Origin of the sequence: Desulfovibrio sp. (genome assembly GCF_041907885.1) — a bacterium.
Classification (GTDB): Bacteria; Desulfobacterota; Desulfovibrionia; order Desulfovibrionales; family Desulfovibrionaceae; genus Desulfovibrio.
In genome coordinates this window covers 1-56,359 of record NZ_JAYRGM010000003.1, presented here as the reverse complement: position 1 = coordinate 56,359, position 56,359 = coordinate 1, and the positions used below count along the sequence as shown (strand labels likewise).

The 56,359-nt window shown below is 59.3% G+C and carries 52 protein-coding genes and 1 tRNA gene (1 of these 53 cut by a window edge); 27 read left to right on the top strand and 26 right to left on the bottom strand.

What is annotated here, in order from left to right; all coding sequences use genetic code 11:
- Together ACE3NW_RS02940 and ACE3NW_RS02935 are read left to right on the top strand one after the other, a co-directional pair.
- A protein-coding gene (locus tag ACE3NW_RS02940) for an ABC transporter permease (RefSeq protein WP_374280190.1) crosses the window boundary here: on the top strand, positions 1-472 show its final stretch. 656 nt of this gene lie to the left of the window's left edge; the window shows 472 of its 1,128 coding nt (coding positions 657-1,128); the start codon falls outside the window, past its left edge; it ends in the stop codon at positions 470-472.
- Complete coding sequence (locus ACE3NW_RS02935) at positions 472-1,620, top strand: ABC transporter permease (protein WP_374280188.1); 1,149 nt, start codon at positions 472-474, stop codon at positions 1,618-1,620. The genes ACE3NW_RS02940 and ACE3NW_RS02935 overlap by 1 nt, the downstream gene beginning before the upstream one ends.
- Positions 1,621-1,673: 53 nt before the next feature.
- Here the strand turns inward: ACE3NW_RS02935 and ACE3NW_RS02930 are convergent, their stop codons facing one another.
- On the bottom strand, positions 1,674-2,462 hold the full coding sequence (locus ACE3NW_RS02930; RefSeq protein WP_374280186.1) for a potassium channel family protein: 789 nt from the start codon (positions 2,460-2,462) through the stop codon (positions 1,674-1,676).
- Positions 2,463-2,588: 126 nt separating this feature from the next.
- On the opposite strand from ACE3NW_RS02930, the gene ACE3NW_RS02925 reads away from it, so the two are divergent.
- Both ACE3NW_RS02925 and ACE3NW_RS02920 read left to right on the top strand, forming a co-directional pair.
- Positions 2,589-3,080, top strand: coding sequence for a hypothetical protein (locus ACE3NW_RS02925; RefSeq protein WP_374280184.1), 492 nt, complete (start codon positions 2,589-2,591; stop codon positions 3,078-3,080).
- A 181-nt stretch (positions 3,081-3,261) separates the two neighbouring features.
- Positions 3,262-3,645 carry a hypothetical protein gene (locus ACE3NW_RS02920; protein WP_374280182.1) on the top strand — a complete coding sequence of 128 codons (384 nt, stop codon included), beginning with the start codon at positions 3,262-3,264 and terminating at the stop codon, positions 3,643-3,645.
- 83 nt (positions 3,646-3,728) lie between these two features.
- Here the strand turns inward: ACE3NW_RS02920 and ACE3NW_RS02915 are convergent.
- The 4 genes from ACE3NW_RS02915 to ACE3NW_RS02900 form a co-directional block, all read right to left on the bottom strand.
- A tRNA-Thr gene (locus tag ACE3NW_RS02915) sits at positions 3,729-3,804 on the bottom strand.
- A gap of 114 nt (positions 3,805-3,918) precedes the next feature.
- Positions 3,919-4,566, bottom strand: coding sequence for a ribosome biogenesis factor YjgA (gene yjgA / locus ACE3NW_RS02910; RefSeq protein WP_374280180.1), 648 nt, complete (start codon positions 4,564-4,566; stop codon positions 3,919-3,921).
- A gap of 10 nt (positions 4,567-4,576) precedes the next feature.
- The gene (locus tag ACE3NW_RS02905; RefSeq protein ID WP_374280178.1) at positions 4,577-5,470 is read right to left on the bottom strand and encodes a 4-hydroxybenzoate octaprenyltransferase; all 894 of its coding nucleotides are present in this window, start codon (positions 5,468-5,470) and stop codon (positions 4,577-4,579) included.
- A 9-nt stretch (positions 5,471-5,479) separates the two neighbouring features.
- On the bottom strand, positions 5,480-6,322 hold the full coding sequence (locus tag ACE3NW_RS02900; RefSeq protein WP_374280176.1) for a MogA/MoaB family molybdenum cofactor biosynthesis protein: 843 nt from the start codon (positions 6,320-6,322) through the stop codon (positions 5,480-5,482).
- A 270-nt stretch (positions 6,323-6,592) separates the two neighbouring features.
- Here ACE3NW_RS02900 and queF point away from each other — a divergent pair, with 270 nt between their 5' ends.
- The 5 genes from queF (at position 6,593) to ACE3NW_RS02875 (ending at position 12,773) form a co-directional block, all read left to right on the top strand.
- Entirely contained in the window at positions 6,593-7,096 is a 504-nt protein-coding gene (gene queF / locus ACE3NW_RS02895; RefSeq protein WP_374280174.1) for a preQ(1) synthase, read from the top strand.
- Between the two features lie 149 nt (positions 7,097-7,245).
- Positions 7,246-9,060 (top strand): lipid II flippase MurJ, encoded by a 1,815-nt coding sequence (locus ACE3NW_RS02890; RefSeq protein ID WP_374280171.1) that lies wholly within the window; start codon positions 7,246-7,248, stop codon positions 9,058-9,060.
- A gap of 34 nt (positions 9,061-9,094) precedes the next feature.
- Entirely contained in the window at positions 9,095-10,207 is a 1,113-nt protein-coding gene (locus ACE3NW_RS02885; protein ID WP_374280169.1) for a hypothetical protein, read from the top strand.
- Positions 10,208-10,216: 9 nt separating this feature from the next.
- Positions 10,217-11,593 carry a signal recognition particle-docking protein FtsY gene (gene ftsY, locus ACE3NW_RS02880; RefSeq protein ID WP_374280167.1) on the top strand — a complete coding sequence of 459 codons (1,377 nt, stop codon included), beginning with the start codon at positions 10,217-10,219 and terminating at the stop codon, positions 11,591-11,593.
- Between the two features lie 55 nt (positions 11,594-11,648).
- Complete coding sequence (locus ACE3NW_RS02875) at positions 11,649-12,773, top strand: glycerol dehydrogenase (RefSeq protein ID WP_374280165.1); 1,125 nt, start codon at positions 11,649-11,651, stop codon at positions 12,771-12,773.
- 109 nt (positions 12,774-12,882) lie between these two features.
- Here ACE3NW_RS02875 and clpB read toward each other — a convergent pair whose 3' ends face one another.
- The 10 genes from clpB to ACE3NW_RS02825 form a co-directional block, all read right to left on the bottom strand.
- Complete coding sequence (gene clpB / locus ACE3NW_RS02870) at positions 12,883-15,486, bottom strand: ATP-dependent chaperone ClpB (RefSeq protein WP_374280163.1); 2,604 nt, start codon at positions 15,484-15,486, stop codon at positions 12,883-12,885.
- A gap of 80 nt (positions 15,487-15,566) precedes the next feature.
- Positions 15,567-15,884: a chaperone modulator CbpM gene (locus ACE3NW_RS02865; protein ID WP_374280161.1), complete on the bottom strand. Its 318-nt coding sequence runs from the start codon at positions 15,882-15,884 to the stop codon at positions 15,567-15,569.
- Between the two features lie 118 nt (positions 15,885-16,002).
- Positions 16,003-16,983, bottom strand: a complete 981-nt coding sequence (locus ACE3NW_RS02860) for a DnaJ C-terminal domain-containing protein (RefSeq protein WP_374280159.1) — start codon at positions 16,981-16,983, stop codon at positions 16,003-16,005.
- Positions 16,984-17,203: 220 nt separating this feature from the next.
- Positions 17,204-17,779 carry a hypothetical protein gene (locus ACE3NW_RS02855; RefSeq protein ID WP_374280157.1) on the bottom strand — a complete coding sequence of 192 codons (576 nt, stop codon included), beginning with the start codon at positions 17,777-17,779 and terminating at the stop codon, positions 17,204-17,206.
- On the bottom strand, positions 17,770-18,324 hold the full coding sequence (locus ACE3NW_RS02850; protein ID WP_374280155.1) for a GNAT family N-acetyltransferase: 555 nt from the start codon (positions 18,322-18,324) through the stop codon (positions 17,770-17,772). Before ACE3NW_RS02850 ends, ACE3NW_RS02855 begins: the two co-directional genes overlap by 10 nt.
- Before the next feature lie 20 nt (positions 18,325-18,344).
- A complete protein-coding gene (locus ACE3NW_RS02845) occupies positions 18,345-20,387 on the bottom strand; it encodes a hypothetical protein (RefSeq protein ID WP_374280153.1) in 2,043 nt (680 codons plus the stop codon).
- Positions 20,378-20,758, bottom strand: a complete 381-nt coding sequence (locus ACE3NW_RS02840) for a phage tail assembly chaperone (RefSeq protein WP_374280151.1) — start codon at positions 20,756-20,758, stop codon at positions 20,378-20,380. The genes ACE3NW_RS02845 and ACE3NW_RS02840 overlap by 10 nt, the downstream gene beginning before the upstream one ends.
- Complete coding sequence (locus tag ACE3NW_RS02835; protein ID WP_374280149.1) at positions 20,755-21,270, bottom strand: hypothetical protein; 516 nt, start codon at positions 21,268-21,270, stop codon at positions 20,755-20,757. Before ACE3NW_RS02835 ends, ACE3NW_RS02840 begins: the two co-directional genes overlap by 4 nt.
- A gap of 80 nt (positions 21,271-21,350) precedes the next feature.
- Positions 21,351-21,635 carry a glycosyl hydrolase 108 family protein gene (locus tag ACE3NW_RS02830; RefSeq protein WP_374280147.1) on the bottom strand — a complete coding sequence of 95 codons (285 nt, stop codon included), beginning with the start codon at positions 21,633-21,635 and terminating at the stop codon, positions 21,351-21,353.
- A 217-nt stretch (positions 21,636-21,852) separates the two neighbouring features.
- Positions 21,853-22,488, bottom strand: a complete 636-nt coding sequence (locus tag ACE3NW_RS02825) for a Mor transcription activator family protein (protein WP_374280145.1) — start codon at positions 22,486-22,488, stop codon at positions 21,853-21,855.
- A 572-nt stretch (positions 22,489-23,060) separates the two neighbouring features.
- Here ACE3NW_RS02825 and ACE3NW_RS02820 point away from each other — a divergent pair.
- Positions 23,061-23,735 (top strand): XRE family transcriptional regulator, encoded by a 675-nt coding sequence (locus ACE3NW_RS02820; RefSeq protein WP_374280143.1) that lies wholly within the window; start codon positions 23,061-23,063, stop codon positions 23,733-23,735.
- Positions 23,736-23,855: 120 nt separating this feature from the next.
- On the opposite strand, the gene ACE3NW_RS02815 is transcribed toward ACE3NW_RS02820, so the two are convergent.
- On the bottom strand, positions 23,856-24,101 hold the full coding sequence (locus ACE3NW_RS02815; RefSeq protein ID WP_374280141.1) for a hypothetical protein: 246 nt from the start codon (positions 24,099-24,101) through the stop codon (positions 23,856-23,858).
- Between the two features lie 199 nt (positions 24,102-24,300).
- Here ACE3NW_RS02815 and ACE3NW_RS02810 point away from each other — a divergent pair, with 199 nt between their 5' ends.
- The 9 genes from ACE3NW_RS02810 to ACE3NW_RS02770 all read left to right on the top strand — a co-directional run bounded on the left by ACE3NW_RS02810 (position 24,301) and on the right by ACE3NW_RS02770 (position 38,144).
- Positions 24,301-24,705: a NirD/YgiW/YdeI family stress tolerance protein gene (locus ACE3NW_RS02810; protein WP_374280139.1), complete on the top strand. Its 405-nt coding sequence runs from the start codon at positions 24,301-24,303 to the stop codon at positions 24,703-24,705.
- Between the two features lie 150 nt (positions 24,706-24,855).
- Positions 24,856-25,305 (top strand): NirD/YgiW/YdeI family stress tolerance protein, encoded by a 450-nt coding sequence (locus ACE3NW_RS02805; protein WP_374280137.1) that lies wholly within the window; start codon positions 24,856-24,858, stop codon positions 25,303-25,305.
- 7 nt (positions 25,306-25,312) lie between these two features.
- Positions 25,313-26,017, top strand: coding sequence for a response regulator transcription factor (locus tag ACE3NW_RS02800; RefSeq protein ID WP_374280471.1), 705 nt, complete (start codon positions 25,313-25,315; stop codon positions 26,015-26,017).
- Positions 26,017-27,483, top strand: coding sequence for a sensor histidine kinase (locus tag ACE3NW_RS02795; RefSeq protein WP_374280135.1), 1,467 nt, complete (start codon positions 26,017-26,019; stop codon positions 27,481-27,483). Before ACE3NW_RS02800 ends, ACE3NW_RS02795 begins: the two co-directional genes overlap by 1 nt.
- Positions 27,483-28,709, top strand: coding sequence for an MdtA/MuxA family multidrug efflux RND transporter periplasmic adaptor subunit (locus tag ACE3NW_RS02790; protein WP_374280133.1), 1,227 nt, complete (start codon positions 27,483-27,485; stop codon positions 28,707-28,709). The genes ACE3NW_RS02795 and ACE3NW_RS02790 overlap by 1 nt, the downstream gene beginning before the upstream one ends.
- A 61-nt stretch (positions 28,710-28,770) precedes the next feature.
- On the top strand, positions 28,771-31,902 hold the full coding sequence (locus tag ACE3NW_RS02785; RefSeq protein WP_374280131.1) for an MdtB/MuxB family multidrug efflux RND transporter permease subunit: 3,132 nt from the start codon (positions 28,771-28,773) through the stop codon (positions 31,900-31,902).
- 119 nt (positions 31,903-32,021) lie between these two features.
- The gene (locus ACE3NW_RS02780) at positions 32,022-35,231 is read left to right on the top strand and encodes an efflux RND transporter permease subunit (protein WP_374280469.1); all 3,210 of its coding nucleotides are present in this window, start codon (positions 32,022-32,024) and stop codon (positions 35,229-35,231) included.
- A gap of 93 nt (positions 35,232-35,324) precedes the next feature.
- Positions 35,325-36,929, top strand: a complete 1,605-nt coding sequence (locus ACE3NW_RS02775) for a diguanylate cyclase (RefSeq protein WP_374280129.1) — start codon at positions 35,325-35,327, stop codon at positions 36,927-36,929.
- 51 nt (positions 36,930-36,980) lie between these two features.
- Positions 36,981-38,144 carry an aminotransferase class I/II-fold pyridoxal phosphate-dependent enzyme gene (locus tag ACE3NW_RS02770; RefSeq protein WP_374280127.1) on the top strand — a complete coding sequence of 388 codons (1,164 nt, stop codon included), beginning with the start codon at positions 36,981-36,983 and terminating at the stop codon, positions 38,142-38,144.
- A 56-nt stretch (positions 38,145-38,200) separates the two neighbouring features.
- On the opposite strand, the gene ACE3NW_RS02765 is transcribed toward ACE3NW_RS02770, so the two are convergent.
- The 4 genes from ACE3NW_RS02765 to ACE3NW_RS02750 form a co-directional block, all read right to left on the bottom strand.
- Positions 38,201-38,488, bottom strand: coding sequence for an HMA2 domain-containing protein (locus ACE3NW_RS02765; RefSeq protein WP_374280125.1), 288 nt, complete (start codon positions 38,486-38,488; stop codon positions 38,201-38,203).
- A complete protein-coding gene (locus ACE3NW_RS02760; RefSeq protein WP_374280122.1) occupies positions 38,466-40,601 on the bottom strand; it encodes a heavy metal translocating P-type ATPase in 2,136 nt (711 codons plus the stop codon). Before ACE3NW_RS02760 ends, ACE3NW_RS02765 begins: the two co-directional genes overlap by 23 nt.
- A 146-nt stretch (positions 40,602-40,747) precedes the next feature.
- A complete protein-coding gene (locus ACE3NW_RS02755; protein ID WP_374280120.1) occupies positions 40,748-41,002 on the bottom strand; it encodes a hypothetical protein in 255 nt (84 codons plus the stop codon).
- Between the two features lie 154 nt (positions 41,003-41,156).
- The gene (locus ACE3NW_RS02750) at positions 41,157-41,405 is read right to left on the bottom strand and encodes a FeoA family protein (protein WP_022658134.1); all 249 of its coding nucleotides are present in this window, start codon (positions 41,403-41,405) and stop codon (positions 41,157-41,159) included.
- Positions 41,406-41,605: 200 nt separating this feature from the next.
- Between ACE3NW_RS02750 and ACE3NW_RS02745 the strand changes: the two genes are divergently transcribed.
- Positions 41,606-42,136: a hypothetical protein gene (locus ACE3NW_RS02745; RefSeq protein ID WP_374280118.1), complete on the top strand. Its 531-nt coding sequence runs from the start codon at positions 41,606-41,608 to the stop codon at positions 42,134-42,136.
- Positions 42,136-42,540: a hypothetical protein gene (locus ACE3NW_RS02740; RefSeq protein WP_374280116.1), complete on the top strand. Its 405-nt coding sequence runs from the start codon at positions 42,136-42,138 to the stop codon at positions 42,538-42,540. Before ACE3NW_RS02745 ends, ACE3NW_RS02740 begins: the two co-directional genes overlap by 1 nt.
- 239 nt (positions 42,541-42,779) lie before the next feature.
- On the opposite strand, the gene acs is transcribed toward ACE3NW_RS02740, so the two are convergent.
- From acs to ACE3NW_RS02720, 4 genes are all read right to left on the bottom strand, one after another.
- Complete coding sequence (gene acs, locus ACE3NW_RS02735) at positions 42,780-44,825, bottom strand: acetate--CoA ligase (RefSeq protein WP_374280114.1); 2,046 nt, start codon at positions 44,823-44,825, stop codon at positions 42,780-42,782.
- Between the two features lie 633 nt (positions 44,826-45,458).
- Positions 45,459-46,160, bottom strand: a complete 702-nt coding sequence (locus ACE3NW_RS02730) for a Maf family nucleotide pyrophosphatase (RefSeq protein WP_374280467.1) — start codon at positions 46,158-46,160, stop codon at positions 45,459-45,461.
- Positions 46,161-46,243: 83 nt separating this feature from the next.
- A complete protein-coding gene (yfcE, locus tag ACE3NW_RS02725) occupies positions 46,244-46,804 on the bottom strand; it encodes a phosphodiesterase (RefSeq protein WP_374280112.1) in 561 nt (186 codons plus the stop codon).
- On the bottom strand, positions 46,804-47,025 hold the full coding sequence (locus ACE3NW_RS02720; protein WP_374280110.1) for a Trm112 family protein: 222 nt from the start codon (positions 47,023-47,025) through the stop codon (positions 46,804-46,806). Before ACE3NW_RS02720 ends, yfcE begins: the two co-directional genes overlap by 1 nt.
- Positions 47,026-47,138: 113 nt before the next feature.
- Between ACE3NW_RS02720 and ACE3NW_RS02715 the strand changes: the two genes are divergently transcribed.
- Together ACE3NW_RS02715 and eis are read left to right on the top strand one after the other, a co-directional pair.
- Positions 47,139-47,999, top strand: coding sequence for a PHP domain-containing protein (locus tag ACE3NW_RS02715; protein ID WP_374280108.1), 861 nt, complete (start codon positions 47,139-47,141; stop codon positions 47,997-47,999).
- Between the two features lie 100 nt (positions 48,000-48,099).
- A complete protein-coding gene (gene eis, locus ACE3NW_RS02710; protein WP_374280106.1) occupies positions 48,100-49,512 on the top strand; it encodes an enhanced intracellular survival protein Eis in 1,413 nt (470 codons plus the stop codon).
- A gap of 59 nt (positions 49,513-49,571) precedes the next feature.
- Here eis and secA read toward each other — a convergent pair whose 3' ends face one another.
- Entirely contained in the window at positions 49,572-52,160 is a 2,589-nt protein-coding gene (gene secA / locus ACE3NW_RS02705) for a preprotein translocase subunit SecA (RefSeq protein ID WP_374280104.1), read from the bottom strand.
- A 226-nt stretch (positions 52,161-52,386) separates the two neighbouring features.
- Entirely contained in the window at positions 52,387-53,757 is a 1,371-nt protein-coding gene (locus ACE3NW_RS02700) for a tetratricopeptide repeat protein (RefSeq protein ID WP_374280102.1), read from the bottom strand.
- Between the two features lie 774 nt (positions 53,758-54,531).
- Between ACE3NW_RS02700 and rpsJ the strand changes: the two genes are divergently transcribed.
- From rpsJ to ACE3NW_RS02680, 4 genes are all read left to right on the top strand, one after another.
- Positions 54,532-54,849 (top strand): 30S ribosomal protein S10, encoded by a 318-nt coding sequence (gene rpsJ, locus ACE3NW_RS02695; protein WP_022658146.1) that lies wholly within the window; start codon positions 54,532-54,534, stop codon positions 54,847-54,849.
- 12 nt (positions 54,850-54,861) lie between these two features.
- Positions 54,862-55,491, top strand: coding sequence for a 50S ribosomal protein L3 (gene rplC / locus ACE3NW_RS02690; RefSeq protein WP_374280099.1), 630 nt, complete (start codon positions 54,862-54,864; stop codon positions 55,489-55,491).
- 11 nt (positions 55,492-55,502) lie between these two features.
- The gene (gene rplD, locus ACE3NW_RS02685) at positions 55,503-56,135 is read left to right on the top strand and encodes a 50S ribosomal protein L4 (protein WP_374280097.1); all 633 of its coding nucleotides are present in this window, start codon (positions 55,503-55,505) and stop codon (positions 56,133-56,135) included.
- Between the two features lies 1 nt (position 56,136).
- A partial coding sequence (locus ACE3NW_RS02680) for a 50S ribosomal protein L23 (protein ID WP_374280094.1) occupies positions 56,137-56,359 on the top strand: 223 nt, incomplete at its 3' end.

Below are 56,359 nucleotides of genomic sequence, written 5' to 3'. Positions count from 1 at the left end.
CCGCATGCAGTTGTTGCTGGGCAAACTGATTCCGTACTTCTGCATGGGCATGTTCAGCATGGCCCTGTGCGCCGTGGCGGCAGTGACGCTGTTTGCCGTGCCGTTTCGCGGATCGTTGTGGGTGCTTGTGCTGTTGTCGTCCGTATTTATGCTCAGCGCGCTGGGGCAGGGACTGCTGATTTCCGTAACCCTGCGCGGGCAGCTGGTGGCGGCGGAGGCTGGTTTGTTTTCCGGCTTTTTGCCTGCCTTGCTGCTCTCTGGCTTTGTTTTTGACATCAACAGCATGCCGCCGGTGCTTCAGGCTCTCACGCGGCTTTTGCCCGCAAGCTATTTCAATACCTGTCTGCGCACCATTTTTTTGACTGGCGATGTGTGGGCAGTGTTTGGCCCAAGCCTGCTTTTTATGGGGCTGCTGGCCTCGGTGCTGCTGGGGCTTGTGTACCGCAACCTTGTCAAAAGGCTGGATGCGTGATGGCAAGGTTCACTCTGCCCCGGCTCAATCTGCGCCGCATGGCCACCATCGTGCGCAAGGAACTGCTGGTTTTGCTGTGCAACAAGGTTTCGCGCATGCTCATCATTGTGCCGCCGCTCATGCAGATTGTGATTTTTGGCTGGGCGGCCACCATGGAAGTGCGCAATGTGGATGTGGCCGTGCTCAACCACGACAGCGGCAACTGGAGCCGCGAGGTGGTGCGCAGGCTACAGGGCTCGCATACGTTTCGCAGCGTGACGTTTCTGAACGCCGAGGCCGAAATCCGCCCTGTCATAGAGCGGCAACAGGCCCTGTTTGTGGTGGTTTTTGACCAGGAGTTTTCTAGGCGTATAGATGCGGGCACGCCCGCGCAGATGCAGGTGATTCTTGACGGCAGGCGCTCCAATGCGGCGCAGATTGCCTCGTATTATCTCGAAACCATCGTGCGCGGCATTGGCGAATCCACGGTCATGGGGCAGGCAGCGCTGGGAGCAGCGGCCAGCGCCCCCCGGCTGGATGTGCGCGTGCGTTGCTGGTTTAATCCCAATCTGGAATTTCAGTGGTTCTTTTTGCCAAATCTCATCGGCATGCTGAGCTTTATGCTGGGCCTGGTGGTGACGGGGCTTTCTGTGGCGCGAGAGCGCGAGGTGGGCACGTTTGACCAGCTGCTGGTATCGCCCGCCACACCCACAGAGATTGCCCTTGCCAAGCTCATACCCGGCTGTCTGGTGGGGTTGGTACACGGAACCATTTTTCTGCTCATTTCTGTTTTTGGATTTGGTGTGCCTTTTACCGGCGCGCTGGTGCTGCTGTATGTGGCCATGCTGGTTTTTGCCATGGCTTCGGGCGGCATCGGGCTTATGGTATCTTCGCTTTCTGCCACGCAGCAGCAGGCCTTTCTGGGGGCCTTTACCATTGGTGTGCCGTGCATTCTCATTTCGGGCGCGGTTACGCCGGTCATCAACATGCCGCCATTCTTGCAATACGCCAGCCAGCTCAACCCCATGCGTCACTTTACCACCATTGTGCAGGGTGTGTTTCTCAAGGATATAACAGTGGCGGCGGCAGCGGTAAATCTGGGCAAGATTGCCTGCATCAGCGTGGTGGCCGTGGGGGTTGCCGTGTGGATGTTCAAGCGCAAGGCCTGAGCGGCGTGCCTGTCTGTTGCGGCGCGCAATCCGTGGGTAATGCCGGGGCTGGCCTATGGCTGGCTTTGGCGCTGTGCGGGCTCAGAATCGGGCTGTGCAGCCCGCTCTGGTTGCGCCGCAGCCTGGCCCTGCTGGGCCGTATGCCCCGTCAGTGAAGCCGGTTTTTTTACAGCAGAAACAGCGGCCCGTGGCATGCGGTGGGCCCTGCCCACAATCAGGGCGATAACCACGATGGAATAGAGATAGCCGGTAAAGCCAACCAGCACGGTGGCATTTTTGGCTATCCAGGTTTTGGGCGTTATGTCGCCGTAGCCAATGGTGAGAATGGTTACATAACTGAAATAAAACAGATCGTTGATGGCCTGATCGCCGGGGCCGAGCCCGTTGAACGAACCAGGCTTGAGAAATTCGATGGTGAGAAACAGAAAATACCCGCAATAGCCGATAAGCAGCAGGCCGCACACCGCCGCATAGACCATCTTGGCGGTAAACATCTTGGCGTTCGCTATCTGGCGGAACACCTCAAACATGATGCTGCCAAAGAAAAACAGGTAGAGCAGCAGCATCTCCACATTCAGGCTTTTGACAAAGATGAGATCCAGGGCTCTGGCCACTATGAGCAGCGCGCCAATAAACAGGGCAAGCCGCAGGATGCGCGGCCTGTTGTCAAACAGAACCAGGGCCGCCAGCAGCTGGATGGGCAGATAGATGGCCTGGGCGTAACCACGGTAAATATCGTTGGGAAACAGAATATTCAGGATGAATATGCACCACAGCGACCCCATGAGCAGTTCAAAACGGATTACATAAAGATGCGCGCGCAGTGCGTGTATTTTTAGCATATGCCCCTCATCTTTCCATAATACAGGCAAGCCTGCCCGCAGGCAAGGGCGGCGCGTCTGCCGTGTGGACAGCCGGGCGGCAGCGCCGTACAGTGCGCATATACGAGATAACTGACGGAGAAAATCATGCTTACAAGCTTTTGGGGTGGTGGTTTGCGGGCGCTGGCCCTGCTTGTGCTGGCTGTTTTTATGGCGGCGCAGGCTCAGGCAGTACCACTGACCACAAAATACTACGGTCTTGATATGCCTGCTGACTGGGTGGTGGTGAGTGGCCCGGTCAAGGTGCAGGAAGCCATTCAGGTGGTGATGGGGCAAAAGGACCACAAAAGTTCGGCCCTGATTATTGTGGGGCCAGCCAATGCAGGCGAAGCAGAGCAGGCAGCCAGGGGCAATGCCAAGCGGCTGGGGGGCTCTGCGCCCGTGCTGCGTAACGGGCAGTGGGAATTTACCTTTGAGCAGAAGGGTGTGAAAGGCTACGGCATTGTGCGCGAGGATGCGCAGTCAAAGCTTTTGCTCATGCTTGTGGTCAGCGGCGACCTGCGCATGGCCAATTTTGTGTACAGCATGCGCGGGCCCTACCGGGCGCTGATGCCGCAGCAGCCGCAAATGCCGCAATAGCCCTGAATTTTTCTGAACCGTTGAATTGCTGGCCGCCCTTGAGCGGCCTTTTTTTGTTGCTCCAGAATATCTTTGTAGGTTAATAAGTATGGAATAATTTATTGGAGGGAGAGTGAAGCAATATCTAGTTTGGATACTTATGCTGTGCGTAATGACATCGGGGTGTTCTGTGGGAATGGCCATGAGCGGCAAAAAAGAGCCACAATTGGGGGCCGTGCGGGTAGGTGCTACACGAGGCGAGGTCGAATTACAGCTCGGTTCGCCTATCGAAATTAGAGAAGAAAATGGCCACAGGGCTGACATTTATGAATACGAAATAGGAAACGAACCTTCAGCTGGACGCGCTATTGGGCATGGTGTGATGGATGTTCTGACGCTCGGGTTGTGGGAGGTCGCAGGGACGCCCATTGAAGGCTTTCAGGGAGATAAGAAAAGGCTGCTTGTAACCTATGATGATAGTGATGTCGTCACTCGAATAGGGTCTATTGCTGTGCCTAAGAAGGCTCCGCCGAAGGAAGAGAAAAAGGATCAAGGCGCAACGACATCTCTTGGCAGCCAAGGGTAGAGGCTCTGTCAGAGAGACAGCCAGAGTTGTAGGCACAAAAAAAAAGGACTTGCGGATTTCTCCGTAAGTCCTTTGATTTTGTATGGAGCCCTTGAGCAGGATTGAACTGCTGACCTCATCCTTACCAAGGATGCACTCTACCGACTGAGCTACAAGGGCGTAGCAACGAAGAAGGTTTCTATACTAACACCGGGTGACCGTCAAGCATTCGCGCACAATTTTTTTATTTTTTTTATAATTGCGCGGTTTACGCGGGTTTTCTGACCAGCCCCATTATGCCAGCATGCCGTGGATGGCGCGAAAAAGCACCCGGCGTGCCTGCGGGCTGGTGTTTTCTGCCGCTTCCTTGCGGGCGGCCACGGCCAGGGCGCGCAGTTCGTCTGCGCCAAGGGCTTTTTTGCCCGGCCTGGCATCAGCCTGCCCGGCGCTGTCTGCCTCTGCTGCAACGTCTGTCGCAATATCTGTCGCAATGTCTGCTGCGGGTTGGGCGTCAGCAGGCCGTGCGGCCAGCAGGGTTTCCACAAGGCCCGCAAGCTCGGCCTCGTCGGCGGTCAAAAGCCGGTCGCGCCACTGCTCGGCCTTGTGCAGGGCGGCTGTGGCTGCGGCAGAAACTTCGCGCCGGGCATCCAGCATGGCCCGGATGGGCGCGGGATCAATCTCGCGCATGACGCGGCCAATAAACTGCATCTGGCGGCGGCGGCCTTCGTGGTCGCCTATGCGGGCGTAGAGTTGCAGCGCTTCCCTGAGATCTGCGGGCAGGTCAAGGTTTTTGACCTCCTGCGGGCCCAGGCGCGTCAGTTCTTCGCCCATGTTTTGCAGGGCAATGCTCTGCCGTTTTTTTTCAGAGCGGCTGGGCGGCAGGGAATCAAAACCCTCGGCCTCGTCGCTATTCTTCCATTGATACTGTTTTTTTCGCGGCATGCCGCCTCCGTCAGATGTAAATGCCCAGCAGCACGCCGATCAGCACGACCGGCGAAATGATGCCGTTGAGTGTAAAGAAAGCCGTGTTCACGTGGCGCAGATCCTGGGGTTTCATGAGCCTGTGCTCCACCAGCAGCATAACGCTGATGCCAAACCACACGATGTACCACGGCCACGAAAGGCCGGCGGCAAAACCCGCCAGCAGCAGAAAAATGGACGTCATGGCGTGCGAAAAGGCCGCCAGCGTCAGGGCCGTGTCTGGCCCAAGGGTGGCAGGCACGGAATGCAGCTCAAAGGCCACGTCAAAATCCATGTCCTGAAAGGCATAATAAATGTCAAAAGCGGCCACCCAAAAGGTGACAGCCCAAAACAGCAGCACCGGCGCAAGCCCAAGGCTTGCGGGGTTGACCGAAAGCCAGCCAGCCAGGGGGGCCAGCCCAAGCGTTGCCCCGAGCCAGAAGTGGCACAGGGCGGTAAAACGTTTGAGCAGGCTGTAAATGGCCGCAAACAGCAGGGCGGGCACGGCAAGCCACAGGCAGACCTTGTTGAGGGCGGCGCAGGAGGCAATAAAGATTATGGCCATCAGCGCGCAAAAGGCCCAGGTCTGTTTTTGGCTGATAACGCCCGTAACCAGGGGCCGCTGCTGGGTGCGCGGGTTGTCGCGGTCAAAGGGCAGATCGGCCAGCCGGTTAAAGGCCATGGCAAACGAGCGTGCCGCAATCATGCCGATGGTCAGAAAAATCAGGCTGCGTGCCGAGGGTACCCCCCGTGCGGCCAAAAAAGCCCCCGCCCAGGCGTAGGGCAGCGCAAAAACAGAATGCTCGATCTTGATCATCCGGCAGATGTCGCCAAACTGGCCAAAAGGCGTGGAAAGTCTGATGCCGGAGAGCGAAAAAAAGCGCATGTGTTCTCCTTAACCGCCGCAATCGGCGGGGTCGCCCTGCAATTTGGCCAGGGCGTGGGGCAGGGCGGGCAGCACTGCGGCAAGGTTTTCCACAACGGCCTTGCGGCTGCCCGGCAGGTTGATGATAATGCTTTGCCCCAGCGTGCCCGCCGCCGCGCGTGATATGACCGCGTGGGGTGTTTTGGCAAGGCTGGCGGCCAGCATGGCCTGTGTAAAGCCCGGCAGGGGCGTATCCAGCAGGGCGGCAGTGGTTTGCGGCGTTATGTCGCGCGGCGAAAGCCCCGTGCCGCCCGTGGTGCAGATAATGTCAAAACCCGCACTCAGGGCAAGTTCTGTAAGCAGGGCCCGCAACTGGGCCGGTTCGTCGGGCAGCAAAAATCCCTGACTATGACAAAGCGGCATGGCCGAACCGATCATCTCGGCAATGGCCGGGCCGCTCAGGTCAAGGCGCTGGCCGCGCGCGCCCTTGTCGGAAAGGGTCACCCAGGCGAGGCTGTGGCCTGTTTTTCTCGCGGTTACTTCCAGCGGGCCTTCGGGCAGATCAGTGAGCGCCGTGAGCAGCAGGCACTGCGCGGCGTGGGCCGCCTGCCAGGGCTCGAGGTCGTTGCCGTTGTTGCCGCCAGACCCCGCAGAAGAAGAGGGCAGGGGCATCCAGGCGCGCCCGGTAACCTTGAGCAGAGCCGTGCCGCAGGCTCCGCAAAAACAAGTGCCTACCCTCAGGTGCGGCACGGCCCACGGTTCGGGAGTCATGAGGCCGTGGCTGCGGCAAAAATCTGTATCCGTGGCGGCAACTGGCAGCAGGGGCAGGCATTGGCCCCGCTTGCAGGCATGGACGTGCAGCAGGATATTCATACTGTGCTCCGAGGAACTGGCCGATGAAGTGCAATCGGATTGGAGTGGGCAATAGATTATTGTAGCCGCAAGCGCAATGGGTTACAAGTCCGATACGCGCCCGGTGTCAGGTTGTGTTTTTGCTGGCACAACTGGCTGGCGCGTTTGCATCTGTGCGCCAATGAGGGCAAGCCCTTTTTGCGCATGCCGCCCTTGCCGCACCGCACTGGTCGGCCCCCCCCCGCGCTGCAAGCGCAGCGTCATTTTTTGTGTTATTGTAAGGAGTTTCTCATGAGTACCCGCAGCCAGGATCAGACCCAGGACCTGAAGGTTCTCGGCACAGGCCGGCTTCAGTCCCCAGAGGGCGGCCCCAGCGTAGCCTTGCTGGAGGCCTTTCCCAACTGCTTTCCCCAGCGCCCCTATGTGATCAGCATCAGCTTTCCCGAATTTACTTCGCTGTGCCCGGTGACCGGTCAGCCCGACTGCGGCACCATCACCGTGGAATACATTCCCGATGAGCTGTGTGTGGAATCCAAGAGCTTCAAGCTCTACATGTTTGCATTCCGCAACCACCAGTCCTTTATGGAAACCATCACCAACAACGTGCTTGAAGACCTGCGCTCACTGCTCAACCCCTGCTGGTGCAGGGTCAAGGGCCTGTTTGCACCGCGCGGCGGCACGCGTATCCACGTGTTTGCCGAAATGTTCAAGGATGGCATGCCCGAAGAGCAGAACCGCCTTGTGCGCGAAGCCGTGGCTGCGTGGAAGTCTGAACCTGATCCGCACCGTCCGTAGGTTTGGCTGCTTTTTGCTTCTGGTTTGCGTGCAGGCCCGAAGCAAAAAGCGGTTTGCAACATGGCCACGGCTTTTGTGACAGGTATGGCGATGCGCACGGCTGCCCGGCGGGCATATCCCGGATTTGTGCAAGGCAGAAACGAGGAAGAATGATCGCTTCTGAAAGCGGCGGCACGCAAGGCCAGGGCTGCCTGCAGCCCAACGCACAACCCGACGTGCAGCCCAATTCTCAGCCCAATTCTCAGCATGGCTCGCAGCCGGGCGGCATTGCACGCACTGCGGCCCTGCTGGGCAGTTTTGCCCTTGTTTCGCGCGTGCTCGGTCTTATGCGCGACATGAGCATGGCCTGGCTTGTGGGCGGCGGTGCAGCAGCCGATGCGCTGGTGGCGGCCATGCGCCTGCCCCACGTGTTGCGGCGTATGCTGGGCGAGGGTTCGCTTTCCATGACGCTCACGGCCAGCCTTGTACACCTTGAGGGTACTAGCGCTGGCCATGCTTCGGGCCATGCGGCGGGCTTGCAGCGCAGCCGCAGCATGCGCCTGCTGGCCCAGGCGCTGGCCGCACGGCTGGGCTTTGTGCTGGCCGTGCTTACCCTTGTTGGCGTGGTTGCCGCCCCCTTGCTTGCCGATGTGCTGGCCCCCGGCTTTTATGGGCCGGAGCGGCAAGAGGCCATTTATCTGCTGCGCATCTGTCTGCCCTACACTCTGGCGGCTGGTATGGCTGCCCTGGGCATGGCCCTGCTGCACAGTCTTGGGGTGTTCTGGCTGCCTGCGGCTTCTCCCGCCCTGTTCAACATTGTTATTCTGCTTTTTGCCGCTGCGGCGGCGGTGGGCCTGCTGCCCGCAGCACCCGCGCTGGCCGTGGGCATGCTGTGCGGCGGGCTGGCCCAGTGGTTTGCCCAGTGGCTGGCTGTGCGGCGTCTGCTGCCGCCTGTTGCTGCACGGCCTGCCTTGCCGGTAGCGGCGGAGAGGGCAGATACCGGGCCAATATCCGAAAATGACCCAGGGCAGGCTGCACTGCGCGCACGTGCGGCATCCCTTGCCTGGCAATGCCTGGGGCGTCTGCCAGCCGGTTTGCTTGGGGCATCTGCGCCGCAACTGGCCATGCTGGCCGCCATGTCGCTGGCATCAAGCCTTGGGCGCGGGCAGGTGGCGGCACTGTATTATGCCGAGCGGCTGCTGGAGCTGCCCTTGGGGCTGGTGGGCGTGTGTCTGGGCATGGCCAGTCTGCCAACGTTGAGCCGCCTTGCTGCGGCAAAAGATTTTTCATCGTTTTGTGGTCAGCTGCAAACGGCCCTGCGCCTTACCCTGCTGCTGAGCCTGCCCGCTGCCGCAGGCCTGTGGGCCGTGGGGCCGCGACTTGTCGAGGGGCTGCTGCGCCACGGAGCCTTTGGCGACAATGCCGCCTACGAAACAGGGCTGGCCCTGTGGGCCTATCTGCCGGGGCTGCCCGCCTTTGCGGTCAACCGGTCACTGCTGGCCGCCTGCAACGCACTGGGCGAGGTGCGCCGCACGGCGGTGAGCGCCGTTTGGGCCGTGGTAGCCACGCTTGCGGTTGGGGCGGCACTGGTCCATAGTCTTTCGGGCAGCCTTGGGGTCATGGCTCCGGCGCTGGCGGTGAGTCTTGGCTTGTGGCTGCAATGTGGCTTTTTGTTGCATATTCTTGCAGGCAGTCTGAAAAAAAATACGGCGGGCGCGGATTCTGGCCCATTTGCTGGGCGGGCCTGCCTGCCCGGCGTTGTGCCGGTAGTGCGGCAGTGCGCGGCAGCGGCGGTTACGGCGCTGGCTGCGTGGCAACTGCTGGAGCTTTTGCGCGGTTGCGGTATATGGTTTGAGCTGAGCGCGGCCATTGCTGGCGGTGCCAGCGCCTGGCTGGCGTGCCTGCTGGCCCTGCGCGATGGTGATGCCCTTACGGCTGTGCGCGCACTGTTGCACCGTCTGTACGGCAGCCCACACAAACATTAAGGAGCGCGGGAATGCTGTTCTCGCGGCAATACATATGCCCCATATAAATCATGTTCTGCGCCGCAGGCTGGCCCTGATTGTCTGGGCTGCCGCACTGCTGCTGTTTCTGCTCATGGGCGTGTGGAACGTCAATGAGGACAGGCAGGAGGCAGAAAACCGCCTTGGCAGCGATGCCGGACGCATGGCGGCGCAGCTGGCGGCCCTGCTTTCGCTGCCCGCCTGGGAGCTGGACGAACTGGCCGCACGCACCATTGTGATGGCTGCCATGGCCGACGAATCCATCTATGCCATCAAGGTGCAGACCACCAAGGGGATGCTGGAAGGGCAGCGGCGCAACTATCAGTGGGAGCCCGTGCCGTGGGATGATGAAATTCCCGAAAACAGCGTGCAGGGCATGAATCCGCTCAAGATGGAAGGCCGCCCCGTGGGCTCGGTGGAAGTGTACCTTTCGCCCCGCATTACCGCAGAAGATCTGGCGCAGAAGGCACGCCGGGAAGTGGCGCGTTTCTGCCTGTCTGCGGCCTTCTGTTCGCTGGTGCTCCTGCTTTTGCTGTGGCACTGGGGTGATCTGGCACGTGTGCGGCTTTTGCTGTTCGAGCGCGCGCCGCTGCGCGTTGGGGGGGCGGGCCAGTCTGGGGCTGCTGTTCCGGCGGATGCCGTTACGCCCGTGGCTGATGCTGCAAAGGTATCGGCCCCTGCGGAGGCGCTATCGGCAAGCCCCGTTGCGGAGGCCGTGCCCGCCGAAGCACAGCAGAGCGATGATGTTGCCGCTGGGGCCGTCATAAGTGCCGAGCTTGGCCGTGCCTTTTTGCGGCGCAGGCCCGAAGCGTGGCGCATTACGGCCGCATTGTTTGACCGAACTTTTGCGCATGCACCGGGGCTTTTGCTGCGGCTTTATACAGCTGATGATGCAGAGAATCTGTGCCGTCTGGGGCGGATTTTGGAGAAGGCCGCACCCTGCGTGGGCGCAGAGCGGCTGGCCTCTGCTGCGCACGCCATGCAGTGGGCTGTAAATGACACGGATGCCGCGTCTGCGGCGCAGGCCGTGGAAGAATGCGTGCTGGCGCTGCGTGAAGTGCTGGAAGCCCTTGAAGGACTCCAGCTCCGCAAAAAAAGCAGGCCCTCGGTTCAAGAGGGCGGAAGATAAGGAGATCATATGGGTTTTTTTTCAGCCATTAAAAAAATGTTTGGCGGCGCGGAGCAGGCCGATGCCACCGCCCCGCAGCAAGATGCAGCTGCCGCTCAGGTTCCCGCAGAAACTGGCGCAGAAGCCGTAGCAGCCGCATCGGTAATGGAACAGGCCGCCCAGCCCTTGGTGGCTGCACCGGCAGACGAGGCCCTTACCCTGCGCCTGCGTGAGGCAGAGCCCAGGCTTTCTGTCTGGCTTGGCATTGTGCTTGAAGGCGTGGACGAGGCGGGCGACCTGCTGTGGCAGCGCCTGTTCTTTTTGCTGCGCGCCCTGGATGCCCCGGAAGCCGAAGCGCAGAATTTTGTGCGCGATTTTCAGGAATGGCTCACCCGCATGGATTACCGGCAGGTGGAGGAATTCCGCTCTGAATTGCAGTACCGCCTTGCTCTGGCGCTGGATATGGAAGATGAGGAAGACGAGCGCAACCGCCTGTTTCTCAAGATCAGCCAGGGGCTTTCGCGCACGCGCGAGCAGTTTGCCAAGGGGCTGGACGCACTTTTTGCCGGGCACGGCGAACTCAACGATGCCTTCTGGGAAGAACTTGAAGAGCTCTTTATCATGGCCGACCTTGGCTATGAGCCTTCCATAGAGCTTGTGGAGCGCCTGAAAGAACGCGCCCGCAAGGAAAAAATCACAGAATCCGCCAAGGTGCGTGAGCTGCTCATGGCCGAGGTGGAAGAAATCTTTCGCGCGCCGCGCCGCATTGCCGCCGTTAACGCGCCCGAAGTGGTGCTGATGATCGGCGTCAACGGTGTGGGCAAAACCACCACCATTGCCAAGCTGGCCCACCGCGACCGCATGCAGGGCAAGAAGGTCATGATCGCCGCCGCCGATACCTTCCGCGCTGCCGCCATTGAGCAGCTACAGGTGTGGGCCGGACGCGTGGGCGCGCTGTTTCACGCGCGTACTGCCGGTTCCGACCCGGCAGCCGTGGCCTACGAAGCCATGGACCGAGCCCTTCAGGAAGGCGTGGACGTGCTCTATGTGGACACGGCAGGCCGCCTGCAAACCAAGGTCAACCTGATGGAAGAACTCACAAAAATCCGTCAGGTGCTGGGCAAGAAGCACGCGGGCGCGCCGCACCGCACCATTTTGGTCATCGACGCCACCACCGGGCAGAACGCCCTTTCGCAGACCAAGCTTTTCAAGGAAGCCGCAGGCATCGACGAACTTATCATCACCAAACTCGATGGCACGGCCAAGGGCGGCGTGGCCATTGCCGTGGCCATGCAGCACCACTTGCCCATCACCTATGTGGGGCTGGGCGAAAAAATGGAAGATCTGCGCCCCTTCAGCGGCGAGGATTATGCCCGCGCCCTGCTGGGTGCAAAAACAGAAGCCTAGGGATACTGCCTTTCCAATCTGCAAGACCGGCCACAGGCCGGAATCGGAGCATGCCATGAGAAGAGCGTTTATCTGTCCGTCCAAGTATGTGCAGGGCGAAAACGAACTGCTCAACCTGGGATATTTTGTGCGCCAGTACGGTACCACGGCCCTGCTGGTAGCCACCAAAAGCAGCGTCAGCCGGGTGCGTGAGGCGCTGGACGCCACAGCGGCCAAATTTGGCGTTACCTTTGTTGAGACCGATTTTCAGGGCGAGTGCTCGCGCGATGAAATTGCCCGTTTGGGCGAGCTTGCCCGCAAGCATGCCTGCCATTGCACTGTGGGCCTTGGCGGCGGCAAGGCGCTGGATACGGCGCGCTGTGTGGCGGCGGGGCAAGGGCTGATTGTTGTTCCCACCACGGCGGCCACAGACGCTCCCACCAGCCATTCGGCGGTGATCTACAAGCCCAACGGCGAAATGGAAGACTACGCCTATTTTCCCCGCAATCCCGATGTGGTGCTGATGGACGTTTCTATCATTGCCGCCTCGCCGGTGCGGTATCTGGTTTCTGGCATGGGCGATGCCCTTTCCACCTATTTTGAGGCACGGGCCACCCTGCGTTCGTGCTCTGCCGTCAACGCGGGGTTGCCCTGCGGCGCACGCACGGGCGATTGCCCGCCCGCACGGGGAACCCTGGCCGCGCAGGCCCTTGCCAGCACCTGCTACCGCACCCTGCTGGAAGACGGCTACAAGGCCGTGCTGGCCTGTCAGGCCAAGATGGCAACACCGGCGCTGGAAAATATTATCGAAGCCAATTCTCTGCTTTCTGGCCTGGGTTTTGAAAGCGGTGGCCTTGCGGCAGCCCACGCCATTCACGATGGCCTCACCGCGCTGGATGAAACCCACGCCTATCTGCACGGCGAAAAGGTGGCCTTTGGCACGCTTGCGCAGCTGGTGCTGGAAAACGCCCCCACCGAAGAAATTGAAGAAGTGCTGGAATTCTGCACCTCTGTGGGCCTGCCTGTATGCCTCAAGGACATTGGCGTTGCGGATATCAGTGCCGAAGATCTGCACAAGGTGGCCCGCAAGGCCTGCCTGCCCGAAGAATCCATCCACGCCATGCCCTTTCCCATTACGGAAGAAGGCGTTGCCGCAGCCATATTGTCGGCAGACGCCCTGGGCAATGCCTACCGAAGCTAGGCGCGTGTGCGGGCGCGGGCCCGCAAAGCTGTAACTGCCAGTAAAAAGGGGGATTCCTGTTTCAGGAATCCCCCTTGTGTTATTGGGTTGGCTTGCAGCCGGGTGCTGCTTATGCGGTGCGGAATTGCAGCTTGCCGTCTGCGGCGTCCACAATCACGCACTGGCCGTCACGAATCTTGCCGCCCACCAGCTCCTTGGCCAGCGGGGTTTCCACGGCCTGCTGCACATAGCGCTTGAGGGGCCGTGCGCCGTACACAGGGTCGTAACCGGCATCGGCAATAAACTTGCGGGCCTCGTCGGTGAGCTCAAGCCTGATCTTGCGGTCTTCAAGCCGCTTGCGCAGGCGGTCGGCCTGAAGATCCACAATGCGGGCGATCTGGTCGCGCCGCAGGGGCAAAAAGACCACGGTTTCGTCCACACGGTTGAGGAATTCGGGGCGAAAATGCGCCCGCAGTTCCTCCATGACCCTTTCCCTCGCGCCTTCCTTGAGCGAGCCATCGGCAGAGATGCCTTCCAGCAGATGCATGGAACCGATGTTGGAGGTCATGATCACAATGCAGTTGCGAAAGTCTACCGTGCGGCCCTGGCTGTCCGTAAGACGGCCATCGTCCAGCAGTTGCAGCAGGGTGTTGAACACATCGGGGTGCGCCTTTTCAATTTCGTCAAACAGTATGACGGAATAGGGCTTGCGGCGCACGGCCTCGGTGAGCTGGCCGCCTTCGTCATAGCCCACGTATCCTGGAGGCGCGCCGATGAGCCGCGAAACGGAGTGCTTCTCCATATATTCGCTCATGTCGAGACGCACCATGTTGTCTTCCGTATCAAAGAGCGCCTCTGCCAGGGCCTTGGAAAGCTCGGTTTTGCCCACGCCCGTGGGGCCAAGGAAGATGAACGAGCCCGTGGGCCGCGCCGGGTCGGAAAGCCCCGCGCGGGCACGCAGCACGGCATCGGCCACGGCTGTAACGGCCTCGTCCTGGCCCACCACACGTTCGTGCAGCTGTTCGCCAAGGCGCAGCAGTTTTTCGCGCTCGGATTCAAGCAGGCGCGTAACGGGAATACCCGTCCACTTGCCCACAATTTCGGCCACGTCGTCGGGGCGCACTTCTTCCTTGAGCAGGCGGGGGCCTTCGCTTTCGTCCCCTGCGCCAGATGCGGCAGCAAGTTTCTTTTCCAGATCAAGCAGCCTGGAGTATTTGAGCTCGGCGGCCTTGTTGAGGTCATAGGCGCGCTCGGCCTGTTCAATTGCCAGCTTGGTCTGTTCGATCTGCTCCTTGATTTCGCGCACATGGTCGATGGAGCCTTTTTCGCTCTCCCACTGCTTGCGCATGTTGGCCTGCTGCGCGCGCAGATCGGCCAGTTCGTTTTCAAGTTTTTCAAGGCGCTCGCGCGAGGCGGCGTCTGTTTCGCGCCGCAGGGCCTCGCGTTCTATTTCAAGCTGCATCACCTTACGGTTCACTTCGTCCAGGTCGGCGGGCAGCGAGTCAATCTCTGTGCGGATCATGGCTGCGGCCTCGTCGATGAGGTCGATGGCCTTGTCTGGCAGCTGGCGGTCGGTGATGTAGCGGTGCGAAAGCACCACTGCCTCAACAATGGCCGAGTCGCTGATGCGCACGCCGTGGTGTACCTCAAAGCGTTCCTTGAGCCCGCGCAGAATGGAAATGGCGTCTTCCACCGTGGGTTCTTCAACCATCACGGGCTGGAAGCGGCGCTCAAGGGCCGGATCTTTTTCAATATATTTGCGGTACTCGTCCACCGTGGTTGCGCCGATGCAGTGCAGTTCGCCGCGTGCCAGCATGGGTTTGAGCAGGTTGCCAGCGTCCATGGCGCCTTCTGTCTTGCCCGCGCCCACGATGGTGTGCAGCTCGTCGATGAACAGGATGATCTGCCCGTCGCTCTTTTCCACCTCGTTGAGCACGGCTTTGAGGCGTTCTTCAAATTCGCCACGGTATTTTGCGCCAGCAATGAGCGCGCCCATATCAAGGGCAAAAAGCTTGCGGCCCTTGAGGCCCTCTGGCACGTCGCCCTTGACGATGCGGAAGGCCAGACCCTCCACGATGGCGGTTTTGCCCACGCCCGCCTCGCCTATGAGCACCGGGTTGTTCTTGGTGCGGCGCGAGAGAATGCGGATAACGCGGCGAATTTCGGCATCGCGGCCAATGACGGGGTCCATCTTGCCCTGGCGGGCGGCTTCCACAAGATCACGGGCGTACTTGGTCAGCGCCTCAAAGGTGTCTTCGGGGGTGGCGCTGGTCACGCGTGCGCCGCCGCGCAGCTCTTCCATGGCTGCCACAAAGCGGGCGCGGGCGATCTTGTATTCCTTGAACACTTCGCCAAGGGGCGAGGAGGGCGCAACATCGGTAAGCGCGGCAAACAGGTGGTCTACGCTTACGTATTCGTCCTTCATGCGGTTGGCTTCGTTCTGCGCATCACCCAGAATTTTTGCCAGCCGCTGGGTAATCATGATCTTGGTGGGGTCCATGCCGCCGCCAGATACAGAGGGCCGCTTGCGCAGCACGCCCTCGATGGCAACGCTGAGCGCCTTGGGCTGCACGCCCATCTGTTCCAGAATGCGCGGCACAATGCCTTTTTCCTGCTGCACAAGGGCCAGGGCGAGATGCTCGGCGTCTGTTTCCTGATGCCCCATGCCTGCGGCAATGCTTTGGGCCTGCCCCACAGCCTCGCGGGCTTTATCCGTAAATTTGTTGATGTCCATAAGCTTCCTCCACCTTGTCCGCACTGTGGCGGACGAAATTTTTGTTATTTCTGGCCGGGAGGCTGCATGCACTCGACCGGCTATTCGTCTTCAAAATGCTGTAATCTGCGCACGTGCCTTTCAAGGGAATCAATGCGCTCCAAAAGATCCACGATAATGGTTCCGCCAAGCACTGGCAGATCAAAATCGCAGCAGATGCGCTCAAGCTTGCGCACTCGGTAGATGTCTACATCGCGAAAAAGGAAGTCTTGCGCCGCGCTGGTGCGGGCATCAATCCAGCCAAGGCCCAGCAGTTCCTGAAGCCTCTCTGGCGCTATGCCTGTGGCTTCGATGAATTCCTGCCAGACCATGACCGTTGAAGGCACGGGCAGTGAAGATTTTTTGGGGGTCATGCTCATTTGTATCCTCCACCAGTAACCGTATCGGTTGCCGCCTGCGGCGGCGCCGCTGGAATACGCATGCAAACCCTGTGTGCAGCCGCCTGGGGTTGCCCGCTGGCGGCTGCCAGTGTGATCCTTATGAACGGGCCTTGAAGGCCGAAATTTCGGCCAGCTTGCTCCACAATTCGCGTTCTTCATCCGTGATCTCGGCGGGAACCCGAATCATGATTTTTGCCAGCAGATCGCCGCGCTTGTCGCCAGCGCCCAGGCCCTTGCCGCGCAGGCGGAACTTGCGCCCGGAGCTGGAACCGGCGGGAATCTGCATCTCTACGCTGCCCTCAAGGGTGGGCACTTCAACCCGTGCGCCCAAAGTGGCCTCCCACGGGGCCAGTGCGAGGTCGCATTGTAGATTGTCGCCATCCACCTTGAAAACAGCGTGGGGCAGATAGCGCACCCGCAAAAACAGGTCGCCCGGCGTGCCGCCCGGTGCGGGGTCGCCCTGCCCGGCGAGGCGCAGCTTTGCCCCCTCGCGTATGCCGGCGGGTACGTTGACCTCAAGGGTTTTTGAGCCAGCGGGCATGTTGATGGACACAGAGCGCGGGCCGCCGCGCAGCACTTCTTCAAGGCTCAGGGCAAGCTCGGCCTCCACATCGCGGCCACGCCGCTGACGCGACGAAAAACCGCCAAAGGGGTCGGGCCCAAAATTGGCCCCGCGCCCGCCTGCCTGCCCGCCAAATGGGCCGCCAAACTGAGCGCCGCCGCCAAACTGGCCACCGCCGCCAAACAGGGTTTCAAAAAAGTCTGAAAATCCCGAACCGTCAAAATTTTTGCCGTTAAACGTGAAATGCACATTCTCAAAGCCCGGTTCACCCTGAAACTGCTGGCCGTGCTGCCAGTTGGGGCCAAGCTGGTCGTACAGTTTGCGTTTTTCCGGGTCTTTGAGCACTTCATAGGCTTCGTTGATTTCCTTAAACTTCTCCTCTGCCTGCTTGTCGCCGGGGTTGAGGTCGGGATGGTATTTGCGGGCCAGCTTTTTGTAGGCCTTGGAGACCTCCTCGGCTGACGCTGCGCGTTCTACTCCCAGAAGTTTGTAATAATCCTTGTACGATACTGCCATGATGCGTGCTCCCCCGTCGGGTCGTTTCCTTGACGTGCGTCCAGAATACACCTGTTCGCCCCGTCTGCCCATAAAAAGTAATGTCGCGTGGCGTATCGTCAATAGGTAAATTACGTGTTTTTGTTGGTATTAGTCAGAGATTTCCACAGTTATCAACAAGAGCCCCCCGAAGACCAGAAGTGGTCAACAGGGGGCTCCTGAACATTTTTTGAGCAGTGCCCTACGGCAGCAAGGGGCCGCGTGAGCCGATGGTGTAAAAGTTGCGGCCCACGCGGGAGGCCCCGTTGAGCAGGGTGCTGCTGAGGCCAAGGTAGTCCGTATCGGCGCGGGAGCCTGTAAAGTCGGCGCTGGCTGCCGCCTCTGCCGACTGGTTGCGCAGGTTCCATGCGCGCATGTCTTGCGCGTGGGCTCGGCTCTGGCCCTGTTGTTCGGCAGAGAGGGCGTCCAGCTCGCCTTTTTCGGCGGTATCCAGATTTTTGTCCAGCGTGGAGCCCGCGTCGGCCTGCGCACCCGATGCCCCGGCCTGTGCGCGTTGTGCGCCGATAATGCGGGCCGCCTCCTGCCTTTTGGCCTGCGCAGCTTCGTACCCTTCGCGCCGTTCCTGTCGGGCGGCCTCGTCTGCCGCCTGTGCGCTCAGCTCTGCCTGCTGGGCGTTGCGGGCTGAAAGCTCGGACTGGTATTCTGCCTGCTGTCGGCGGCCTTCTGCCTGTTGCACCGCGCTGACGGTTCCGGCGGCGGCCCCGGCAAGTGCCACGGCGGCGCTGATCATGGCGGCGGTGCTGGTTGCTATGGCCATTGGTTGCCCTCCCTGATGTTTTCTGCCGTTGTATCGGGCTGCGGCGAGAGTTTTTTGTGCCAGACGGTTTCTGTGGGCTGCGCGCCAAGGCGGCGGTAGAGCGCATGGCAGGGGCGCGATGCGGGCGAACTGTACTGCACAAGTTCCACCCCCCGTGCCGCAAGGGCTGATTCCGCATGCCGCAACAGGCGCAGGGCAAACAGCCCGCCCCGCGCCCACGGGGCGAGATACAGCCCGTCCAGCGCGGCCAGCAGCGTTTGCGGGCGGTGGGGGCAATCCACCAGTGTAAAGGCCGCATAGCCTGCCAGCGGTGCGGTGGCCGCTGCGCCCTCCGTGCTTGCGGCGCGCTGGTCTGTCCCTGTCTGCCCGCGCGCGGCGCTGATATGCAGCATGCCCAGCCGTTCAAGTGTGGCGTAGCGGCTGTGGTCAAGCGTGTAGTGCTGCGGCCCGTGCAGGGGGGCTTCCACCTCATCCCAGTGGGCCGCCGCCAGTTGCCCGGCTTCCTGCGCCAGATGCGAAAACAGTTCTGTGGTGATGGTCAGCAATGCGGGCTCCTTTTGCGGTGTCAGGCAAAGGTGATATCCAGCGTGAGCGCCAGAATGCGGAAGGGCAGGGGCCGTTGCTGCACCAGCCAGATGCTGGCCTGATTGTCCCATCCGCCGCTGGGGGCACAGGCCAGGTCGCCGGAAAATGGCTGCACGGCCTCAGCCCAGCGTTCTGGCATAAAGGGCAGATCGTAGAGCTCTGAGCGGCTGGGGCCGTACTGCCCGCCCACGCTGCGGTAGAGGCGCAGTGAGCACGTGCCGTAGGCGCGGCTTTGCGCCAGTGTTGTGCCCGAACTGAGGTCACTCTCGACCGGCAGCGGTGAAAGCACCGATGCATAGGGCAAACCGGCCTGTACCAGCGTGGCGGCATAGGGCAGTTCTATGCTGCCACCGCGCACCACGCAGCCTTCCACAGGGCTGCCGTCGGCCAGAACCGCCAGGGCGCAGCCTTCAAGATGTTCCAGCCCAGCCACCTCTCGCGTGGGCGTGCTGGCGCGGATGCTGAGCCCGCAATCCACAAAATAGGCTTCGGCAACGGGCTGGCTGTCGGCCCAGACCGGGGCCAGGCGTTCGAGAAAATAGCGCGTGCTGCCCGCAACGGTTCGCTGCACCACCATGACCAGGGCATCCCCGCCCTCATCGGCCACCGCCGCCACAGAGAGAACCTTGCCGTCTGTAATGTGGCGCGACCAGCCCCAGATGTCGTGTTCCTTCATGTAGGTAAAGGCCAGCAAGAGGCCGTCGTCGCGCACGCACCAGATGGTTGAGCCGGGCGTCTGCTGGTAGGCCCACTGTTTGATGGTGTGGCCTTCAAAGAGGTGCGGTGCAAGAATGGAAAGGTCGTTGCCCGCGTAGCCGTCTTTTTCCAGCGAATAAAAAAGGTCGCGCACGCGCGAGCCGTGGCGTTGCACGTGCAGCACCGAGTTGCCGATGATGATGGGCGCAAGCCCTGCGCTGCCCCAATACGACTGGGCCGTGGTGCTGACCTTTTGCGGTGTGATGGCCGAACCATCGCCGCCGCTTGCCTTGTATTCGCTGCCCGACGTGCCCACCAGCAGATCGCCAAAACTGGCCACCCATGTGACGGAATCAATGGAGCCGGAGGCAATGAGGTATTCCACCGGGTCATCGTCCTGCAGGGGGCGCGACTTGCGGAACGATTCAAAATCGCCCGTGCGCGACATGTAGAATGCCTGTGGCGTGCCCGGCGTTGCGGCCAGCACCATACGCTGCTGGTGAAATGCCACCACGCCGGGGTTGTTGCCGTCGGCAAAGGGGTTCCAGTCTTCACGCGGGGTATCTGTGGTGTCTGCCTTGTAGTTCTGGTCGCTGAAGCTGGTGCCGGAAGAAACACCGATAAATCCAAAGTAGCCCGCTTCTTCCCGGTAGATGTTGTATTCCGCCGCACCGGCCACAGCGGGCCAGCTTATGCTGGTGCTGTTGCCCACCACCCAGTCGGAGGGGTGGCGTGCGTTGGGGCATTCCCCGGCGGCGGAGGCAAGCGACTGCCTGCCGTTGGCATCCACCGCTGCCACCTTGTAGCGCAGCGTGTAGCTGCCGCCGCTGCCGGTAAAAGACAGCCCCGGCGCTGCCGGTGCGGGCAGGGAGGTGTTCAGATGCACCTCTTCAATGCTCCAGGCATAGGATCCGCCCTCGGCATCGCGCCGCACAATCTTGTGCAGAGGGTAGGCCGGGTGGGCCAGATAGACCACATCGCCCACCTGCGCGTGGCAGATGTCGAGCAGGTCTTGCGCAGCGTAGGGTGTGGGTATGACCGGTGAAGCGGTAATGCCGCCGGTGGTGGCGATGCGCAGTGATTTTTCTTCCAGTACGAGAATGAAATTCTGTGAGGGCAGGGAGCTGAAGCAGAAGGGCAGAAGCACCGCGCTGGCCTCAAGCGCTGCAAGAAAGCGGGTTCCGGGCCGCCGTGCCACATCGCCATGCAGGCCGGGCAGCATGTTTTCCATGCAGGCCACGCAGTTGCGGTAGCGCGAGAGATCGTACCGGGCCGAAAGTGTGGGCGATATTTCGCCGCCAGTAAAGTTTTGCAGGGCTATGCGCATGACTGCTCTGCCTGCGTACTGCTGGTTGCTGGCGTGGTGGCGGCAGGCCAGGGCGTTTCCGCGCCGCCGCCGTCCCAGGGCGCGCCGGGCTGGTCGGGCAGATCACGCAATGCCGCGCGGTAGGTTTTGACCTTCTCCAGCGCCTCTGCCGTGATGGGGTAATCTGGCAGCAGCATTTTGTCGGTGTCGGCAAGCCGGGTATCGCGGGCAGAGCGCAGGGCCGCAAAATGCTGGGCTGTTGTAAGGGGCGGCAATGTGTCTGTGTATTCCAGCGTGTCACCATCCTCCAGAAATGGCTGGAATTCAGGGGCATCCGGCCCGATGCTTTTTACAGCGCCATTTGCGCCCCTATGTATTTTATACATACTCATGCGCCATACTCCGTTAAAACAATTGATGATACCAATGATCCACCAAGTAGGCGTGACGACTGCCCATTAACAGATATTGGGTAACTATTGTTATTAGTGCCAACGCGTACACTAATCGTATGAGCTGCCGTATCTCCTAGCTGTAGAGCTGGTAGGCGCAATCGTAGTGTTTCAAATTGTCCGGCTCCGCCGTTTGTTACTACCCCAGATACAATAGCATCAGGAGCAGAGTCTTTAAATGCCGCAGCTAACAACCAAGTTGCGCCGTTATAACAAGTGACGTGTAATGTAATATCTACGTCAATTTTGCTATTTGTAGATTTAGGAGTGATAGACGCTGACATAAGTTGCGCTCCCTCATTTATTTGAGGGATTGTGTCATCAAACGGTATAACAGCAGTTGTGGACGAGTATCCTCCAGTAGGATAAAAAACGCGCTGCAAAACAATGTTGGCCTTATTGAGATCAGCATTACTGAAATCGGTATTAAGCTTACCATTCAGGGCAGCCATGTAATTAGACCAGTCAAACATGCTGGCGCTGTTTTGGGCAGACGCTACAACTACAAAATGGCGCAGGCGCACACCGTCTGTCAGAACAGTGGTAACGTCGTTGCGGTATCGTCGGCATCCACATCGCCGTCCATGTCCAGATCAATGCTGCTACAGGCGCAGTTGGCGGTTCTGGCATCGGGGCAGGCATCGCAGTTTTTGTACTGCCGCAGGCATTTCTGGCGGGCCTGCTGGGCAAGATCCTGCACCCACCGCAGGGAAACCCCGTAGTTGGTCAGGCCGCCGGGGTCGGCGGGGTGGTCGGTGAGGCCGCCCTCCCACTGGGCGGTAAAGGTATGGGCGGTTTCAAACTGACTGGCAGACATGGCGCACTCCTTTGTTTTCGGGTGGCCGCACCGTGCGGCGTGAGCACAACATGCCAAAAAGCGGGCCGCACGTAAGACTGAAACGTTTCAGTAACGCAGAACCCTTGTCTGAAGCCGATCGGACGGAAAATAGCGGCGAAAATGGTTTGGAAGTCGCAAAAAAAGCCAGCAAAAACGCTGGCTTAAAATTTTTTCGAGGATTGCGGTCTGGTGCGGATCAACTGGCGTCACCGGGCTGGCGGATTGCCTGCCGGGCGGAATCGCCCAGCCTGAGAATCAGCCGGGCATGCGGGGGAACGGAATTTTCCTTTTTCAGTATCTGCCACACCCTGCGGTCAGATATGCCGTGGCGGCGGGCCAGGGTCGCCACGGCTGCCGTGCTGCTTGAGCCGCGCCGCGTGCTGTGCGAAAAGTCCTTTATGATGTTGCGCTGGCGCAGGCGGTTCATCAGTGCTGTGCAGCGCGGCACATAGATGCTTGTGCCGCCAAAAACCGTCATAAGCTTGCGCAGGCACGCTACCCCCAGATTCTTGCGCAGCACGTGGCCTTTGCTCTTGGGCAGGCTGCGCGGTATGCGGATACTCTGGCCGCCAAAGGCGTGCAACAGCCGCCAGAACTGGCGCATATCGCCAATCGTTCTCCAGATAATCCTGACAGTTTCTGGCAAGTGAGCAATAAGCTCCGTCCACTGACATTCCTCGTCGTCCCAGTTGATGGTATTGCCCCAACTGCCTTTTCGTCTGCGGCGGGTGTGCTTTTCATCCAGCGCATTTTCTGGGGGCGTTTTATCTTCCTGGGGCAGTGCCGGTTCTTCCCCGGCAGGCACGGCTGCCTCTGAATGCCTATTGGTCATGGCGCGTCTCCACAATGGGACATGTACGCGCCACTATACGGTGCAGCGGCATGGCTGGCGTACTGGGCGGCGTTTGCGAATGCGGGCACGTCTGGGCGTTACAACCCGGATCTCCCTGGCTGGCCAAGAGGCGCAGGTGGTCAATGACCAGACGCAAAACCGGTTGCTGGAATGCACACACGCCAGAGTGTAAGGAATCCAGCACAGCGCTAAGGTTTTGGATGTCGTCAGAAAATGCGGACATGCTATGCTCCAAAAATAGATAATTAAATTTCAAGGGCCGTAAAATAGAAAAATCACTATTTGTGGGGATAGTCAAGGAAAAGTTTTATTTAGTGGAAAAGTTTTAAAATCTCGTTTTTATTTATTAAATTTTATATTTTTTGGCTCTTTGTTTCATTGGAACTGTCTAAAATTAAAAGTTTTCTTTGTATTTTAAGGAAAACTTGAAATTAGTTAAAAACAAATATAGGTATGTGCAAACAGGGCGTTCGCTGGTGAAAGGAACGTTCTGTCCTGACTGCGCAATGCTATATTGCATGTCTTTGGTAATAAAAAAACAAGGGAAAATCATGAAGACAGCACAAGAGCCTCTGGTATCAGCATTTGGCACACGTATGCGTCAGCGAAGGGAAATGCTGGGTTTGCACAAGCAGGTTCTTGCAGAGGCGGTGGGGCTGAGTTTGACAACCATTCAACAGTACGAGAACGGGCAGTTGCCAAAGGGTAGCCATGCAGTGCGGCTTGCCGAGGCCCTCGATTGCTCGCTTGACTGGCTGCTGGCTGGCCGGGGTGACTGTGGGGGCGGCATTGTACACACGACCGAAGCGCGGCTTATGATGGTGCCCATGGCTGAAGCCCGCCTTTCGGCTGGAGCGGGCAGCTTTGAAACCGATGGGGACGTGCTGCGGCACTATGCCTTCAGGTGGGATTTTTTGCGACGCAAGGGCAATCCTGCGCAGATGGTGCTGCTGCGCGTTTCGGGTGACAGCATGCAGCCGCGCATAGTGAACAACGATGTGGTGCTCATTGATCAGAGCCAGCGAGAGCCCGTACCCGGCAGAATTTATGCCGTGGGCGTAGAAGACATGGTGTACCTGAAGGTGCTCGACGCAATGCCGGGCAAGCTCATTCTTACCAGCATCAACCCCGATTATGTGCCTATAGAGGCAGACACAAGCGAACAGCTGGCGGGCATGGTGCGCATTATTGGCAGGGCAGTATGGGTGGGCAGAGAACTGGATTGAGCCGTGTTTGCCCGTTGCGGCACGTTTAGTGCCATCTGGGCAAACCTGCTCAAACGTTCATGTGTCAGGTGCGCATGGTGGTGCCACCTTGCGGTTGTAAAACAGGCTGGCTCGGCCAGCTTAACTTTTGGGGCTGACACCCGGCGCGGCGATCTTGTCCAGATCGTGCTCGCTGGCCAGGTTGCGGTTCCAGGCGCGTATGGCCGCACCCTGTGATACAGACCATTGCTGCGAGGTTTGCCCGCAAGAACAGACAACGCGCCATACTTCCTGCTTGCGGCCAGGGGGAAGCAAAGATTCCAGGTGGACATTGGTTCCACCGCAAGCAAGGCAGGGGCGGATGGTGTGGGGATCAAGCTCTTTCATGCGGGCAGCATAGCAGCTTTGCCCTGGCATCACAAGGACTGCCTCTGCGCAAGAGCAAATTCACAAGGCGCTTCGCTGGCAAAATAAAATTTATCGGTTGGGCAATTCTTAACGCTTTGTTGACACCCGTGTTTGCAATGTAAGGCCGCACGCGACATGTGACGCGTTGCAATTTTTTAAGCACCTTTCTGGAGGAAATATGCGTTACCTGCTTATCATGCTCATGTCCCTGATGCTTGCCGCTCCTGCTTATGCCGCTGGTACTGCCGATGGCACTGCCGACGCCCCTGCCGCCCCCCAGGCCGCCCGCAAGGCCAAGGGCGTGACAAAAGTTGCCCCTGTGGATACGGTAGCCAAGGCTTTGACCTCTGCCAACAAAACCCCCGTAGCCGTTACCGGCACCATTGTGGAAGCCGTGCAGGGCAAGAAAAACCGCTACGTTTTTGAAGACGGCACTGGCCGCATGACCGTGGCCCTGAGCAAGAAAGCCGCTGCTGCCGCTCACATTGAAGCGCAGAGCAAGGTTCGCCTGACCGGTGTTATGGTGGTCAAGGCTGGCAAGGAAGGCGTGATGGCCGTGCGCAAGGCTGAAATCCAGCAATAGCCTTTGCTGTTTACAGCCATTGTTTCCGGTGTCCGCGCACTGCACGCAGCCTGCGGGCACCGGAAAGCTCCCCCTGCCGCAACAGCCAGCCAGATCAAGACACCCCATATTCCCCCAACCGGCGGCGCAGCCCGGCCTTTGGAGAACAGCATGCAAACAGTGCGGCCCGCCCATTACATCTTGCCCTTGTGCCTGGCACTCGGCCTTATTTTTTTGACAGGGCAGCCTGCTTGCGCAGCGGGCTTTGAGGGGCCGGGGGTTGCGGCCACCGTTACCAGAGCCGTTGATGTGCTGGGTGCGCAGGACGATGCCCCCTGCGTGCTTGAGGGGCATCTGGTAGAAAAACTGCCACGGCGCAAGCACCGCTACCAGTTCGAGGACCACAGCGGGCAGGTCGTGGTAGAAATAGACAACAAGGTTTTTGATCAGCTCACCGTTACCCCCAAGGACAAGGTACGCCTGCAAGGGCACGTTGAATGGAACCGCAAGCGTCCCAACGAAGTTGAGGTCGATGCCATCACCATTCTCGGCCCCATTACGTCCAAGGATATGCCCGAAATCGCCAATACCCCCCAAAAGCCCGGCCCGGTGAGGCGCTAGCATGCCCATCGCCCTGTTGCTGATAGAGGACAACGAAGATATCCTCGCCAACCTCTATGCCTTTCTTGAACCCATGGGCTACGAGCTGGACTGCGCCAGAAACGGTAAAACCGGGCTTTCCATGGCGATTGAGCAGCATTTTGACTGCATAGTGCTGGACGTGATGCTTCCTGGCATTGACGGCATAAGCCTGTGCCGCAAACTGCGCGAGGAGCACCAGCTGCATACCCCCGTTATAATGCTTACGGCCAGGGATGCTGTGGCCGACAGGGTTCAGGGGCTTGAGGCCGGGGCAGACGATTACCTGATCAAGCCTTTTGCCCTCAAGGAGCTGGAGGCCAGAATACGCGCCCTGTTACGCCGTGGGCGCATGTCGTCAGCCAACGCCTCCCCAAGCGGGGCGGTGTGGACCTACGCCGACCTGACATTCAACGCCAGCGAACACTGGGCCGAGCGGCAGGGCCGCCGCTTGCGTTTGAGCCCCACGGGTTTCAGGATTCTTGACGAACTCATGCGTGTTGCGCCCGGCCTTGTGCGGCGCGAAGATCTGGAGCATTCCCTGTGGGGCGAAGACCCGCCGGAGGGCAGCGCCCTGCGCACCCATATCCACGAGCTGCGCCGCGAGCTCGACAAACCCTTTGCCGTGCCCCTGCTGCACACTGTTCCTCATGTGGGCTATCGCTTGAGTACCGAGCCCGGAGCCGCCGATTGATGCCAAAGCCCAAAATTTCTCCCCCCGCATGTTCCGATATCTCTGCGCCCCGCCGCAGGGCCAGTATCCGCCGACGTCTGTTGGCGGCTTTTGTGTTTCTGGCCCTGCTCATGAGCGCGGCCCTCGGTATTGTGGGGCGGCTTTCGTTTGATTCGCTGGGAACCTACCTGGTGGGCTGGCACGCACGCCCCGTCATGGATGCCTTTATCGAAGCCGAAAAGCGCGCCTGGGAGGCAGAGGACAACGGCGGGGGCAATCTGTATTATGGCGAAGATCTCGCGGTGGTCATGCACTGGCGCTTTCTGGTGGGCAAGCAGGTTCCGCAGCAATGGCAGAACATGCCAGACGGGCTGCACTTCATTAACCAGATGGAAGAATTTATTCTCATTGAGCGCAGGGATGATGTCATCTATGTGCTCAATGGCGGCACTGGCGCATTTTTGGTGTTGAAACAGCGCCTTAACCGCATATTGCTGTTGTGCGCCATCAGCGGTCTTGGGCTTGCAGTGGTGCTGGCCGTGGTGCTGAGCCGCAGGCTTACGGGCCCGTTGAGCAGGCTTACCGCAGCGGTGGAAAGCCGTTCTACGGGGTATCTGCAAGCCGGGTCGCAGCAGGGAGAAAGCAGCCTGCCACCCATACCGCTCACAAATCTTGAGGACGAGGTGGGCGTGCTGGCCCGCGCCATTGCCGCTCGCGAGGATGCACTGCACCGTTTTGTGCAGCGCGAGAGCAATTTTACAGGCGATGTGAGCCACGAGCTGCGCACGCCCCTCACGGTCATGCAGGGGGGGCTTGAAATTCTTGAAGTGCAGTTGCAAAGTCTGCCCCAGGCAGAAAGCATGACCCCGGTGGTGCAGCGCCTTTTGCGCACCACGGGCCGCATGTCCAATACAGTACACACCCTGCTGATGCTGGCCCGCAGACCAGAAGAAATCGAGTGTCACGAACTTGACTGTAGCTCCCTGTTGTGGAGTATTATTGCCGAAATGGCTGGCGACGGCATGTTGTGTCTGTCCAGCCCGGCAGCAGCCGTGCCAGCGGCAGAATGTGCGCAGGCGGGCCAAACACGGCGTACTGGCCCGCAACAGCGCAAGCCCGTGGTTTTGCAGGCCAGCATTGCCCAGAACGTTATGGCAAGAGGGCAAAAGGAACTGGTGGGCATTGTCTTTAACAATCTGCTGGACAATGCCTGCCACTACACCGAAAATGGGCGCGCCAGCGTTGCGCTCTGCGCGGAAGAACTGCTGGTTCGCAATTGCGGCTGTATTCCACCGGGTATTGATGTTTTTGCCCGTGGGGTGCGGTGTGTGCAAAATGCTGGCAGCGGTGCTGGCCTTGGGCTTTCGCTTGCTCTCAGGGCGTGCGAGCGGCTGGGCTGGCAGCTTGACCTTATATCAGAACCGATGGGCGATGAAGCCGTGTTCCGTGTAAAATTTGCTCCGGCATCTCATGGAGTTGACATATAATGTCTGATTTTAAACTTCGGCAGGGCGCAGCCACTGCCTCGGGATTTTTTTCCGGCAGGCGGCGGTATATTTTGCCGCTGCTGCTCGTGCTGGTGGTCTTTGTGGGCTGGCGGCTTTTTTTTGCCGGCGGCCCGGCCCGCAAGGGCATGAACATGGAGATGCCCCCGGTGCGCGTTGCGCCCGCACTGGCCCAGGATGTTCCCCATTTTCTCAATGGTCTTGGCACGGTGCTGCCTTCAAGCGATGTGCTTGTGACCAGCCGTGTGGACGGCCAGTTGCAGCGCCTGCATTTTCAGGAGGGGCAGCGTGTGAAGGCTGGCGACCTGCTGGCAGAGATCGACCCTCGCCCCTTCAAAGCCGCCCTTGACCAGGCGCGCGGCACGCTGGCCAAGGATCAGGCACAGCTGGACAATGCGCGCAAGGACCTGGCGCGTTACGCCACGCTGGCGCAGGGCAACTATATCGCCACCCAGCAGTTTGAAACACAGCGCGCTCTGGTGCGCCAGTTTGAGGGCACGGTAGAGGCCGACAAGGCCGCTGTGGATTCAGCCGCGCTTCAGCTGAACTACAGCCGCATAACAGCGCCTGTTTCGGGCCGTCTTGGGTTGCGCAATGTGGATGAAGGCAACATGATCAAGGCCTCGGATTCTTCTGGCATTGTGCGGATTACCGAGGTGAGCCCCTGTGATGTGGTGTTTACGCTGCCGGAGAGTCAGGTTCCGCTGGTGGTGCAGGCCCTGCGCGCCCACGAGGACGATGCAGACCGCAAGCCTCTGCCGGTGCAGGCCTGGGACCGTGAGCAGAAACACCAGCTGGACGTGGGCGGTCTGCTTTCGCTGGACAATCAGATCGACCTCTCCACGGGTACGGTAAAGCTCAAGGCTCGATTCCCCAATACTGCCGGAGCGCTGTATCCCAACCAGTTTGTCAATGCCCGCTTGCAGGTGCGCGTGCTTCAAAACGCCATAACCGTGCCCACATCTGCCGTGCAGCTTGGCTCGCGCGGGGCCTATGTGTATGTGGCCGCCAAGAACGACAAGGGGCAGGACGCGGCAACCGTGCGGCCCATCACCCCCGGTATTACCAGCAACACGCTGACTGTTGTGGAAAAGGGCCTTGAGCCGGGCGAGCTGGTTGTTGTTGACGGGCTTGACCGCCTGCGCGATGGCATAGCCGTCAAGGTTGCCGCCACGGCAGAAACCCCCAGGGCCCAGGTTGCGGAATAACCGCCGGACCTTTGTGGGATATCCGTTTTTTCACCCCTGTCTGTAGGGGAGCTCCAGCCCTATGAATCTATCGCGCATTTTTATTCTTCGGCCCATCGCCACATCGCTGCTCATGGTGGCCCTGTTTCTTTCAGGGCTGCTGGGCTACCGTTATCTGCCCGTGGCGGCGCTGCCGCAGATAGATTATCCCACCATTCAGGTGCAGACCCTGTACCCCGGTGCTTCGCCCGATGTGATGGCTTCGGTCATCACCGCGCCGCTGGAACGGCAGTTTGGCGTCATGCCCGGCCTTGTGCAGATGAGTTCGCTTTCTTCTGCCGGGGCCTCGGTGGTGACCCTGCAATTTGATCTGGCCCTGGCGCTTGACGTGGCAGAGCAGGAGGTGCAGGCAGCCATCAATGCCGCCAATAACCTGCTGCCAGCCGATCTGCCGTCGCCGCCCATCTACAACAAGGTCAACCCCGCAGACCCGCCGGTTATTACCCTTGCCGTTACCAGCGATGCCATGCCCCTCACCCGGCTGGAAGACCTGGTGGACACACGCATGGCGCAAAAGATTTCGCAGCTTCCCGGCGTGGGGCTGGTGACACTTTCTGGCGGGCAGCGGCCCGCCGTGCGGGTGCAGGTTAACCCCAAGGCTCTTGCCAATGCGGGGCTAACCCTGGCCGATGTGCGCACCGCCATTTCCAAGGCCAATGTCAACGACGCCAAGGGCAGCTTTGACGGGCCGGAGCGGGCCAGCACCATTGATTCCAACGATCAGCTTGCCTCTGCCGATGCCTATGCCGCTGCCATAATCGGGTACAGGGATGGTGCGCCCTTGCGCCTGCGCGATGTGGCCGATGTGGTGGAAGGGGCGGAAAACGCCCGCCTTGCCGCCTATGTGGCGGGGGATGGTATGGGCTTTCGCCCTGCCATCGTGCTTTCTGTACAGCGCCAGCCGGGGGCCAACGTTATCGGCGTGGCCGACCGTGTTTTACAGCTTTTGCCCGTACTCAAGCAGACCCTGCCCGGCAATGTGGACGTGCGGGTAGTCACCGACCGCACAACCACCATTCGCGCCACAGTACACGATGTGCAGCTTGAGCTGCTGCTTTCTGTGGCACTGGTTATCTGGGTTATCTGGGTGTTTTTGCGCAATGCCAGGGCCACCATCATTCCCGCGCTGGCGGTTCCCCTTTCTCTGGTGGGCACGCTGGGTGTCATGCATCTGGCAGGGTATTCGCTCAACAACCTCACGCTCATGGCTCTGGTTATCGCCACCGGCTTTGTGGTGGACGACGCCATTGTGGTTATTGAAAACATATCGCGCTATCTGGAGCAGGGCCAAAAGCCCATGCAGGCGGCCCTGACCGGCGCGGGGCAGATAGGTTTTACCATTATTTCGCTGACCATCTCGCTGGTGGCGGTGCTTATTCCGCTGCTGTTCATGGGCGATGTGGTGGGGCGGCTGTTCCGCGAATTTGCGGTAACGCTGGCCGTGACCATTCTTATTTCGGCTGTTATCTCGCTCACGCTCACGCCCATGCTCTGCGCTGTCATGCTGCGGCCCGAAGAACACACCAAAAATCACGCAGAGCAGCAAAACGACGGTTTCTTCACCTGCCTGCTGGCCTGGTACGAGGCAAAGCTCGACTGGGTACTGCACCATCAGGGTCTTACCCTTGCCGTGGCTGGCGGCACGCTGGTGCTGACTGTGCTGCTGTATGTTGTTGTGCCCAAGGGGTTTTTTCCCGTTCAGGATACGGGTGTCATTCAGGGCATCGCCGAGGCACCGCAGGACACATCCTTTGAGGCCATGGCCGGGCGGCAGCGTCAGCTGGCCGAGGCGATTCTGGAAGATCGGGCCGTGGAGAGCGTGGTGTTTTTTGTGGGGGTGGACGGCATCAACCAGAGCATGGGCACATCGCGTCTTTCCATTGAGCTCAAGCCGCTGGAAGACCGCGACGCGCGCGCTCCGGCCATTGCCCGCCGCATTATGGAAAAAGCCGCCGCCCTGCCGGGCATGACCCTGTACTTGCAGCCCGTGCAGGACCTGACCATCGAAGACCGCATTTCACGCACCCAGTACCAGTTTACGGTTGAGGCGCTGGACAGGGACCAGCTGGACAAGTGGGTTCCGCGTATCGTGAACGGGCTGGCCCAGCGGCCAGAGCTTGAAATGGTCACCAGCGACTACCAGAATCCGGGGCGCATGGCCTGGCTCAACATCAACCGCGATGCGGCGGGCCGCCTTGGCATCAGCATGTCGAGCATAGACAACGCCCTGTACGACGCCCTGGGCCAGCGGCTTATCTCGACCATTTTTACGCAGACCAACCAGTACAAGGTTGTACTAGAGACTGCACCACGTTTTCGTCTTGGGCCGCAATCCCTAGAAAACATTTATGTGTCGGGCGGCGACGGCAAACCCGTGCCGCTCACCAGCCTGGCTACGCTTGAGGAACGCCCCGTGCGGCTTTCCATCGCGCGGCAGGGGCAGTTTCCCGTGGCGACCATCTCGTTCAACGTGGCGCGCGGGTCGTCGCTGGGCGCGGCGGTCAAGGCCCTCAAGGAAACAGAAGAAGAACTGCGCCTGCCCACGGCCCTGCGCACCCAGTTGCAGGGCGCGGCCAAGGCATTTACCACTTCTACCGATAACCAGATCTGGCTTATTCTGGCGGCCATAATCACCATGTATATCGTGCTGGGTGTGCTGTACGAAAGCTATATCCACCCCGTTACCATTCTTTCCACCCTGCCTTCTGCGGGCGTGGGGGCCCTGCTGGCTCTCATGCTGGCAGATATGGATCTTGGCGTTGTGGGCATTATCGGCATTATTCTGCTCATCGGCATCGTGAAAAAGAATGCCATCATGATGATCGACTTTGCGCTGGATGCGGAACGCAACGAGGGCAAGGAGCCGCTGGCTGCCATTCGGCAGGCCTGCCTGCTGCGCCTGCGGCCCATTCTCATGACCACCATGGCGGCCCTGCTGGGGGCGCTGCCCCTGATGGTCGGCTGGGGCATGGGCGCAGAACTGCGCCGCCCTCTGGGCGTTACCATGGTGGGCGGGCTTATCTTCAGCCAGGCGCTCACGCTGTTCACAACCCCGGTCATCTATCTGTGGTTTGACCGCATGAGTGGGCGCTTCAGGGATCGCAAGGCGCAACAGATCTCCGGCGGCAAGCCGGTGGAGGAGGCCCGGTCATGAACAGTGACCGGGAACATGCAGACACGCCTGTGACAGCTGAGCGCAAAGCGCCCGGTGATGGGGCAGATACGGCCCGCACGGCCGCAGCCAGGGCTTCGTTTGCAAACCGTCTCAGGGCCATGCGCGAATCTGGCCGTACACACCGCCTTGGGCCAGCGGCCCTGCCCGCCAGCATCTCGGCGCCGTTTATCAGCAGGCCTGTGGCCACGGCCCTGCTGACCATTGCTCTTGCCCTGGCGGGCATTGTGGCTTTTGGCCTGTTGCCCGTGGCCCCGCTGCCGCAGGTGGATTTTCCTGTTGTTGTTGTGCGCGCCAAGTTGCCCGGTGCAGGGCCGGAGACCATGGCAGCCACCGTGGCCACGCCGCTGGAGCGCTCGCTTGGGCGCATTGCGGGCGTGTCGGAAATGACATCCACGAGCTCCCTCTCCAACACCGAGGTGGTGCTGCAATTTGACCTAGACCGCAACATAGACGGCGCGGCCAGAGATGTGCAGTCGTCCATCAATGCGGCCCGTTCAAATCTGCCCACCATGCCCTCCAATCCCACCTACCGCAAGGTGAACCCGGCGGGCGCGCCCATCATGATTCTGGCTATCTCGTCTGATGTGCTGACCCGCACCCAGCTGTACGATGCCGCCTCCACCGTGCTGGCGCAAAAAATTTCGCAGCTGGCCGGTGTGGGCGAGGTGATTGTGGGCGGCGGCGCGTTGCCCGCCGTGCGCGTGGACGTTATACCCGATGCCCTCAACAGGGCTGGCCTGACCATGAGCGACGTGCGCTCGGCACTGGCTGCGGCCAATGCCTTTATGCCCAAGGGGCAGGTGGACAACGGCGGGCAGTTCTGGCTGATCGGCGCAAGCGACCAGCTGCGCAAGTCTGAAGACTACAGGTCGCTTATTGTTGCCCGCAGGGCAGACAAGGTCATACGTCTTTCAGATGTGGCCGAAGTCAAGGACGGGCCGGAAGACGTGCGCGCCATGGCCGTTTCGGACGGCAGGCCGGCGGTGCTGTTGATAGTGTTTCGCTCGCCGGGGGCCAACATTATTGAAACGGTCGATCAGGTTAAGGAAATGCTGCCGCAGTTGCGCTCGTGGTTGCCGGAAAGCGCCGACCTTGGGCAGCGGCTCGACCGGTCGCTGACCATCCGCGCCTCATTGCGCGAGGTGGAAAAAAGCCTGGCCCTTTCCATGGCCCTGGTGGTGCTGGTGACCTTCCTCTTTCTGCGCAATGGCAGGGCCACGGCCATTCCAGCTGTGGCGGCCCCCGTATCGCTGCTGGCGACCTTTGGCGTCATGTACCTGTGCGGCTACAGCCTCGACAATCTTTCTCTCATGGCGCTGACGGTTTCCACCGGCTTTGTGGTGGACGACGCCATTGTGGTGCTCGAAAATATCGTGCGCCGTCTCGAAATGGGCGAAACGCCCATGCGGGCGGCCCTGCGCGGCGCGCGCGAGGTGGGCTTTACCGTCGTATCCATTTCCATCTCGCTGGTGGCGGTGTTTACGCCCATTCTTTTCATGGGCGGGCTGGTGGGGCGGCTGTTCCGCGAATTTTCTGTGGTGCTTACCACTGCGGTGCTGGTTTCCATGGTGGTTTCGCTCACCACCACCCCCATGATGAGCGCCATGCTTCTGCGGCCCATGGCCCACGAGGACGCCGCCGCTGCGCAGGCTGCACGCCTGGGCGCGGGGGGGCTGGCAGGGCTTTGGTGGCGGCTGCTGGCCCGCGTGGGCGATTTTTGGGGGCGGCTGCTCTCTGGCATGCAGCGCGGTTATGCCGCCAGCCTGCCCGTGGTGTTGCGGCATCCGCGCCTGACCATCTGCTCTCTGCTGGTGGTCATTGCCGCCAACGTGTGGATGTATGTTGTTGTGCCAAAAGGGTTTTTTCCGCAGCAGGATACGGGCGTCATCATGGGCGGCATCCGTACCGATCAGAGCGCCTCGTTTCAGGCATCGCAGGAAAAACTGCGCAGGCTGATAAGTGTTATTCAGGCAGATCCGGCGGTGCAGCACGTATCGGGCAACATCAACAGCGGGCGCGGGGGCGGCGGTGGGGTATTCATATCCCTGAAGCCCCTGTCGGAGCGCAAGCTTGACGCCATGGCCGTTATCGGGCGTTTGCGCAGCAAGCTGGTTGCCGAGCCGGGTATGCAGATTTTTTTGCAGCCAGCGCAGGATATCATGATGGGCGGGCGCGGCGCGCGCTCACAGTATCAGTACACCTTGCAGGCCGACAATCTGGACGATCTGCGTTCGTGGGGCCGCAAGCTGCAAAGGGCTGTGGCAGCCAACCATCTGTTCAAGGATGTGGACAGCGATATTGAAGAGCGCGGGCTTGAAACCATGGTCAAGGTAGACCGTGATGCCCTGGCCCGCTATGGCCTTACCATGAAGGATGTGGACGCCGCCCTGGGCAGCGCCTTTGGCCAAAGCCAGGCATCGACCATCTATCAGGATAAAAACCAGTATCATGTGGTGCTCGAATACGGGCCAGACTGGCTGGCCGGGGCCGATGCGCTGGAAAAGGTGCGCCTGCCTGGCAAGAATGGCCTTGTGCCCCTGCTGAGCGTCGCCACGGTGGTTCCCGCCTTTGCGCCGCTCTCTGTGGCGCATCAGGGGCAATTTGCCGCAGTAACCATTTCATTCAACCTTACTCCGGGGGCCTCGCTTTCGCAGGCGCAGGAGGCCCTGGCGGGCATCAAGGCCGAGCTGGGCATGCCTTCCACTGTGGTGAGCGGTTTTCAGGGTACGGCCAAGATGTTCAGCGATACGGCTGGCAACCAGGTGGTGCTGGTGCTTGCCGCCCTTGCCGCCCTGTATATTGTGCTGGGCATGCTGTATGAAAGCCTCATCCATCCACTCACCATTCTTTCAACCCTGCCATCCGCTGGCGGCGGGGCCCTGCTGGCCCTGATGGCCTGCGGCATGGAATTCAGCGTTATTGCGCTTATCGGCGTGCTGCTTTTGTGCGGGATTGTCAAAAAAAACGCCATCATGATGATAGATTTTGCCCTGGAGGCGGCGCGCACACGCAATCTGCCGCCGGACAAGGCCATTTACGAGGCCTGTCAGCTGCGCTTTCGGCCCATCATGATGACCACGGCAGCGGCCATTCTGGGCGCAGTGCCGCTTGCTCTTGGGCATGGCGATGGCGCAGAGATACGCCAGCCTTTGGGCGTGACCATTGTGGGCGGCCTGCTGGTGAGCCAGTTGCTGACCCTGTATACAACCCCCGTGGTCTACCTGTGCCTTGACCGTCTGAGCCGACGCTTCAAGCTGTGGCGCAAGGCCCGGCGGCGGGCGGCAGGCAAACTGCATATGGCCAGCTGAGGGCATTTTTTGTTTTGCAGCATTGCGCTTTGAGTCCAAATGGTGAAGGATATAGACTCCCTCACCTCACCTGAACTGTTCGCGAGGCCTGCCATGTATCATCACTCATTGCACATTCTGCTATGCTGCACTGATACATTGCTCGAATCCTCGCTGCGCCGGGCAAGGCCGCATCCCGGCTTTACCCACGTCATAACCGCCGCGTGCGGCCCGTTTTGCTCCCCGGCCCCGGCTGCTTTGCCCGGTCTGGCCGAGGCCGATATAGTGCTGCTTGATGCAGAAAATATTGCGGAATTGCCAGCCTTGCGCAGTGCCGCAAAACAAGAAGCCCTGTTCGTTCTTGTGGGCGCTGGCGCGCAGGAACCCCCGGCAGAAGTTTTTTCCCTGCTGCATGATGTCTGGCCTGCACCGGCCAGCGCCAGTCTGCATGATTTTCGTGTGGCGCGCCTGCTCGATACGGTGCGGCAGCGCAGAGATCAAGAACTCGCCATCCTGCAATTTCAGACAGTCATAAACCTCACCAGCGACCTTGTGTGGGTCAAGGATGCCAAGGGCGCACATATCAAGGTCAACGAGGCTTTTTGCCGTCTTGTGGGCAAGAGCCGCCAGCAGGTGGAGGGGCGCGGCCATTATTTTATCTGGGATCTGGAGCCGGAGGAATACACGCAGGGCGAGTTTGTCTGCCTCGAAACAGACCAGATTGTCATGACTACGCGCGAGGCAGGGGTGTTTGACGAGGTGGTCAAGGCCCCTCAGGGGATGCGGCAGTTTAAAACCCGCAAGACGCCGCTTTTCAATCCCGATGGCAGCATCATGGGAACCGTGGGCATTGCCCATGATGTGACCGATATTGCCAACATGACGGCAGAGCTTGATCTTGTGCTGCAAAGCATTCCCTACGCTGTCATGATTCTTGACGCAGACAAAAAGATTGTCAATTTTAACGAGCGGTTCAAAAAACTTTTTGGTGTTGGCCCCGCAGATTATATCGTGGGTGAGACGCGCGAGGTTTTTCGGCAGCGCGCGATAGATCGGCTGGGGTTTTCGCGCAGCGGCAGGCATGTCAAAATGCGCTCTGGCCTGGATGGCCAGGAAAAGTACATTGATATGTACGAGAATGATATCTTTGATATTTTTGATAATGTCATAGGCATGATCTGCATCTACCGCGATGTGACCCGGCAGCGGCTTATCGAGCAACGCCTGAAACAGCGGGCCGATACGGATGACCTTACGGGGCTTTTTAACCGGCATTACTTTTTCAAAAATATTCCGGCAACGCTGGCTGCAGGCGCGGGGCTGGCCTATATTGATCTGGACAATTTCAAGTTTGTGAACGACAGGTTTGGTCATTACGAAGGCGACAAGGCACTGATTCTCACGGCCCAGATATTGCGCAAGCAGCTGCGCAATGCCGTGATAGCGCGCCTTGGCGGTGATGAATTTGCGGCTTTTTTTCCCGCAGAGTGCAGCGATGCTTTTTTGCGCGACAGCGCAGAAAAACTGCTTGCCGCCCTGCTGGAAGCCTACGGCGGGCACGAGGCCTTTGCCGGGATTTCGGCCAGTATCGGCCTTACGCTGGTTGAACAGCCCGGCCTTGCGCGCGATGCTCTTGTCCGGCGCGGCGATGTGGCCATGTATGAGGCGAAGCGCCTGGGTAAAAGGCGTTACTGCGTATACTCTGAAAATCTTGAATAAACTGGCAGGCGCAGCCCCACAGGCAGGCGTATCTGCCATGCGGGGCAGACCATGCGTGTTCCACCGTTTGAGCTCGAAGTCTTTTTTGGAAAGTACGAATTTTCCACACCGTACCTGCTCGCCCAGTCTGATTGCGAGGCCATGAGCATTGATGCCCTGCTGCGCCTCGAACCCGATGCCGCCCATGCGCGGCAAAATTTTTTGAACACCAGCCTTGGCTATGGCGAAAATAACGGCAGACCTGATCTCAGACAGGCCGTGGCCGGTCTTTATTCGGATATGGCCGAAGAAAACGTGCTGCTGTTCACGGGGGCGCAAGAGGGTATTTTTGCCTGCATGAACACCCTGCTTGAACCGGGTGATCATGTGGTGTGCATGTTCCCCGCCTACCAGTCCTTGTACGAAGTGGCCCGCAGCCTGGGCTGCAAGGTGGATTTCTGGCATCTGCGGCAAACAGACAGCGGCTGGCAGGCCGACATGGACGATCTGGCGGCCCTGGTGCGCCCGGATACCAAGGCCATTGTGCTCAATACCCCGCACAATCCCACCGGGTTTACGCTGGACAAGGCGCAGACAGAAACCCTGTGCGCCCTGGCCCGCAAGCACGGAGCGTGGATTTTTTGCGACGAGGTGTACCGGGGGCTGGGCTGGAATGACCGTGCCGACGAGGCCGAGGGGACACAGGCCGCCACCACCGCGCCCTGGATTGCCGATGCCTACGAGCGGGGTATTTCACTTGGGGTGCTCAGCAAGGCCTATGGCCTGCCGGGCCTGCGTGTGGGCTGGCTGGCCTGCAAGGATACGCAAATCATCGAGAGCATTGCCCGCTATAAAAATTATCTGAGCATCTGCGGTGCTACGCCTTCAGAGGCGCTTGCCCTTGTGGCCCTGCGGCATGGCCCGGAACTGCTGGCAGGAAGCCGCAATGTCATTGCGCAAAATCTGCAAATTGCAGATGCCTTTTTTGCCCGCTACGCCCATCTGTTCACCTACAACCGGCCACAGGCTGGGCCCATTGGCTTTCCGCACATGCGGATCGACGAGCCCATGGGCGATTTTTGCGAAAAACTGGCCCATGAGGCCGGGGTTCTGCTGTTGCCGGGTTCGGTCTATGGCATAAAAGAACCGTATTTTCGCATGGGCTATGGGCGTAAAACCTTTGCTGCCCACCTTGCAAGGTTTGAGGAATGGCTGGTGAAAAAGGGCCTTGTGTAACTGCGCTGAACCATGAAAATGAAGCCCCCGTCGGATTTTCCGGCGGGGGCTTTGTGCTAGAACTGGGGTTCTGCGCATTTATGGCCTTTGTTGACCGCATCGAGATACTGTGCCCAGGCTTCGCCTATGGCAAAGAGCCGTTCACGCGGTATGGCCCTGCTGTCGTAAGTTATCAGTATGGAACCGCTCACGCTGTTGCCCTCAACAGACTGCACGCCGCTGATGGCTCCCATTTTTTCCCGCGCGTGGCGCAGTACGCTCTCGTGCCGCAGGGCGGGGTGGCGTATGCGCACCCTGCCGTCCACAAAACTGCGCACATATTTAAGCAGATGGATGGCGTTCATAATGGAACTCCTCACCGGGCAGACTGTTGGGCAGATGGGGGCGCATGGCGTTGAGGGCCACACCCAGGGTTGTGACATTGTGCAGCAGCGCCGAAACGCCGGGGCCAAGCACCATGAACAAGCCGCCCATCAAAAAGAGGCTGTTGAGGGTCATGGTGGCCACAAAATTGCCGTGAATACGCCCAAGAGTGCGGTTGCCAAGCATGCGGGCGCTGATGAGGCCCTCAAGGCTTGGGTGGGTCAAAAGCACGTTGGCAACTTCACGGGCCAGGTCTGTGCCGTCGCTCATGGCCACGCCCACGTGGGCTGCCGAGAGGGCAGGGGCATCGTTGATGCCGTCGCCCACCATAAGAACCTTGCAGCCTTCGGCGGCCAGTTCCTGCACAACGCGGGCCTTGTCAGTGGGCAGCACCTGTGCGCGAAATTCCGTAATGCCCACCTGGGCAGCCACGGCCCTTGCCGTGCGTTCGTCGTCGCCGGTGAGCATGAGCACCCGCCGCATACCCAGCGTGCGCATGGTTTCAACCACGCGGGCCGCCTCTGGCCGCAGGGGGTCTTCTATGGCAACAAGGCCGGCGGCAACGCCGTCTTCGCTCATGAACAGCAGCGAACGGCCAAGTGCAGCCTGCTCGGCAATGATACCTGCCAGGGGCGAAAGATCCACGCCTTCATCGTGTTCGATGTAGTGGCGGCTGCCCACACGCATTTTTTTGCCGTGCAGGGTAGAGGCCACGCCGTGCGCCACCACGTACTCGACGTGCGCGTGTTCTTCGGCGTGTTGCAGTCCTTCCTCTTCTGCCTTGCGTACAACGGCTCTGGCCACAGGGTGGGGAAAGTGCTCCTCAAGGCAGGCCATGACGCGCAGCACTTCATCCCGCTCAAAACCCTGGGCAGGAACAACCTCAACCACCTTGGGGCTGGCCTGGGTGAGCGTGCCGGTTTTGTCAAATACCAGGGTGTCGGCCTCGCTGAGGGCCTCAAGATAACGGCCCCCCTTGATGGCAATGCCGTGGCGTGCGCCCTCGCGCATGGACGCCAGCACCGCCAGCGGTGTGGCCAGCTTGAGCGCGCACGAATAATCGACCAGCAGTACCGATGATGCCCGGCGGAAGTCGCGCGTGATCAGCCATACAAGCCCGGCTAGTCCAAAAGTAAAGGGCACGGCCATGTCGGCCAGCTTTTCAAACTTGCCCTGCACGCCAGCCTTGAGGGATTCTGATTCTTCAATAAATTTTACCACCTGGCGCAGGCGCGTGCCATCGCCAACGTGTCGGGCGCGTATGACAAGCCGCCCTTCTTCAAGGGCCGTACCCGCGTATACAGAGGCCCCCTCTGCACGGTGAACCCCCAGGGGTTCGCCCGTCATGGACGACTGGTTCACAAGGCCGCAGCCCTCGGCAACTTCGCCGTCAACGGGTATGGAACCACCGGCATGTACAACCACAAGATCGCCCTCGCGTACCTGTGCCAGCGGAACGGAAATTTCCGTGCCGTCAACCAGCAGCCACACGTTTTCCACATTCAGGGCAAGGCTTTCTGTGAGCGATGCCATGGAGCGTCGGCGTGTCCAGTCTTCAAGGGTTTCGCCCAGGCCCAGCAGCAGGGTAAGCATGCTGACCGTGCGAAAATCGCCCATGACAAGAGAAGCGCCAATGGCCGCAGCGTCAAGAACATCAACGCTCAGCGTGCCGCGCAGCAGTGCGCCCAGTCCTTTGAAAATATAGGGCAGCGCACCAACAATGCTATTTATTACACGCAGGGCAAACGGCAAAAAAGGACGAACAAAAATGTAGCGCGCCAGAGGCATGAGGCCGTTACCCGGTGCGGGCTCGATTTCGGCTGGCAGGTCGGACTGACCAAACTGGCCGTTGGCACTGGCCGCGCCCAGCAGCAGGGTGAGGGCGGTAACGCGGCTTTCATCATTATCATAAAAAATAAGCAGGCTGCCCACCAAGGCATTGGCGCGCACATCGCTTATGCCTTCAAGCGAGGCAAGGGCTCCGGCCAGAGCTTCTGCCCGCCCCCCTCCAAGGCTGCCTGATGCGCGCACGCGCATTCTGCCGGAATCGGGCGTTGTGATGCCACGCAACTCATGGACAATAAAAAAACGCATGCGTGCTCCTTGAAGCGAAGCGGCCTTGGCCGCACTGTACCGCACTAGTGCCCTTGATCTGTATGAAAGGCTGTGAGGTGTGCCGCCCAGAGGGGCCGCACTGGCACGGTGCAGCGCCGTATAGAAGCGGCGCTGCACCATCAAAATTAGGCCTCGGAAGCTTCGCTGGCGGTCTTGCGCTTTTCAGCGGCAAGACGGGCCTCGGCGGTGAGGTCTTCCACATCTTCCTTGATGGCTTCAACCTTGCTCAGCAGAGCGTCCTTGACGTCCATGCCCCGGCTCAGCAGGTCGGTGGCCAGAGGCTTGAAATCAAGCTTGCCCTTGCTCACGGCCACAGCGCCAAGCACGCCAAGGGCGACCCCGCCCAAAAACCACAACCCACACTTCATGCCTTCGTTCATGTTCTTTCTCCTTGCTCATGTATGTTCAGATTCAAAGGATAAACAGATGCGGCAGGGCCGAATCTGGATAATAGTTCAGGAATCGTCCGGCCACGCAAGCGCGACCGGACGAGATGAAAGACCGATTGTTGAAAATGGGGAAGCTTTAAATAGGCTAGCTTGAGGCGCCAGAGAGGTCAACTTTTATGAAGTCGGCTTCGCTGTTGCGCAAGGAGATGGTGACACCCGAAAGGCGTAGGGCCACAGGATCCTTAAGGGGCGCACGGCCTACAATGGAAACCGTAGTGCCAGGGATGAGGCCCATATCGCGGATGCGTCGGTTCATTTCGCCAAGGGCTTCCACTGCGGCAATCTTGCCTTGCTGACCCACTTGCATCTGACGCAGATTGACAATCTGGCTCATGCGTGCACTCTCTCTGTTTGAGGCTGTTGGAAATTTGTTCAACGGTATTCAACCGTCGGGAAAAGTCTGGTCAGGTTTGCGCCTGGTGCCAATTTCCGTAAAACCACCTTGCCTTCATTACGGTTCTGTGTCAAGAGAAAAGAAAGTCGTTTTCAAATTTGATCAGATACTCAACGTTCGTTCCACCATAAGGAGAGGCCATGCTTCCAACCTATGTAGTGCATTGTATGGAAGGACGGGCGCGCCTGAGGCACCCTGCCCTGGGAGAAATTGCGGTTCGGGCTGCGGCGCAGAGCGCCCTTGGCAAGGAGCAGGGTGTTGACGAGGTGCGTCCCGGATCGGAATCGTTGCTTTTGCTCTTGCAGCCCGGCGTTGATGTGGCTGGCATATGTGCGCGGCTTGAGGCCCGCGTGCCCGCCCTGGCCCGGCCCATGGCCGAAGTGGCGGCAGAGCGGCGTGCGGCGGCTCGCGCCCGCAGATGCGAAAAATTGCGGAGCGGTGCGGTTGCCAGTGCTGCCGATGCGCCCCGCGCGGCTGCGGGCAGACAGGGCGACAAGCGCAACATGCTCGGCATTTCGCGCCGCAAGCTTGAGGTGCGGGCCATGATGGGCGCTGCTGGCGTGTGTCTGGCCGCTGGCCTTTCCGGGCCAAAGCCCGTGCATATTCTGGCCGGGCTGGTGTGGGCAGTGATGGCTGGCCGCCACGTGTGGGTCAGGCGCAAGGCAGTGTAATGGAGATTTTTGTCAAGGTACGCGCCGCCTGTGCTCAGGGCGGTCTGTTTGCGGGCAAGTGGGCGCTGATTGCCTTTGCCATTGTGGCTGCCTTTGCCCTGGCTGTTCAGGCCTTGGCCCTGGTGCTGGCAGCACTTGCCCTGCTGGTTATTGCCCTGTGCCTTGCCACGGTGTGCATGCCCGAAGAAAGCCGAGCCGTATGGGCGTGGATGCGAGAGACTCTGTGCCGGTGGAGCGCCGTGGCCGGAACGGCTGCTGCGCAGGATGGCGGTTGCACGTCCCCCGCTGGTCAGGCTCCGGCTGGTCAGGCCCAGGCAGGCGCGCAACCTTCTGAAGAGAATTCTGGTAATGGCACGGCGGCGGGTGAAGGCGGGCAGGCATCTGCCCCCAGGCAGGGGGCGTAACAGGTTTGGAGAGGTGACCGTGCAGGCCTTGCGGCAGAGTGGCAGGGCGGCAGGGCGGCTGAGGCCGAATGCGGGCCCACAGCGCACAGATTTCGGGCAGACATTGGGATTTGGCATATAGCAAGCAGCACACCCCCGCATTGGCACAATAATGCGGGGGTGTGCTGTTTTACCGGGTCGTTGAGGGAACGACCCGGTGAGGGGGCAAGACCGCTCCGGGCAGCCAGACCCCTGAAGTATTATTCTGTTGCGGCAGCGGGTTCGCCCTGGGGGGCGGCTTCCGTTTCGTGTCTGCCTGCAACAAGGTTGCGGTGTCCTTCAATGATCTTGTTGATCACATCGGGTTCGGCCAGCGAAGTGGTGTCGCCGATGTCTTCATAGCTGTCGCCAGCGATCTTGCGCAGCATGCGGCGTATGATCTTGCCCGATGTGGTCTTGGGCATGGCCTCCACAAACTGGATGAATTCCGGGCTGGCCAGGGCACCAATGTCGCGGCGCACGGCGTCGCGCAATTTTACGCGCAGCTGGGCGCTCCACGGCACTTCGTCACGGGTGACCACATAGGCGTAGATACCTTCGCCCTTGAGGGCGTGGGGCATGGGAACCACTGCGGCTTCACCCACTTCGGGGCAGGCTGCCAGCACGGCTTCAATTTCAGCCGTGGACAGGCGGTGGCCCGAAACGTTGATGGAGTCGTCCACGCGGCCAAGAATCCAGAAGTAGCCGTCCTGATCAATCTCTGCCGCATCGCCCGAAGAGTAGCAGCCGAAACGCGAGAAGTAGGACTGGTATTTTTCTTCATCATTGTACACGCCCTGCATCATGCCGGGCCAGGGGCGGCGGATGACCAGGTGACCAGCCTTGCTGCCAGCCTCGGCTATGTCGCCGTCGCGCGAGGCAGAGCCGATAACGGCAGCATCAATGCCGGGCAGGGGCTTGGTGGCCGAGCCGGGCTTGAGCTTGGTGGCGTAGGGCATGGGGGCGATCATTGCACCGCCGGTTTCTGTCTGCCACCATGTATCCACGATGGGCAGTTCGCCGCCGCCGATGTTTTTATGGTACCACTGCCAGGCCTCTGGATTGATGGGCTCGCCCACGCTGCCAAGAATGCGCAGGCTGCGCAGATCGTAGCGTTCGGTCCAGGCTTCGTTCATGCGCATGAGCGAACGGATGACCGTAGGCGCGGTGTAGAATATGTTGACCCGGAAGTTTTCCACAATGCGCCAGTACCGGTCGGGGTATGGCCATGTGGGCACACCTTCAAACATGAGTGTTGTGGCCCCAAGCGAAAGCGGGCCGTATACGCCGTAGGTGTGGCCGGTGATCCACCCGGCATCTGCCGTGCACCAGTACACGTCGTCGTCGCGCATGTCGAAGCACCACTGCGTGGAGTGCGCCGCGTAGGTGAGGTAGCCGCCCGTAGAATGCATGACACCCGTGGGTTTGCCCGTGCTGCCGCTGGTGTGCAGCAAAAAGAGCGTGTCATTGGCATCCATGGGTTCGCACGGAAAGTCGGGGTTCAGGGTAAAGTCGTCGATGAGGTCGTGCCACCACACGTCGCGGTTGCGCTGCATGGTCACGCCGTCAATACCGGCATGCTTGACCACAACCACATGCGCCACCGAGGGGCACTTTTCGAGGATGGGATCAAGATTGGCCTTGAGCGGCTTGAACTTGCCACCGCGCACTGCCGCGTCGGCGGTGATGACAACGCGCGCCTTGCAGCCCTGAATACGGCTGCGCACACCACCCTCGGCATAGCCGGAGAAAATGGCCGTGTGGATGGCACCAATGCGGGCGCAGGCCAGCATGGCAATAAACAGTTCGGGAATCATGGGCATGTACAAGGCCACATGGTCGCCCTTGCGAATACGCAGCGAGCTCAACGCATGAGCCACGCGGCACACTTCAGTGTACAGCATCTGGTAGGTATAGCAGCGAACGTCTGTTTCTTTTTCGCCCTGCCAGATAAGGGCAGCCTTGTTGCGCCGCCCAGAGATGAGGTGTCTGTCTATGCAGTTAAAGGAGGCATTAAGTACGCCGCCTGTAAACCACTTGTACTTGTGGTTTACCTCATCTGCTTCAAGTACTTTGTCCCAGCGTTTGAACCAGTGGATCAACTGCGATGCTCGCGCACCCCAAAAGTCGTTGGGGTCTTCCAGTGCGCGGCTGCAGAGAGCATTATATTCTTCTGGCCCACATACCCATGCAGAAGTTTTGCCGTGCTCAGGTGGAAGATAGCTGCGGTTCTCACTTAAGAGTGTCGTGATCCTTTCCTGGGACATGATAAAATCCTCCCTCCTATGTGTTACATAAAATATTAGAGGTGAAGTAATTCCATGGTACAGCAATAAAGAGATTCTAGAGAGGCGTCAAGAGGCTGGAATTGATTGGTCTTTCAGTCATAGTTGTGCATTATTTCACGATTTACCTCAAACATCAACCTAGGATACCAATCTATGCGGATTGGAACGCCATACCAATTGAAGAAAAAAATCACAATTGGCGCTAAAATTTTTTTACATTTTATAAAATTTAATTTGTGGGTTGTCAGATGCTTGCAAAAGTGCGGCTATCATTGCCGTGCGGGGACAAGACGCAGGCAGAGGCAGTTGGTCAGAAGGGGCTGTCTAAACTGGCGGCCCCGACGGGCAGTCCAAACTGGCAGCCCCAACTGGCAGCAGGGGATATTGCGTAAGAGAAGGCGCACCGCAGGCTGCACCGTCGCACCGTCGCACCGTAATATCTAGGTGGGGTATAAAATGGGGGCCAGCAATTGAAAGCCTGTGGATTATCCGTGCTGCCTGGCCATGCGCTGGTTGCTGTTGCTGCGGCAACCGTTGCGACCAGCGGGGCAAGGAAAGAGCAAAAGGCCTGACCGGCAATGTCGGTCAGGCCTTAAAATGGCTTGGGTCAGGTTATGCCGCGCAGGGCTGCATGATGCCCAGGCTGATCATGACCTGGGCCAGCGGGGTGACGGGCAGGCCCACCACGGTGCTCCACGAGCCTTCCATGCGCTCAACAAGCACACTTCCCTGCCCCTGAATGGCGTAAGCACCGGCCTTGTCGTCGGGTTCGCCCGTATCCACGTAGGCTTGCAGCACTGTCTGGGGCCAGTGGTGGAAAAAAACGCGGCTCACATCACTGAAACTCAGCATGCGATAAGGGCCAGCGGCGGTTTCCTGCACGTGCAACCCCGGCAGGGCGCTGGCCTCTGGGGCAAGCGCGCACTGTGCGGGCAGCAGCAGGCATACGGCGCTGATAACTTCGTGCCCCGCACCGTTGAGGCGTTCAAGCATGCTCAGGGCATGGGCCGGATTCTGCGGCTTGCCCAGTATGTCGCCTTCAATGGCCACAACTGTATCGGCAGCAAGAATAACCGGCCTGATGGCCCCAGAACCTGCCTGTGGCATGGTCTGTCCCACAGCCAGGGCCTTGGCAGTGGCTGCACGCCGGGTATAGGCCTCTGGCGATTCGCCCTGCATGGGGCGGGGTTCTTCTGCCTCGGCCAGTTGCAGACGAAAGGGCAGGCCCCATTCGTTCAAAAATTGCCGCCTGCGAGGCGAACCAGATGCCAGCACCAGTTCGTAACCCGCACAAAGCCGAAACAGGGGGCGCATGCCCTCACAGCCGTTTGCATGCGTGTCAGCGCAGGTATCAGCGGGCGAGCCGCAAGGAAGAATGATGGGCATGGCAGTACCGGCTAGAGCCCAGCAGGTGCGTGGCGCAGTATCTCGCCGTCCTGCATGTCCAGTACGCGAAAGACACCCTTTTCCACAATGCCGTAGGTACGGGGCGATGCCCCCTTGGGCAGCGAAAGCGAACCGGGGTTCCAGAAGTGCAGGCCGTCAAGGGTTTCGCCGCGCGGCACGTGGGTGTGCCCGCGCAACAGCACCGTGCCGGGTTTGATTCCGGGGCAGGGGGGGCGCTCTGGCAGATGGTGGCCGTGGCTGGCAAAAATGTTCAGTCCATCGGCCTCGATCCAGGCCGATTCCGTAACGGCAAAGGGCAGCAGGCCAAGGTCCACCTCTGCATCACAGTTGCCGCGCACGGCTATTACCGGGCAGGGCAGAGCAGAGAGGTCGGGCATGGTTTGCAGCACCGAGCGCGTATCGTAGCCTTGTGGCAGCGGATTGCGCGGGCCGTGGTACACCAGATCGCCCAGCAGCACCAGCGCATCAGGGGCAAGCTGGCGCGCCTTGTCCAGCAGAAAGAGCAGGCTTTCTACAGAGCCATGCAGATCAGAGGCAACCAGCAGCCGCATCAGGCTTTTTCCACGGCGGCAGGGTGGTCCCTGTTCCAGTCGGCAAGGGGAACGGATTCTTCCACCAGCATGATGGGTATGTTGTCGCGCACTGGGTAGGCAATTCCGCAGGCCTTGCAGCCAAAAGCTGCCACTGTGCCGTTGTCCTCAAGCGCAACAAGGTTTCCAAGACATTTGGGGCAGGCCAGAATCTTTAGCAGTTCGTTAGTTTCCATGGGCATAAATAGTCCTTGTTTTCGGCGTGAGCAGGCATTCTATCTCCAAGCGCCTTCCAGTTCAAGGCTTGCCCCATATTGTCATTTTGCGGTATACTAAGTATCCCATGAAAGAAAGTATGAAATTTATAGATCTGCACACGCATTCCTCAGCCTCCGACGGTACGGATTCTCCTGCGCAGCTTGTGGCCAAGGCCCATGCTGCGGGTCTTGCTGCCGTTGCCATAACCGACCACGACACGCTTTCCGGGCTGGACGAAGGCCAACAGGCTGGCCGTGAGCTGGGCATTGAGGTTGTGCGTGGCTGCGAGATATCTACCGGCACGGAACTGGGCGAACTGCACATTCTTGGCCTGTGGCTGCCGCAAAATCCGCAGCGCCTGCTCGAAAGACTGCGCTGGCTGCGCGAGCGACGGGCCGAACGCAATGTGGGCATTGTAAAGATATTGCAGAATCTTGGTTATGATATTTGTATGGATGAAGTTTTGGCTGCTGCCAAAGGCGAAAGCGTCGGGCGGCCACATATTGCCGAAGTGCTGCTGCGCAAGGGTTTTGCCAAGGACGTGCGGCAGGTTTTTAAGGAATTTTTGGGCAGCCGGGGCAAGGCCTATCTTCCCAAGACCGTGCTGGAGCCAGAAGAAAGCGTGAGCCTGCTGGCTTCGTCTGGCGCAACGGTGAGCCTTGCCCATCCCCTGCTGTGGAAGGCCCCGGCTGGCTGGCTGGACACCGTGGTGGCGCGGCTCAAGGATTACGGGCTGAGCGCCATTGAAGCCTACCACAGTGAGCATTCCGAAGCAGATATCCGCACCTGCCTTGCCCTTGCCAAGCGCTTTGACCTTGGCGTTTCCGGCGGCTCGGACTATCACGGATCCAACAAGCCCACCATCCGCCTTGGGCAGGGTTATGGGGGCTTGCGTGTGAGCCAGTCGGTTCTTGAAGACCTCAAGCAACGCCGCCTCGCCGCAGATCTGGACATCTGACACTGTTTATTCGCTGTATTTCTGGCGGTCAGTGAAGCCTCTTGCGCTATCGGCTCGCCCGATGTAAAGCGGTTTTTCACACCTAGATAGAAGGCATTACATGCGTATTCTTCATAAGCAGCAGCATCTTCCCCCGCTTGAGGGGCCGCGCCTGCATGAGCAGCATCCTTTTCGCGGTGCTGGCGTACCGCCCGACGAGCATGACGGCGCACCTCTTGTGCCGGTGGCCCGACCCGAGCGCGGGTCAGCCGCGCAGGGCGCTGCCGCCCAACACAGAGAGGCCCCCGCCGGTAAGGATGTGGGTACAGAAGTCTTTGAACTGCGCCAGCTTGGCGAAGAAGATTTTGAAGAATTTGAGGCCCTGCTGCGCTACGCCTTTCAGGTCAGCACCTCTGAAATGGCCCGCATCGGCTGGTCGGACATGGAGATGAAGCAGTCCAAGATGCCCATTTTTGAGGCGTCGCATGTAATGGGCTGGTTCTACAAGGGTCACCTGGCTTCGCAGATTGTTATCTACCCCATGGAAGTGAACATTCAGGGCGAGATATGCAAGATGGGCGGCATCACAGGTGTGGCCACCTACCCAGAGTACACCGGGCGCGGGCTCATCCATTCGCTCATTGGCAAAAGCCTGGAATACATGCGCGCACAGCAGCAGATAGTATCATATCTCTGCCCCTATTCCATTCCCCTGTACCGCAAGCACGGCTGGGAAATTGTTTCGGACAAGATGACCTTTACCATCAAGGATACCCAGCTGCCCAAGCGCCACCCCGTAGACGGACAGATTGAGCGCGTGGACATCGAGTGCGAAGATCTGCACCGCGTCTACAAGTATTTTGCCTTGCAGGAACACGGCGCGCTCATTCGCGGCAAGCTGGAATGGGAAGAATACTGGCGCTGGGATTCGGACGACGTAATGGCCGCCGTATATTACAGCGCAGATGCCAAGCCTCTGGGCTATGTCATCTACTACATAGAAAATGAAGTGTTCAGCATCAAGGAAATGGTCTACCTGAACCAGGAGGCCAAGTACGGCATCTGGAACTACATAAGCGCCCATTTTTCCATGATAACAAAGGTTGAGGGGGCCAACTATACGGGCGAACCCATTGCCTTTCAGTTTGAAGACAGCGAAATTGACGAGAGCATTCAGCCCTACGCCATGGCCCGCATTGTGGATGTACAGCGTTTTATAGAGCTGTACAGCTTTCAGTTTGAAGACCCCAAGCTGACTCTTGAAATCGAAGTGAGCGACGTGATGGCCCCGTGGAACAACGGCATATTCCATGTGAGCTGGCGCGATGGCCGCACCTTTTGCGAAAAGGTCAACACCTGGAGCACCGGGCACCGCCTCTCGCTGGACATCAAGACGCTCACCACCATGCTGATGGGCTACAAGCGGCCCACGTATCTTTATAATAATGACCGCATCGACATGGATTATCATCTGCTGAAAACGCTTGAAACGCTGATTCCGCCCGACAAACCGTATTTTTCGGACTATTTCTGATAAGCAAAAAAAAGGGCGTCTGATAAAGACGCCCTTGTTTTTTGCTCTGTCACTGGCTGCTAGCTTTCGCGCCCGCAGCACTTTTTGTATTTTTTGCCGCTGCCGCAGGGGCAAAGGTCGTTGCGGCCTATGCGCGGGCCAGCCTTGGCGGGCTTTTGCGCTTCATCGGTGATGCTGCCACCGCTGGAATACGAAAGCGGTGCGTTGCTTTCCTTGTGGCGGTATTCGCGGGCCAGGGGTGTTCCCTTGGGTTCTTCCACCGGGGCCGCCTGTTCAATGGTCTGCTGTTCTTCTTCGGCGGCGGGCACGGGCTCGATGCGCACGCGTACGCGCGTGAGGGCGCGGAACACGCTTTCGCGGATCTGGAACAGCATGGCCTGGAACATTTCAAAGCCTTCGCGCTTGTATTCCAGCTTGGGGTCGCGCTGGCCATAGCCGCGCAGGCCTATGCCGTCGCGCAGGGCGTCCATGTTGCGAAGGTGTTCCTTCCAGCAACGGTCCAGTTCTTCCAGCAAAAAGTAGCGCAGAATATCGGCATAGGTGGGGCCGGTTTCGGTCTTGAGCTGGTCAAGAATGCCACGGGCAATGGTCTGGGTCTCGTCACGTTCGGGCAGGGGAGCGCCTTCAGCGAGCACCCGGTCGAGATTGAACACGTCGCGCAGGCGGGCCATGGCGGCAGCGCTGGCTGCTTCCATGTCGTCAGGCGAAACATTGTCGAGCGGGCCGTACACGTCATCGAGCACGTCACTCATGAATTCCTGCAAAACGGGCTCAAGGTCTTCTTCCACCATGAGTTCGCGGCGCAGGGTATAGATAACCTCGCGCTGCTGGTTCATGACGTTGTCATAGTCGAGCAGGGTTTTGCGTATTTCAAAATGGTGCGCTTCGACGCGCTTTTGAGCGCCTTCAACCGCGCGGGTGACCATGGCGTTTTCGATGGCTTCGCCGTCGCGCAGCCCAAGTTTCTCCATGAGCCCCTTGATGCGGTCTGAACCGAAAAGCCGCATGAGGTCATCTTCGAGCGAGAGGTAGAAGCGCGAGGAGCCGGGGTCGCCCTGACGGCCAGAACGGCCACGCAGCTGGTTGTCGATACGGCGGCTTTCGTGCCGCTCTGTGCCAAGAATGTGCAGGCCGCCAAGGTCAACAACGCCTTCGCCCAGCATGATATCCGTACCACGGCCTGCCATGTTGGTGGCAATGGTTACGCGGCCTTTTTCGCCAGCTCTGGCGACGATTTCGGCTTCCTTTTCATGCTGCTTGGCATTGAGCACGCTGTGGGGAATGCCGAGCTTGCTCAGGCGGTGCGAGAGCATTTCGGACGTTTCGATGGAAATTGTACCCACAAGCACGGGCTGCTCTTTTTTGTGCAGCTCGGCAATGGCCTCCACAATGGCGTCGAACTTTTCCTGCCGCGAGCGGTAGATAAGATCGGGGTAGTCTTTGCGCACCATGGGTTTGTTGGGCGGAATGGAAAGAACATCGAGATTGTAAATCTGATGGAATTCGACTGCTTCGGTGTCGGCTGTGCCGGTCATGCCCGAGAGCTTGTCGTAGAGGCGAAAGTAGTTCTGAAAGGTGATGGAGGCCAGGGTCTGGTTTTCGGCGGCAATGGTAACGTGTTCCTTGGCTTCCAGCGCCTGGTGCAGGCCGTCTGAATAGCGGCGGCCAGCCATGAGGCGGCCCGTAAACTCGTCAACAATGATAACCTGGTCTTCCTGCACGATATAGTCCACATCGCGCTTGAAAATCAGGTGCGCCTTGAGCGACTGCATCACATGGTGCTGGGCCGTGATATTGGCGGGGTCAAAGAGGTTTTCCACCTTGAGCAGTTCTTCGCAGCGGGCCACGCCTTCATCAGTAAGCATGGCGGTGCGGGCCTTTTCGTCCACCTGATAATGTTCGGGGGTGAGCTGGCGAACTATGTCGTCCACGGTGCGGTACATGCCCACCGATTCGTCAGAGGCGCCAGAAATGATCAGCGGTGTTCTGGCTTCGTCGATAAGGATGGAGTCCACTTCGTCCACAATGGCAAAGTTGTGGGGGCGCTGCACCAGCTGGCTGGCGTAAAATTTCATGTTGTCGCGCAGATAGTCGAAGCCGAATTCGTTGTTCGTGCCGTAGGTGATGTCCTTGGCGTATTCTATCTTGCGTTCTTCGTCATCCAGCCCGTGTACGATCACGCCCGTGGTCAGGCCCAAAAAGTCATACAGCTGGCCCATCCATGCTGCGTCGCGCTTGGCGAGGTAGTCGTTGACGGTCACAACGTGTACGCCCTTGCCAGAAAGCGCGTTCAGAACCACCGGCAGGGTGGCCACCAGGGTTTTGCCTTCGCCGGTCTTCATTTCGGCGATCTTGCCCTTGTGCAGCACCATGCCGCCTATGAGCTGCACGTCATAGTGGCGCATCTTGAGCCGTCTTAATGAGGCTTCGCGCACCAGGGCAAATACTTCGGGCAGCAGCGCGTCGAGGTCGCGCACGCCGTCCTGCACCTCCTGCCGGTACTGGGCAATGCGAACGGGAAAATCCGCATCGGTCAGCTGCTGCATCTCGGGTTCAAGGTCGTTGATGCGCTGCACCAGGGGCCGAAGCTTGCGCAAATAGCGGTCGTTGGTGCTGCCGAAGATTTTTTTGAAAAGAAAACCGAACATGAACTCTCCTTGTCACACGAGGGCCGGTCGCTTACGCTGCGCAAAAGCCTGCGGGGCTGCGCTGCGGGATATGCGGATTGCGTGGCGCGTTGCCCCCAAAGGGCAAGGCACGGCATCTCTCAAAAATAAGACACAAATTTAAGGTTGGCAATGTTGCACGGCAAAATTATTATTGGTTTTGTCGCCTTTGTCGATGCCTGATGGCAGCAATCCGGCTGGGCAAGGGCTATGCCCTTGTCTGCGCACGCTGCAAGCCCTGAAGGGCTATCTTCATGCCCGGTTTAAGGGCAAGTGCCTGCTGAAAAAACTGGGCGGCCCGATCCCGGTCGCCAGACTGCAAAAATACCGCGCCAAAGTTGCAGGCTATGGAGGCGTTGCTCTTGATCAGCTCCGGGTCCAGATCCATGGCCTTTACCAGGTTGGCCTTGGCCTGAAGAAAATCTGCACCTTCGGCAAATGCCATGCCTACATTATAATAGAGCGTGGAATCGTCTGGGGCGATTTTAATGGCGCGCTTGTATTCGTTGATGGCGTCCTGCCAGCGGCCCTGCCTGCGCAGGCTGATACCAAGCTGGTTGAAAAGGGAGAGGTCGCTGCGGCTAAGGCGCTTGCCCTTGGCCTCAAGGCTGCTGCGCAAAAATTTCTCGGCCATTTCAGGGGCCCGTTCGCCATAAATTCCGGCAATGCGGCTAGAGAGGGCGCTGAGGCCATCGGCAGCCTCACGGTTCATCTGCACCACGGCCTTTTCAAAAAATGCCTCGGCTTTTTCCAGATCACCGTTGGCAAAGTGCGCTTCGCCCAGGCTGACCTTGCGGTTTACGTTGAGAGGTGAGAGCGTGTCGAGCTTTTCAAGATAGCGCACCTGCTGGGGGGTATCGCCGATTTCTTCGTACATTTCGGCAAGGCGCTGCAAGGGGGCAAGATAAAGATCGGCCGACTTTGCCGCAGATTCGTATGACAGGCGGGCCTTGTCGTACTGCTGTGTGGCGCGAAAAACATCGCCCATCACCAGAAAGGCCGCCGCACTGCCAGGCTTGAGGCTCAAAACCTTTTGGCAGGCGGTGAGGGCCATGTCGTACTTTTTCATGGCCAGAAGTTTTTTTGCCATGTCTATGATCTGCCCAAGCTTGCTCTGGGGCTTGAGGGTAAAGGCCATCTTTTCAATAAGCGTATTGGCCGAAACAGGCTTGGCAATAAAGTTGTCTGCGCCAACCTCGTGCAGCAGCATAAGCCGGTCACGTTGCACATCGCTTGTAAGCACAATGATTTTCAGCGTGGTAAAGGCCTGTTTGATCTGGCTTACCAAAAAACTGAGGTCACGGCCCCCGATGCTGCGCTCTATAAAAATGAGGGGGGAGGGATGGCGGGCGAGAATGTCGCGCAATTCGCGCAGCATCATGCGTGGGTCGGTTAGCGCGGTAAAGATGCTCTGGGCTGTAAGGCCCATTTCCTTGGCAAGGGTGAGCCGCAGCTGGGTGCAAAAGGCCTGATCGTCACTGACAACAAGAATGTGGCCGTTCTCTTTGGTAATATATGTAATGACCGTGTCTTGATACGAATTTAACTTGGCGCGATTTGTGGTATCTACTGTAGACATTGAAACTCCTGAAGAAATGCACGGAGCCGGGGATAGATATCAGGCAGCGCAAGTTGCTTCTATGTTTTTAGAAAGAAACCTGGCCTGCTACAGGCGTGCGGTGCATTTGTAGGTTTGCACTGATTTTACGTCAAGGGGTAAGAATTTACATATCGGGGAGAATTTTTCTGACCATACAAAAATAATGTGAAAATGTCTTGACGTTCAGGGGTAACTTGGATAGAAAAAATCTCCGCGCGACAAAGAGTGTTTCTTGTCGGCGTTCCCTGGACGGCAGGGAAGGATGGGTTGAGCCCACCCTGATGCACCGTAAACGGATGATATTTGGCCGTTTAAGGTTTTGACATGTGCAGGCGTTACCGAATGCCGGACAATGTCGAGCCGTTCCAGCCCAAGGACGGACCCCACCGCAGCCACTGGCAGCGCGTGACCCGGGGCTGTAAGGTAAGGGGGGGATAGCCCCCCATTTGGTGACCCTGCGGGACTGCTTCGCTATCTGTATTCTACGGATAGCCTAGCCTGAGCTACGCTGGGGAGCATCACGCGGATGATGCAGGCGCACTCAGGCGTCCAATCTTCCGAATTCTTCCTGAATTTTCAGGCGTGATGCGCGCATTAGCGCAACCCCCTTACGTTGCTCCGTATTTCCGTTCCTTGCCAGGGTGAGGTCGGCCATCGGGCCATGTTTTTTTATGGCTCGCGTATGCTGTTAAGGAGCCCGCGCTCGTAGCCCAAAGGGCCGCGCGGGATGTTTTTGCAAACGGAGTAGGCACAATGACGACAGTTAGCAGCGATCGCATTCGGATCAAGCTCAAAGCCTACGATTACCGCATTCTGGATAAAGCCGTTGCGGAAATCGTGGATACGGCGCGCAATACCGGTGCCGGTGTGGCGGGACCAATTCCCCTGCCCACCAACATTCACAAGTACACCGTGCAGCGTTCCGTGCATGTGGACAAAAAGTCCCGTGAGCAGTTTGAAATGCGCATTCACAAGCGGCTCATGGATATCCTGGAACCCACGCAGCAGACCGTCGACGCGCTGGGCAAGCTTTCGCTGCCCGCCGGTGTGGACGTGGAAATCAAGCTCTAGCGAGAGGCAGTCATGGCTGAGAAAATGGGAATTTTGGGTCGCAAACTTGGTATGACCCGCATATTTGACGGCACTGGCGCTGCCGTGCCCGTCACGGTGATTGAGGCCGGTCCGTGCCCCGTCACCCAGGTCAAAACTGCGGATACTGACGGCTACAATGCCGTACAGATCGCGATGACCCCCGCTAAGGAAAAGCACAGCACCAAGGCTATGCAGGGCCACTTTGCCAAGGCTGGCAAGGGGCTTTTCCGCCATCTGCGCGAAATCCGCCTTACGGGCGCGCCGGAGCAGGAGCTGGGTCAGGAATTGACCGTTGAAATTTTCGCCGCAGGCGATACGGTCACGGTGACCGGCACAAGCATGGGTAAAGGCTACCAGGGGCGTATGCGCCGCTGGAATTTTGCCGGTTCCAAAGATACCCACGGCTGCGAAAAGGTGCACCGCAACAATGGTTCCATTGGTAACAACACCTTTCCTGGCCACGTATTCAAGGGTCGGAAAATGGCGGGCCATTGGGGCAATGAAACCGTTACGGAAATGGGCCTGACCATCGTTGACGTGCGTCCCGAAGACAACGTCATTCTGGTCAAAGGTTCCGTGCCCGGCCCCAAGAACGGGCTGGTGCTGATCCGCAAGCAGTAGAGGAAGCAGCAATGGCTACCGTGAAAGTATATGACCAGAACAAGCAGGAAAGCGGCGAAATTACGCTGGCTTCTGACGTGTTCGAAATCGAGGTGAGGCCCGAAATCCTCAATCTCGTGGCGCGCGCCCAAATGGCGGCCAAACGCGCCGGCACGCATATGGTAAAGACCCGTGCGCTGGTTTCCGGCGGCGGTGTCAAGCCCTGGAAGCAAAAGGGCACGGGCCGTGCTCGCTCTGGCTCCAACCGTTCGCCCATTTGGCGCGGTGGTGCCATCATCTTCGGACCCAGCCCGCGTGATTACAGCTTCAAGGTTAACAGCAAGGTGCGCGCCCTGGCCATGAAGATGGCCCTTTCGAGCCGCCTGGCTGCCGAAACCCTGATGGTGGTCAAGGGCATCGAACTGCCCGAAGCCAAAACCAAGCATTTCGCCAAGGTTGCCGACACGCTGGGTCTCTCGAAGGCCCTCATCGTGGCGCCCGCCGAAGACAGCGCGCTGATCCGTTCCGCACGCAACATTCCGGGCCTCACCCTGACCACTGTCGATCGCCTTAGCGTGCTTGAAATCCTCAAGCACAAGCAGCTCGTGCTGCTTGAAGGCGCTATCGAACCTGTTCAGGCTCGTTTTGCGAAGAAGGAGGCGTAAGATGGAAACTACTTCTGTTCTGCTTAAGCCCCTGCTGACCGAAAAAACGACCTTGATCAAGGACGAAGCCCAGCAGGTGGCCTTTATGGTCCACACCTCGGCCAACAAGCTTGAGATCAAGCAGGCTGTGGAAAAGGCTTTTGACGTTAAAGTGGAAGCGGTCAACGTTGTGCGCCGCGCCCCCATGAACAGGGAGCGCCAGGGTCGCGTTGTTGGCCGTAAGC

Bases quoted from the DNA above. Each gene is read 5' to 3' on its own strand.
- ACE3NW_RS02935 (WP_374280188.1), top strand. From the start codon at position 472: ATGGCAAGGTTCACTCTGCCCCGGCTCAATCTGCGCCGCATGGCCACC.
- ACE3NW_RS02930 (WP_374280186.1), bottom strand. From the start codon at position 2,462: ATGCTAAAAATACACGCACTGCGCGCGCATCTTTATGTAATCCGTTTT.
- ACE3NW_RS02925 (WP_374280184.1), top strand. From the start codon at position 2,589: ATGCTTACAAGCTTTTGGGGTGGTGGTTTGCGGGCGCTGGCCCTGCTT.
- ACE3NW_RS02920 (WP_374280182.1), top strand. From the start codon at position 3,262: ATGAGCGGCAAAAAAGAGCCACAATTGGGGGCCGTGCGGGTAGGTGCT.
- yjgA (WP_374280180.1), bottom strand. From the start codon at position 4,566: ATGCCGCGAAAAAAACAGTATCAATGGAAGAATAGCGACGAGGCCGAG.
- ACE3NW_RS02905 (WP_374280178.1), bottom strand. From the start codon at position 5,470: ATGCGCTTTTTTTCGCTCTCCGGCATCAGACTTTCCACGCCTTTTGGC.
- ACE3NW_RS02900 (WP_374280176.1), bottom strand. From the start codon at position 6,322: ATGAATATCCTGCTGCACGTCCATGCCTGCAAGCGGGGCCAATGCCTG.
- queF (WP_374280174.1), top strand. From the start codon at position 6,593: ATGAGTACCCGCAGCCAGGATCAGACCCAGGACCTGAAGGTTCTCGGC.
- ACE3NW_RS02890 (WP_374280171.1), top strand. From the start codon at position 7,246: ATGATCGCTTCTGAAAGCGGCGGCACGCAAGGCCAGGGCTGCCTGCAG.
- ACE3NW_RS02885 (WP_374280169.1), top strand. From the start codon at position 9,095: ATGCCCCATATAAATCATGTTCTGCGCCGCAGGCTGGCCCTGATTGTC.
- ftsY (WP_374280167.1), top strand. From the start codon at position 10,217: ATGGGTTTTTTTTCAGCCATTAAAAAAATGTTTGGCGGCGCGGAGCAG.
- ACE3NW_RS02875 (WP_374280165.1), top strand. From the start codon at position 11,649: ATGAGAAGAGCGTTTATCTGTCCGTCCAAGTATGTGCAGGGCGAAAAC.
- clpB (WP_374280163.1), bottom strand. From the start codon at position 15,486: ATGGACATCAACAAATTTACGGATAAAGCCCGCGAGGCTGTGGGGCAG.
- ACE3NW_RS02865 (WP_374280161.1), bottom strand. From the start codon at position 15,884: ATGAGCATGACCCCCAAAAAATCTTCACTGCCCGTGCCTTCAACGGTC.
- ACE3NW_RS02860 (WP_374280159.1), bottom strand. From the start codon at position 16,983: ATGGCAGTATCGTACAAGGATTATTACAAACTTCTGGGAGTAGAACGC.
- ACE3NW_RS02855 (WP_374280157.1), bottom strand. From the start codon at position 17,779: ATGGCCATAGCAACCAGCACCGCCGCCATGATCAGCGCCGCCGTGGCA.
- ACE3NW_RS02845 (WP_374280153.1), bottom strand. From the start codon at position 20,387: ATGCGCATAGCCCTGCAAAACTTTACTGGCGGCGAAATATCGCCCACA.
- ACE3NW_RS02840 (WP_374280151.1), bottom strand. From the start codon at position 20,758: ATGAGTATGTATAAAATACATAGGGGCGCAAATGGCGCTGTAAAAAGC.
- ACE3NW_RS02835 (WP_374280149.1), bottom strand. From the start codon at position 21,270: ATGGCTGCCCTGAATGGTAAGCTTAATACCGATTTCAGTAATGCTGAT.
- ACE3NW_RS02830 (WP_374280147.1), bottom strand. From the start codon at position 21,635: ATGTCTGCCAGTCAGTTTGAAACCGCCCATACCTTTACCGCCCAGTGG.
- ACE3NW_RS02825 (WP_374280145.1), bottom strand. From the start codon at position 22,488: ATGACCAATAGGCATTCAGAGGCAGCCGTGCCTGCCGGGGAAGAACCG.
- ACE3NW_RS02820 (WP_374280143.1), top strand. From the start codon at position 23,061: ATGAAGACAGCACAAGAGCCTCTGGTATCAGCATTTGGCACACGTATG.
- ACE3NW_RS02815 (WP_374280141.1), bottom strand. From the start codon at position 24,101: ATGAAAGAGCTTGATCCCCACACCATCCGCCCCTGCCTTGCTTGCGGT.
- ACE3NW_RS02810 (WP_374280139.1), top strand. From the start codon at position 24,301: ATGCGTTACCTGCTTATCATGCTCATGTCCCTGATGCTTGCCGCTCCT.
- ACE3NW_RS02805 (WP_374280137.1), top strand. From the start codon at position 24,856: ATGCAAACAGTGCGGCCCGCCCATTACATCTTGCCCTTGTGCCTGGCA.
- ACE3NW_RS02795 (WP_374280135.1), top strand. From the start codon at position 26,017: ATGCCAAAGCCCAAAATTTCTCCCCCCGCATGTTCCGATATCTCTGCG.
- ACE3NW_RS02790 (WP_374280133.1), top strand. From the start codon at position 27,483: ATGTCTGATTTTAAACTTCGGCAGGGCGCAGCCACTGCCTCGGGATTT.
- ACE3NW_RS02785 (WP_374280131.1), top strand. From the start codon at position 28,771: ATGAATCTATCGCGCATTTTTATTCTTCGGCCCATCGCCACATCGCTG.
- ACE3NW_RS02780 (WP_374280469.1), top strand. From the start codon at position 32,022: ATGCGCGAATCTGGCCGTACACACCGCCTTGGGCCAGCGGCCCTGCCC.
- ACE3NW_RS02775 (WP_374280129.1), top strand. From the start codon at position 35,325: ATGTATCATCACTCATTGCACATTCTGCTATGCTGCACTGATACATTG.
- ACE3NW_RS02770 (WP_374280127.1), top strand. From the start codon at position 36,981: ATGCGTGTTCCACCGTTTGAGCTCGAAGTCTTTTTTGGAAAGTACGAA.
- ACE3NW_RS02765 (WP_374280125.1), bottom strand. From the start codon at position 38,488: ATGAACGCCATCCATCTGCTTAAATATGTGCGCAGTTTTGTGGACGGC.
- ACE3NW_RS02760 (WP_374280122.1), bottom strand. From the start codon at position 40,601: ATGCGTTTTTTTATTGTCCATGAGTTGCGTGGCATCACAACGCCCGAT.
- ACE3NW_RS02755 (WP_374280120.1), bottom strand. From the start codon at position 41,002: ATGAACGAAGGCATGAAGTGTGGGTTGTGGTTTTTGGGCGGGGTCGCC.
- ACE3NW_RS02750 (WP_022658134.1), bottom strand. From the start codon at position 41,405: ATGAGCCAGATTGTCAATCTGCGTCAGATGCAAGTGGGTCAGCAAGGC.
- ACE3NW_RS02745 (WP_374280118.1), top strand. From the start codon at position 41,606: ATGCTTCCAACCTATGTAGTGCATTGTATGGAAGGACGGGCGCGCCTG.
- ACE3NW_RS02740 (WP_374280116.1), top strand. From the start codon at position 42,136: ATGGAGATTTTTGTCAAGGTACGCGCCGCCTGTGCTCAGGGCGGTCTG.
- acs (WP_374280114.1), bottom strand. From the start codon at position 44,825: ATGTCCCAGGAAAGGATCACGACACTCTTAAGTGAGAACCGCAGCTAT.
- ACE3NW_RS02730 (WP_374280467.1), bottom strand. From the start codon at position 46,160: ATGCGCCCCCTGTTTCGGCTTTGTGCGGGTTACGAACTGGTGCTGGCA.
- yfcE (WP_374280112.1), bottom strand. From the start codon at position 46,804: ATGCGGCTGCTGGTTGCCTCTGATCTGCATGGCTCTGTAGAAAGCCTG.
- ACE3NW_RS02720 (WP_374280110.1), bottom strand. From the start codon at position 47,025: ATGCCCATGGAAACTAACGAACTGCTAAAGATTCTGGCCTGCCCCAAA.
- ACE3NW_RS02715 (WP_374280108.1), top strand. From the start codon at position 47,139: ATGAAATTTATAGATCTGCACACGCATTCCTCAGCCTCCGACGGTACG.
- eis (WP_374280106.1), top strand. From the start codon at position 48,100: ATGCGTATTCTTCATAAGCAGCAGCATCTTCCCCCGCTTGAGGGGCCG.
- secA (WP_374280104.1), bottom strand. From the start codon at position 52,160: ATGTTCGGTTTTCTTTTCAAAAAAATCTTCGGCAGCACCAACGACCGC.
- ACE3NW_RS02700 (WP_374280102.1), bottom strand. From the start codon at position 53,757: ATGTCTACAGTAGATACCACAAATCGCGCCAAGTTAAATTCGTATCAA.
- rpsJ (WP_022658146.1), top strand. From the start codon at position 54,532: ATGACGACAGTTAGCAGCGATCGCATTCGGATCAAGCTCAAAGCCTAC.
- rplC (WP_374280099.1), top strand. From the start codon at position 54,862: ATGGCTGAGAAAATGGGAATTTTGGGTCGCAAACTTGGTATGACCCGC.
- rplD (WP_374280097.1), top strand. From the start codon at position 55,503: ATGGCTACCGTGAAAGTATATGACCAGAACAAGCAGGAAAGCGGCGAA.